General features: G+C 61.5%; 47 protein-coding genes and 3 pseudogenes (2 of these 50 running past the window's edge). 30 read left to right on the plus strand and 20 right to left on the minus strand.

What is annotated here, in order from left to right; all coding sequences use genetic code 11:
* The 4 genes in view from KGA89_RS07065 to KGA89_RS07080 are tightly spaced (at most 42 nt apart) and all read left to right on the plus strand, a layout consistent with a single transcriptional unit that may run on beyond the window.
* Positions 1-57: the 3' portion of a hotdog family protein gene (locus KGA89_RS07065; RefSeq protein WP_214511531.1), read on the plus strand. The gene continues 411 nt to the left of window position 1, outside the view; 57 of the gene's 468 nt are visible here — the last part of the coding sequence; its start codon lies off the left edge, out of view; its stop codon occupies positions 55-57.
* Entirely contained in the window at positions 54-782 is a 729-nt protein-coding gene (gene fabG, locus KGA89_RS07070) for a 3-oxoacyl-ACP reductase FabG (RefSeq protein ID WP_223471036.1), read from the plus strand. The genes KGA89_RS07065 and fabG overlap by 4 nt, the downstream gene beginning before the upstream one ends.
* Positions 782-2,008: a beta-ketoacyl-ACP synthase gene (locus KGA89_RS07075; protein ID WP_223471038.1), complete on the plus strand. Its 1,227-nt coding sequence runs from the start codon at positions 782-784 to the stop codon at positions 2,006-2,008. Before fabG ends, KGA89_RS07075 begins: the two co-directional genes overlap by 1 nt.
* A gap of 42 nt (positions 2,009-2,050) precedes the next feature.
* Positions 2,051-2,497, plus strand: a complete 447-nt coding sequence (locus tag KGA89_RS07080; protein WP_223471040.1) for an excinuclease — start codon at positions 2,051-2,053, stop codon at positions 2,495-2,497.
* 157 nt (positions 2,498-2,654) lie between these two features.
* Here the strand turns inward: KGA89_RS07080 and KGA89_RS07085 are convergent, their stop codons facing one another.
* Together KGA89_RS07085 and KGA89_RS07090 are read right to left on the minus strand one after the other, a co-directional pair.
* A complete protein-coding gene (locus tag KGA89_RS07085; RefSeq protein WP_223471042.1) occupies positions 2,655-2,975 on the minus strand; it encodes a PAAR domain-containing protein in 321 nt (106 codons plus the stop codon).
* A complete protein-coding gene (locus tag KGA89_RS07090) occupies positions 2,972-3,505 on the minus strand; it encodes a hypothetical protein (RefSeq protein ID WP_223471044.1) in 534 nt (177 codons plus the stop codon). The genes KGA89_RS07085 and KGA89_RS07090 overlap by 4 nt, the downstream gene beginning before the upstream one ends.
* A 319-nt stretch (positions 3,506-3,824) precedes the next feature.
* Here KGA89_RS07090 and KGA89_RS07095 point away from each other — a divergent pair, with 319 nt between their 5' ends.
* Positions 3,825-4,796, plus strand: a complete 972-nt coding sequence (locus KGA89_RS07095) for an alpha/beta fold hydrolase (protein WP_223471046.1) — start codon at positions 3,825-3,827, stop codon at positions 4,794-4,796.
* A gap of 132 nt (positions 4,797-4,928) precedes the next feature.
* Positions 4,929-8,978 carry a dermonecrotic toxin domain-containing protein gene (locus KGA89_RS07100; protein WP_223471048.1) on the plus strand — a complete coding sequence of 1,350 codons (4,050 nt, stop codon included), beginning with the start codon at positions 4,929-4,931 and terminating at the stop codon, positions 8,976-8,978.
* A 221-nt stretch (positions 8,979-9,199) separates the two neighbouring features.
* On the opposite strand, the gene KGA89_RS07105 is transcribed toward KGA89_RS07100, so the two are convergent.
* Positions 9,200-10,090, minus strand: a complete 891-nt coding sequence (locus KGA89_RS07105) for a LysR family transcriptional regulator (RefSeq protein WP_003196997.1) — start codon at positions 10,088-10,090, stop codon at positions 9,200-9,202.
* 140 nt (positions 10,091-10,230) lie between these two features.
* Between KGA89_RS07105 and KGA89_RS07110 the strand changes: the two genes are divergently transcribed.
* Positions 10,231-11,487: an MFS transporter gene (locus KGA89_RS07110; RefSeq protein ID WP_411740619.1), complete on the plus strand. Its 1,257-nt coding sequence runs from the start codon at positions 10,231-10,233 to the stop codon at positions 11,485-11,487.
* Positions 11,488-11,645: 158 nt separating this feature from the next.
* On the opposite strand, the gene hemE is transcribed toward KGA89_RS07110, so the two are convergent.
* From hemE to KGA89_RS07165, 11 genes are all read right to left on the minus strand, one after another.
* Complete coding sequence (gene hemE / locus KGA89_RS07115; RefSeq protein ID WP_223471049.1) at positions 11,646-12,713, minus strand: uroporphyrinogen decarboxylase; 1,068 nt, start codon at positions 12,711-12,713, stop codon at positions 11,646-11,648.
* Positions 12,714-12,977: 264 nt separating this feature from the next.
* Positions 12,978-14,396, minus strand: coding sequence for an FAD-dependent oxidoreductase (locus tag KGA89_RS07120; protein ID WP_003196992.1), 1,419 nt, complete (start codon positions 14,394-14,396; stop codon positions 12,978-12,980).
* Positions 14,397-14,429: 33 nt separating this feature from the next.
* The gene (gene gltB / locus KGA89_RS07125; RefSeq protein WP_223471050.1) at positions 14,430-18,878 is read right to left on the minus strand and encodes a glutamate synthase large subunit; all 4,449 of its coding nucleotides are present in this window, start codon (positions 18,876-18,878) and stop codon (positions 14,430-14,432) included.
* 350 nt (positions 18,879-19,228) lie between these two features.
* Complete coding sequence (locus KGA89_RS07130) at positions 19,229-20,815, minus strand: AAA family ATPase (RefSeq protein WP_223471051.1); 1,587 nt, start codon at positions 20,813-20,815, stop codon at positions 19,229-19,231.
* 9 nt (positions 20,816-20,824) lie between these two features.
* On the minus strand, positions 20,825-21,925 hold the full coding sequence (aroB, locus tag KGA89_RS07135) for a 3-dehydroquinate synthase (RefSeq protein ID WP_223471052.1): 1,101 nt from the start codon (positions 21,923-21,925) through the stop codon (positions 20,825-20,827).
* A 148-nt stretch (positions 21,926-22,073) separates the two neighbouring features.
* Positions 22,074-22,592, minus strand: coding sequence for a shikimate kinase AroK (aroK, locus tag KGA89_RS07140; protein ID WP_003196983.1), 519 nt, complete (start codon positions 22,590-22,592; stop codon positions 22,074-22,076).
* A gap of 4 nt (positions 22,593-22,596) precedes the next feature.
* Positions 22,597-24,687 (minus strand): type IV pilus secretin PilQ, encoded by a 2,091-nt coding sequence (gene pilQ / locus KGA89_RS07145; protein WP_223471053.1) that lies wholly within the window; start codon positions 24,685-24,687, stop codon positions 22,597-22,599.
* Positions 24,688-24,700: 13 nt separating this feature from the next.
* The gene (locus tag KGA89_RS07150) at positions 24,701-25,228 is read right to left on the minus strand and encodes a pilus assembly protein PilP (protein ID WP_003196979.1); all 528 of its coding nucleotides are present in this window, start codon (positions 25,226-25,228) and stop codon (positions 24,701-24,703) included.
* Positions 25,225-25,848 (minus strand): type 4a pilus biogenesis protein PilO, encoded by a 624-nt coding sequence (pilO, locus tag KGA89_RS07155; protein WP_003196977.1) that lies wholly within the window; start codon positions 25,846-25,848, stop codon positions 25,225-25,227. The genes KGA89_RS07150 and pilO overlap by 4 nt, the downstream gene beginning before the upstream one ends.
* Positions 25,845-26,411, minus strand: coding sequence for a PilN domain-containing protein (locus tag KGA89_RS07160; RefSeq protein ID WP_003196975.1), 567 nt, complete (start codon positions 26,409-26,411; stop codon positions 25,845-25,847). The genes pilO and KGA89_RS07160 overlap by 4 nt, the downstream gene beginning before the upstream one ends.
* Positions 26,411-27,475: a pilus assembly protein PilM gene (locus KGA89_RS07165; protein ID WP_003196973.1), complete on the minus strand. Its 1,065-nt coding sequence runs from the start codon at positions 27,473-27,475 to the stop codon at positions 26,411-26,413. The genes KGA89_RS07160 and KGA89_RS07165 overlap by 1 nt, the downstream gene beginning before the upstream one ends.
* Before the next feature lie 208 nt (positions 27,476-27,683).
* Here KGA89_RS07165 and KGA89_RS07170 point away from each other — a divergent pair, with 208 nt between their 5' ends.
* Positions 27,684-30,128, plus strand: coding sequence for a penicillin-binding protein 1A (locus KGA89_RS07170; RefSeq protein ID WP_411740620.1), 2,445 nt, complete (start codon positions 27,684-27,686; stop codon positions 30,126-30,128).
* Positions 30,129-30,489: 361 nt separating this feature from the next.
* On the opposite strand, the gene KGA89_RS07175 is transcribed toward KGA89_RS07170, so the two are convergent.
* From KGA89_RS07175 to rpmE, 3 genes are all read right to left on the minus strand, one after another.
* Positions 30,490-31,758: a malic enzyme-like NAD(P)-binding protein gene (locus KGA89_RS07175; RefSeq protein ID WP_003196970.1), complete on the minus strand. Its 1,269-nt coding sequence runs from the start codon at positions 31,756-31,758 to the stop codon at positions 30,490-30,492.
* Between the two features lie 184 nt (positions 31,759-31,942).
* Positions 31,943-32,725: a thermonuclease family protein gene (locus KGA89_RS07180; RefSeq protein WP_223471055.1), complete on the minus strand. Its 783-nt coding sequence runs from the start codon at positions 32,723-32,725 to the stop codon at positions 31,943-31,945.
* 41 nt (positions 32,726-32,766) lie between these two features.
* Positions 32,767-32,991, minus strand: a complete 225-nt coding sequence (gene rpmE / locus KGA89_RS07185; protein WP_003196965.1) for a 50S ribosomal protein L31 — start codon at positions 32,989-32,991, stop codon at positions 32,767-32,769.
* 289 nt (positions 32,992-33,280) lie between these two features.
* Here rpmE and KGA89_RS07190 point away from each other — a divergent pair, with 289 nt between their 5' ends.
* The 10 genes from KGA89_RS07190 to KGA89_RS07235 all read left to right on the plus strand — a co-directional run bounded on the left by KGA89_RS07190 (position 33,281) and on the right by KGA89_RS07235 (position 46,418).
* Positions 33,281-35,500 (plus strand): primosomal protein N', encoded by a 2,220-nt coding sequence (locus tag KGA89_RS07190; RefSeq protein ID WP_223471057.1) that lies wholly within the window; start codon positions 33,281-33,283, stop codon positions 35,498-35,500.
* A 265-nt stretch (positions 35,501-35,765) separates the two neighbouring features.
* A complete protein-coding gene (gene argS, locus KGA89_RS07195) occupies positions 35,766-37,502 on the plus strand; it encodes an arginine--tRNA ligase (protein ID WP_223471058.1) in 1,737 nt (578 codons plus the stop codon).
* A gap of 1 nt (position 37,503) precedes the next feature.
* Positions 37,504-38,199, plus strand: coding sequence for an SPOR domain-containing protein (locus KGA89_RS07200; RefSeq protein WP_072344971.1), 696 nt, complete (start codon positions 37,504-37,506; stop codon positions 38,197-38,199).
* Between the two features lie 200 nt (positions 38,200-38,399).
* Positions 38,400-38,930, plus strand: a complete 531-nt coding sequence (gene hslV, locus KGA89_RS07205; protein WP_003196958.1) for an ATP-dependent protease subunit HslV — start codon at positions 38,400-38,402, stop codon at positions 38,928-38,930.
* A gap of 56 nt (positions 38,931-38,986) precedes the next feature.
* Entirely contained in the window at positions 38,987-40,324 is a 1,338-nt protein-coding gene (hslU, locus tag KGA89_RS07210; protein WP_003196955.1) for an ATP-dependent protease ATPase subunit HslU, read from the plus strand.
* A gap of 168 nt (positions 40,325-40,492) precedes the next feature.
* Complete coding sequence (locus KGA89_RS07215) at positions 40,493-40,870, plus strand: gamma-butyrobetaine hydroxylase-like domain-containing protein (RefSeq protein WP_223471060.1); 378 nt, start codon at positions 40,493-40,495, stop codon at positions 40,868-40,870.
* A 279-nt stretch (positions 40,871-41,149) separates the two neighbouring features.
* Positions 41,150-42,829 carry a class II poly(R)-hydroxyalkanoic acid synthase gene (gene phaC, locus KGA89_RS07220; protein WP_223471062.1) on the plus strand — a complete coding sequence of 560 codons (1,680 nt, stop codon included), beginning with the start codon at positions 41,150-41,152 and terminating at the stop codon, positions 42,827-42,829.
* A gap of 258 nt (positions 42,830-43,087) precedes the next feature.
* Positions 43,088-43,942 (plus strand): poly(3-hydroxyalkanoate) depolymerase, encoded by an 855-nt coding sequence (gene phaZ, locus KGA89_RS07225; protein ID WP_212795467.1) that lies wholly within the window; start codon positions 43,088-43,090, stop codon positions 43,940-43,942.
* A gap of 112 nt (positions 43,943-44,054) precedes the next feature.
* Positions 44,055-45,737: a class II poly(R)-hydroxyalkanoic acid synthase gene (phaC, locus tag KGA89_RS07230; protein ID WP_223471064.1), complete on the plus strand. Its 1,683-nt coding sequence runs from the start codon at positions 44,055-44,057 to the stop codon at positions 45,735-45,737.
* A gap of 60 nt (positions 45,738-45,797) precedes the next feature.
* Positions 45,798-46,418 carry a TetR/AcrR family transcriptional regulator gene (locus KGA89_RS07235; RefSeq protein WP_003196944.1) on the plus strand — a complete coding sequence of 207 codons (621 nt, stop codon included), beginning with the start codon at positions 45,798-45,800 and terminating at the stop codon, positions 46,416-46,418.
* 164 nt (positions 46,419-46,582) lie between these two features.
* Here the strand turns inward: KGA89_RS07235 and KGA89_RS07240 are convergent, their stop codons facing one another.
* The 3 genes from KGA89_RS07240 to KGA89_RS07250 all read right to left on the minus strand — a co-directional run bounded on the left by KGA89_RS07240 (position 46,583) and on the right by KGA89_RS07250 (position 48,458).
* On the minus strand, positions 46,583-47,479 hold the full coding sequence (locus KGA89_RS07240; protein WP_114731306.1) for a phasin family protein: 897 nt from the start codon (positions 47,477-47,479) through the stop codon (positions 46,583-46,585).
* 10 nt (positions 47,480-47,489) lie between these two features.
* The gene (locus KGA89_RS07245) at positions 47,490-47,912 is read right to left on the minus strand and encodes a phasin family protein (RefSeq protein WP_003196940.1); all 423 of its coding nucleotides are present in this window, start codon (positions 47,910-47,912) and stop codon (positions 47,490-47,492) included.
* A 270-nt stretch (positions 47,913-48,182) separates the two neighbouring features.
* Positions 48,183-48,458, minus strand: a complete 276-nt coding sequence (locus KGA89_RS07250; RefSeq protein ID WP_003196939.1) for a polyhydroxyalkanoic acid system family protein — start codon at positions 48,456-48,458, stop codon at positions 48,183-48,185.
* 155 nt (positions 48,459-48,613) lie between these two features.
* Between KGA89_RS07250 and ubiE the strand changes: the two genes are divergently transcribed.
* The 12 genes and pseudogenes from ubiE to KGA89_RS30715 form a co-directional block, all read left to right on the plus strand.
* A complete protein-coding gene (ubiE, locus tag KGA89_RS07255) occupies positions 48,614-49,384 on the plus strand; it encodes a bifunctional demethylmenaquinone methyltransferase/2-methoxy-6-polyprenyl-1,4-benzoquinol methylase UbiE (RefSeq protein WP_003196937.1) in 771 nt (256 codons plus the stop codon).
* Positions 49,384-50,008 (plus strand): annotated as a pseudogene (locus KGA89_RS07260) (SCP2 domain-containing protein). The gene ubiE and the pseudogene KGA89_RS07260 overlap by 1 nt, the downstream one beginning before the upstream one ends.
* Positions 50,005-51,609, plus strand: a complete 1,605-nt coding sequence (gene ubiB, locus KGA89_RS07265; protein WP_003196934.1) for a ubiquinone biosynthesis regulatory protein kinase UbiB — start codon at positions 50,005-50,007, stop codon at positions 51,607-51,609. The pseudogene KGA89_RS07260 and the gene ubiB overlap by 4 nt, the downstream one beginning before the upstream one ends.
* An 81-nt stretch (positions 51,610-51,690) precedes the next feature.
* The gene (gene hisI, locus KGA89_RS07270) at positions 51,691-52,089 is read left to right on the plus strand and encodes a phosphoribosyl-AMP cyclohydrolase (RefSeq protein WP_003196931.1); all 399 of its coding nucleotides are present in this window, start codon (positions 51,691-51,693) and stop codon (positions 52,087-52,089) included.
* Positions 52,082-52,414, plus strand: a complete 333-nt coding sequence (locus KGA89_RS07275) for a phosphoribosyl-ATP diphosphatase (protein WP_003186671.1) — start codon at positions 52,082-52,084, stop codon at positions 52,412-52,414. Before hisI ends, KGA89_RS07275 begins: the two co-directional genes overlap by 8 nt.
* A 24-nt stretch (positions 52,415-52,438) precedes the next feature.
* Positions 52,439-52,726, plus strand: a complete 288-nt coding sequence (locus KGA89_RS07280; protein ID WP_003196929.1) for a twin-arginine translocase TatA/TatE family subunit — start codon at positions 52,439-52,441, stop codon at positions 52,724-52,726.
* Between the two features lie 10 nt (positions 52,727-52,736).
* The gene (gene tatB / locus KGA89_RS07285; RefSeq protein ID WP_223471066.1) at positions 52,737-53,159 is read left to right on the plus strand and encodes a Sec-independent protein translocase protein TatB; all 423 of its coding nucleotides are present in this window, start codon (positions 52,737-52,739) and stop codon (positions 53,157-53,159) included.
* Entirely contained in the window at positions 53,156-53,953 is a 798-nt protein-coding gene (gene tatC / locus KGA89_RS07290) for a twin-arginine translocase subunit TatC (protein ID WP_003196925.1), read from the plus strand. Before tatB ends, tatC begins: the two co-directional genes overlap by 4 nt.
* Positions 53,950-54,657 (plus strand): 16S rRNA (uracil(1498)-N(3))-methyltransferase, encoded by a 708-nt coding sequence (locus KGA89_RS07295; RefSeq protein WP_003196923.1) that lies wholly within the window; start codon positions 53,950-53,952, stop codon positions 54,655-54,657. Before tatC ends, KGA89_RS07295 begins: the two co-directional genes overlap by 4 nt.
* Positions 54,658-54,852: 195 nt before the next feature.
* Positions 54,853-55,821: pseudogene (locus KGA89_RS30705) on the plus strand (methyl-accepting chemotaxis protein); the annotation flags it as partial.
* Between the two features lie 144 nt (positions 55,822-55,965).
* A complete protein-coding gene (locus KGA89_RS30710) occupies positions 55,966-56,679 on the plus strand; it encodes a methyl-accepting chemotaxis protein (protein ID WP_411740621.1) in 714 nt (237 codons plus the stop codon).
* A 301-nt stretch (positions 56,680-56,980) separates the two neighbouring features.
* Positions 56,981-57,671: pseudogene (locus KGA89_RS30715) on the plus strand (methyl-accepting chemotaxis protein) (its annotated part continues 239 nt past the right edge of the window); the annotation flags it as partial.

Below are 57,671 nucleotides of genomic sequence, written 5' to 3' on the forward strand. Positions count from 1 at the left end.
CCGCCCCAGGCCGCCCATTACCTTCATGAACCGTCCGCAACAGGAAACCCGTCATGACTGAATCCGTATTGGTCACCGGCTCCAGCCGTGGCATCGGCCGCGCCATCGCCCTGCGCCTGGCCCGGGCCGGGCACGACATCGTGCTGCACTGCCGCAGCGGCCGCGCCGAGGCCGAGACGGTCCAGGCGCAAATCCAGGCCCTGGGCCGCAACGCCCGGGTGCTGCAATTCGACGTGGCCGACCGGGCCGCGTGCAAGGCCATTCTCGAAGCCGATGTCGAAACCCACGGCGCCTATTACGGCGTGGTGCTCAACGCTGGCCTGACCCGCGATGGTGCCTTCCCGGCCCTGAGCGAAGACGACTGGGATGTGGTGATGCGCACCAACCTCGACGGTTTCTATAACGTGCTGCATCCGGTGATGATGCCGATGATCCGTCGTCGCGCCGCCGGGAGGATCGTCTGCATCACCTCGGTTTCCGGGCTGATCGGCAATCGCGGCCAGGTCAACTACAGCGCCTCGAAGGCCGGGTTGATCGGCGCGGCCAAGGCGTTGGCAATCGAGCTGGGCAAGCGCAAGATCACCGTCAATTGCGTCGCGCCAGGCCTGATCGACACCGCCATGCTCGATGAAAACGTACCCGTGGAAGAACTGATGAAAATGATCCCCGCCCAGCGCATGGGCACCCCGGAAGAAGTGGCGGGTGCGGTGAACTTCCTGATGTCCGCCGAAGCCGGCTACATCACCCGGCAGGTCCTGGCCGTCAACGGAGGCTTGTGCTGATGAAGCGCGTCGTCGTCACCGGCATGGCCGGTATCACCTCCATAGGCAGCGACTGGGAAACCATCGCCGCCAACTTCGCCGCCAACCGCAGCGGCATCCGGCGCATGAATGAGTGGGACCGTTTCACCGAACTGAACACCCGCCTGGCCGGGCCCATCGACGACTTCCAGGTCCCGGCCCACTGGACCCGCAAGCAACTGCGCAGCATGGGCCGGGTTTCGCGCCTGGCGGTCGCGTCGGCGGAACAGGCCCTGGCCGACGCCGGCCTGCTGGGCGACGAATCGATCAAGGACGGGCGCATGGGCGTGTCCTGCGGTTCGTCCACCGGCAGCACCGACGAGATCAAGGCCTTTGGCAACATGCTGCTCAACAGCGTGGCCGAAGGGTTGAACGCCAACTCCTACGTGCGAATGATGCCCCACACCACGGCGGCCAACATCAGCATCTTCTTCGGCTTGACCGGGCGCCTGATCCCCACCTCCAGCGCCTGCACCAGCGGCAGCCATGGCATCGGCTATGCCTACGAGGCCATCAAATTCGGGCGCCTGCCGTTGATGCTTGCCGGTGGCGCCGAAGAGCTGTGCCCGACCGAAGCGATGGTGTTCGATGCGCTCTACGCCACCAGCCTGAAAAACGAAGCACCGCAAACCAGCCCGCGCCCCTACGACAAGGACCGCGACGGCCTGGTGATCGGTGAAGGCGCCGGCATGCTCGTGCTTGAAGAACTGGAACATGCGTTGGCACGCGGCGCACGGATCCATGCCGAGATCGTCGGCTTTGGCAGCAACGCCGACGGCCAGCACGCCACCCGCCCCGAACTGCTCACCATGCGCCGGGCCATGGAACTGGCCCTGGAAGATGCCGGCCTCGAACCCTCGGCCATCGGCTACGTCAACGGCCACGGCACCGCCACCGAACAAGGTGACATCGCCGAAACCCTGGCCACCAGCAGCCTGTTTGGCGAACACATGCCCATCAGCTCGCAGAAGAGTTTCCTCGGTCACACCCTGGGTGCCTGCGGCGCGCTGGAGTCCTGGTTCAGCATCGAAATGATGAACCGCGACCTCTACGTGCACACCTTCAACCTCGATGAGGTTGATCCCCAATGCGGCAAGCTCGATTACCTGCGTAACGAGTTCAGGTCGATGAGCAACGAATACGTGATGAACAACAACTTCGCCTTTGGTGGGGTCAACACCTCGCTGATTTTCCGCCGCTGGCACTGAATCGGATTCAAAACCCTGTTACCCCTCGTCAAGGAGACCATGATGTCGTTGAAGAAAATCGCCGTGACCGCCGCCCTGTTGCTCAGCACCCTGCCAAGCCTCAGCCAGGCCCGTGATACCGCGCTGTTCCTGCCGTTCGACAAAGTCGTCGCCGAAGCCATCCGCACCGGCAAGATCGACGGCAGCGTGAAGTTCTACCTGGCGGGTAACAAACCGGCCGGCAACATCACCGTGATCAGCCCAGGGGCGGTGACCAACAAGAAAACCAACGCCTTCAACAAATCCGATGAAGTAGCCTGCGAATGGGTCCTGCAATCGGCCCTGATCAGCCTGCACCAAGCCGCCAAGAACGCCGGCGCCAATGCCGTCACCAACATCGTCAGCTTCTACAAGAGCAACGAACGCAAGGACTCCACCACCTACGAATGCCACGCCGGCGCGATCATGGCGGGTGTTGCGTTGAAAGGGGATTTGGCGAAGGTGCAATAAAAAAGCACCTTTTGAAGTCCCCGCTGGGATATAGGAACTGTGTAGGAGCTGTCGAGTGCAACGAGGCTGCGATCTTTCCCAGACACTTGAGTCCCAAGCGAAAGATCAAGAGATCGTCCGAACGCGGCCCGAGCCTTCGGCAGCTCCCACAGGGACGTCAAGCCAGTTGAGCGACTCGGCTGGCTTGCGGTGCGGGGTCTGCATTTTTGTAGGTGACCCAGAATACCGAGGGGATCAGTCGTGCTTTGCAGGGGCAGGTACTGTGGCTATCCAGGGTGCCGGCCATATGCCTGCCATGGCTGACCATGTGCCCTATACCGCCCCTGATCTGATAGGTGTTCCCGTCTTTACCACAAGAGACGCGGTCATCTTCGCGGGCATGCTGCAGGCCAAACATGTTCACCTTGCCGTCGCCATCCAGCACTTTCCCACCGCACGTGGTCTTGTCACCCTGACCGATGAAGTAACCCTCGTTCATTGGATGTTCTCCTTCATCGCATTCGAGTGCAGGCGATGAACATCCGCCAGCCTGAGAGCAGGCAAAAAATCCTCTGCCATCGGCACACCTTCACGCACGATGATCAGGAAACGTCTCTGAAGTGTATTGATGATCTCGTCGCCATTGCTCAGGCGGCTGCCGACCAGTGCGATGTTGCTGTTGGCTTCCCCGGCGGCGGTTATGATCCGTGCCGTGGTGCCATCGGCATACACAACCTGATCGCCTTTCTGCGCAGCTCGTACTTTCCAGCCATTATCCAGGGTGAACGTCAACGACGATGACACTTGCTGGATCGTTCCGCCGTTACGCGTCTGGCTGCCCTCGGTGGCCACTCGGTAAATAGCGATGGGAGGATGAGCTTGGACGTGCGCCTTTTGTCGATTAATCCATGCCACGACTTCTTCGCTGTAATCGTCGAGTTGCCGTTGCTCCACGTACAAGTCGTCCAAATGGCGGAGGTATTCAGCAGAGACTTCGTTGGTGTATGGGGACTGCAAGGGTTCATTCATTACTAAGGCTCCTGTTCAAGGGACGTTATCCGTTGGCCTTTGGAACGCTAAGCCGGACGAATTTCGGAGCAATGAATAAGACGTTGCAGCGCTAGCAAGTCGCAATCCCGGCAGCACGGTATTAGGAGCGAACAGGAAATTTCGGAAAAGAAAATGCGCGCTTTCCTACAGCCAAGAAGAGTCTGACAGTCCAATTCTGTTTTGCCGTTTGTCGGAACTGTCATCTTCGACAGTATCGGTGGGGTTCCGGATCCCATCAGGCTTTAACCACTTGAAAAATTGCCTTTCCATTTTCAGATGTTTAAACCCGGTTTCAGAAATGGATAAAAAATTGATGAATACGATCGCCTGGTCAGGCGTCACAGCCGTGTCTTCTCAACGCCACGCCACATCGCCCTCCGTGGAACAAGGCGGCATTGTTGTGGACGGTGTGCTATTTACCCGCGCCTATGCGCAGGTGAATGGCATTCGCCTTCACTATCTTATGAGCGGTAATGGCGAACACCCGGTTTTGCTGGTGCATGGGTTTCCGGGAAGTTGGCGCAGCTGGGAGACGTTGATGGGGCCATTGGTGCGTGCTGGTTTTACCCCGATCGTTCCTGATTATCGCGGTGCTGGCGAAACTGATATTTCAACAGGTGGCTATGACAAAAAAAGCATGGCGCATGATTTACACGAACTGGTAACCCTCCTGAACATCAAGCAGGTCGATATTATTGGTCACGACATGGGTTTAATCATTGCCTATGCCTACGGCGCGCTTTACCCCGATGAAACCAAACATATCATCTTGATGGATGGATTCATTCCTGGCATCCCTGGATGGGAAACCGCTTACAACGGCAATATTGACGCGGGCGTGGCAAGTAAATGGCACTTTCGCTTTTTTGGTAAAACGGCCCTGTCCATGATCCAGAGGCAGGAGAAAACCTACCTGGACATGTTTTTTGATAATTTTGTCTTCGCGGGCAACGGTACGGTACGTGAAGAGGTGCGCCAGGCGCTGGTGGAGGACTACTCCCGACCTGGGCGCATGGAGGCGGCATTCAAGCTTTATTCGGCCTGGGTAGAGCATGATGTGAAAGACAACCTGGCTTTTGCCCAGAATAAGTTGACGGTTCCGCTGCTCACCATCGGCGGCGACAATTCGAGAGGTAAAACCTTGGCCGAGCAGGCCTTGCACATTGCTACGCAACCGCACTCATTAATACTGGTCAATACCGGACATTGGGTATTGGAAGAACAACCGCAGGCTACCCGCGACGCGATCCTGACCTTTCTTGCACAATAAACAATCAGTCAAATTCGCTTTGTCACAGGCGCTCGAACAGCACCTTCCTTTGTATGTGCGGTATCTATCTACCACCCTATCGTCGCCTGCCTTCAATAGGTTGCCCTTCCGAAAAACTCTCAGGAAGAGCACATGCAGGAAGATACCGCCCCCATACCGTCTTTCAACCTTCCGCAGGCCGATAGCGTCACTGACGCCAGCACCCCACTGACAAACCGGCTCACGACCTCGCAGCAGCACATGATCCGCTTGAACAGTGCCGTTCCCTGGCCCTCGACGGCCACGAGACAGCATCTGGACTACTGGTTCAAAAGAACCTTCCCCGCCTTGGCGGGCACCATGGCCGTCGAAACATTGTCGGTGTGCACGCTGCAAGAGGAGCCTATCGCCCCATCGGAACGCGTCCCCAACGGGCCGATGTCCCGGCGGACAGTGAAAGATATCGTTTTCCTCGAGACCCTTTTCTGGCGCGCCGCTGCCGGCCAGATGAATACCCGTGAGTTTTTCCTCGAAATCGACAACCTCGAGGTTGTCGTGACGAAAGACAACCTCACCCAAGTGCCCAGCGCCCTGAACAGTCGTGAAGCAAAGGAGGAAATCAAACGCCTGCTGAACACCACGCCAGCGTCTTATGAACGGCTGCTGGCGCGGGTCCTGGATGACTTCTGGAGTAAACCGGCCGATTTCACCCGAGGCCGCAACGTCGGTGACTGGCTGGCGGAAGAACTGGGCACGCAACTGCAGGTACAAGCAGATCTTCATTTGCTGGATACAACGCTGAGCCAGGCAATGCACAAGGCAGTGACAGACCATCTGGCGGCGCAGGCCACCAGACCCGGGGTTTTCAACCTGAGCCTCACTCTCCAAGGTTGGGGATTCAGCCTGCCGGTGCCGGGTGCCGTCGTGCTGACACGGCCCGACCATACCGATCATTCGGCGGACGCCGTGCTGTACCGTCCGGGTCATCCGCTGGAGGTGCATGGCAGCCTGACGGAACTGAAGGCCAGCCTGATGGAGGACGATAACGTTGAGGACCGGTTGGACACCGCACCCATAGCAGGGAATTTCCTTGTTCATTTGGTCAGCGATTTGCGGGCGGTGCAGAAAGCAGCCGTGAGCAATACCTTGTTGAACGGCCCGACCGAGGAAGAGGAAATCGCCGCCTGGGTGAGCAGGCTGGATGCCGCGGCGGACATCGGCGATAAGCTGGACCTGGCGGGCGCCATGGACGAGCGCGAGCTGCGGCTGAACCTGAAAAACTTGAATGACTGGCTGCACGACCTCCCCCACATCACCGGTGACGACCGCCTGGCATGGTGGCGGGCGGCGCAGGCCCTGCACAGCAGCCTGGTCGATACACCGCCCCCAGCGGACCCGGTGACGCTGGCCACCGCGCAGGCGCTTCGGGAGCGGACCCGTCGCCTGCTCGCCGGCTTCATCGGGGAGAAATACCCGCCAGCCGACCCTGAAGATGTGTCGCTGAGTATCAGAAAACAACTGACTGACCCGCATGCACCAACGGGCGCCTCACCGTTCGGGTCCGGGGTTTCGCAAGGTGGCGTGAGGGGGGTCATGGATGACCGCCGTTCCATGACCGAGTGGGCGATGTCCAACCTGACCCAGGACGAACGCAACGCCGCTCAGCCTAGCGTCGTCGGGCCGCTGAGCTTTGCGCAGATTATAGAGACCATCGAGCGGGCAGACATCGGCACCCGGCTGGCGACCGATGTGCAACTCGCCGCCCGCCAATCACAAGCGCAATGGATGACCCTGAAAGCGCAACAGATACGGGCCCAGGCGTGGACCGCCCATATCTCGGGCGACCTGAGGCACGACAAGGACAGTATCGGACTGAACCTGGTGCTGGCAGCGTTGGACAGTCCGACACCGGATCGGCGCGCCAAGGTCAACGGGCACGACGTGGTGGTCCGTCAACTGCAGTGGGGCAACAGCGTGCTCAGGTCGATACTGGCGTTTGGGGTGAAAACCGTGTCGAGCCGCCCGTCGCTGACGCTGTACACGCCGGGAGCACCGGACGGCAAGGTGTTCAGGGACGTGGATGCGGCCAGCGGTCGAACGTTGGAAAGCACCTTGGCGCAGACGCTCACTGCCACGCCACAAATGACCCGCTGGCTCATTTCGCAACTGCCGCTGCTGGAGCAGGCCGTACAGCTTGCCAGTATGGTGCCGGCCTCGGAAAAGCTGACGTTCGAGGAGAAGATAAGAAAAGTCACACAGTCGGCTTTCGTCTGGGCGAGGACCAGGGCACAGAACGACTTTGCGACGAAAATCTCCTCGCCCGTGGTTGGAGGGAACTTGCTCCAAGCACTGTATGAAACGCAAATAACCCACGCGATGAAAACCGCGGACATGTTGACGGTGACCAACGCCGAACGCGACAGCGCAGCCGCGCGGGAGGGGCGCAGAAACGGCGTCATGTTGTTGACCGGGGCGATGTCGATGGCACCTGCGGGCCGGCTGGGCGGAATACTGGGACGTGCGATCCTGCCAACGATGGCCGGAGGGACGGCGGTGGCGGCAATCGATGTCGAAGACGGTCACTTCAGCCAGTGGACACGTGATTTTATCAGCGGACTGGGCGAGGTCATCGCCGAAGCCGGGCAGGATCTGATCATGGCGCGTGCAAGGCGTCATCAGGCACGCCCGGCGCTGTCCTCCCTGCCCCGCATGCCAGATCCGGAGTTGGAGGCTTTTCACCTCAGGGGCTTTGACAGCAAGGGGTTGATCCCCGAAGGCCGCAATCGGTACAGGGACACCAGCGGGCAGGGTTACCTGACCATAGGAAAGTACTTCTACAAATCGGCGATTCAGGGAGGCGAACGGATTATCTACGCGCCTAACAACCGTACAAACCAGCGGACGGTGACCTGGAAAAACGGCAGTTGGCAGGTTGAAGCACGACAGCGGTTGCTGGGTGGCGGGGCTTTACAGAGTCTGATCGGTCGATCTCCAGAGACCTTGCAACAGAAGCGATGCAACATATTGCTGGAAGGTGCTTTGGCGGACCAACGCAGGCCCTCCGTTGAATTGGTCAACACCGTAAAGAATCTTGTTGATTCAATGCCTGATGAGCTGGTTGTACGAATACTCCATGAGAGCATGGAGGATGTTGGCATGCGCGACTTGGATTCTTATCGCGCACAAATAACCTCCCTCTATCAAACGCAGGTAATTCCCCACGCAAACATGAAGCATAAAATCAACATATGGATGCACGTCGATACTGCGACCAAAGTCATCGAATCAAGAGGTGATGGCTTCAACCTTACAGCCGCCCAACAAATACTGATATTTGACAAGATAGAAATACTTGGTCCAAAGCTGTTCAATCACCGAGGTGAGTTCAATACGGCCATCACCATATTGCCAGATAACGTCACCGGGGCTGTATTTCTAGCGATCACCCCCGAACGAGGAAAAAAGCGAGACGCCGTCCGTAATATTGCAGATACCCATACCGAAATATTGGAAGTCGCACAAGCCAAACTCCTCGCCGAGCTGGAACCGCTATTCCCAGGGAGCGGCCCGGATGTAGAGGCCGCCAGGAGAAGATACGTTAACGCCGCCGAACGCCAAGACGAATACAAAAGAAAATTCATCAATGCCTTCAGTACGGAAATGCGCCGCAGAAACAGACTCGGGCTACTGACAGAAATCAGGCAACATGAAATCCCTTACATCATCGCCAACAAAGGCAAGTCGCAACGCAGGATGATGGTTGTTACCGAAGAGGAGATTACAAAATTCACCCGAAACTTATCCCGCTATGATGCGTTCGACATCGAGGTCGTGACACAGGCCCGGACAAACAGGGTGACCGGCACCCGACCTCCAACCACGCCACCTACTTCAGCGGTTCCATCGCCTGCGGCCGACAAGTTCATGGTCGATACCAGCCCATTGGCGGACACGCAAATGTCCTACGATAACTTCCCTGAAACAGCCAGGGCGAAAGTAGTAGAAATCATGGATGACATTCGTGCTGGCAGGGTGACGACGAAGAAAATCAATCAGTATTACTGGTACGACATGGCTCGACTGGTTCCAGGAGGTGGCCGGGGCTTGTGGCGCGCCGCGTTCGAACGCCAGGGCGATACGTGGACACTCCAGGGTTTTTATAATTATCACGTAAACAAACCGGCGACCGTCTGGGGGGATTGAGATAGAGAGCCCCAGAAGGCGTAGGCACATCCAACATCTTTGGTGGCTGATGCACCGCTATCGCGAGCAAGCTCGCTCCCACAGGAGATTTGCGGTGATTGAAGGTTCTGCGACCACCGACGATCAAGGGTGGGAGCGAGCTTGCTCGCGATGGCGTCGGCACATCCAATATCTGCATCGCGATCAAGCTCGCTCCCACAGGCGTTTTTCCGCTTGACCCGCTACTCGGTATTACCTGTCAACAACGCCACAAACGCCTTCGCCATCGGCGAACGCTGGTCCTTGCGCTGGACCAGCCACACCGCCGACACCGCTGCCGGATCGAGTAGCGGTCGATACACCACCCCATCGATACGCATGCGCTGGTAAGACGCCGGCAATACCGAGACACCCAGCCCCGCCGCCACCAAGCCGATGATGGTCATGGCTTCGCCGGCTTCCTGGGCGAAGTGCGGGCTGAAGCCGGCGTCGCGGGCCAGGTTCAGGAGCTGGGCATAGAGGCCGCTGCCGTAGCTGCGGGGGAAGAACACGAACGGCTCCTGGGCCAAGGCCGAGAGGAACAGGCCGTCTTCATTGCCCTGGGCCAGGGGATGCTTGGCACTGAGCACGGCTACCAGCGGTTCGCGGCTGAGTTCGATTTCCACCAAGGAGTCGGGCAACGGCAAGGGTCGCATGATGCCCACCTCGATCTCTTCATCCACCAGTGCGTCGGCCACTTGGGTACTGCTCATTTCCCGCAGGTTCAGGTGCACCGCCGGGAAGCGTTGCCGGAATGAAAAAATCGCCTGGGGGATGGTGGAGTTGAAAGGCGCCGAGGAGGTGAAGCCGATTTTCAGCTCGCCCAACTCCCCCAGTTGGGCGCGGCGGGCGACGTCAGCGGCTTTATCGACCTGGACCAATACCCGTCGCGCTTCTTCAAGGAACAACCGCCCGGCCTCGCTCAATTCGACCCGACGATTGGTACGCTCGAACAACCGTGCGCCAATCTCCTGCTCCAGCGCCTGGATCTGCTGGCTCAAGGGCGGCTGGGAGATGCCCAGGGCCAGCGCGGCACGGCCGAAATGCAGTTCTTCGGCAACGGCGATGAAGTAACGCAGGTGTCGCAATTCCATGGGCAATCCAATAGGTCGTATAACGTCTTAAACAGGTCGAACAATATATTGGATAGAATCATTAGCCGGCTATATGCTTTTTTCATTGCCTGCCAGAACGTGCCCTTGCGAGGTCCACCGTGAAAACTGCTGTCGCTCCACTGACCCATGAAATCCCGCCGCGTGTGCAGGATGATGTCGTCGCCGAACTCAAGGACATCTATATCGAGAAGGGCACGCCGATGTTCATGCGCACGGTGCTGGCGCTGTTCAGCGGTGGCTTTGCGACCTTTGCCCTGCTGTATTGCGTGCAACCGATGATGCCGCTGTTGTCCAAGGAATTTTCCATCAACGCGGCGCAGAGCAGCCTGATCCTGTCGGTGGCGACCGGCCTGCTCGCCATCGGCCTGTTGATCACCGGCCCGATTTCCGACCGCATCGGGCGCAAGCCGGTGATGGTCGCGGCGCTGTTCGCCGCCTCGGCGTGTACGATTGCCAGCGCCATGATGCCGACCTGGCAGGGTGTATTGCTGCTACGTGCCTTGGTGGGGCTGTCGTTGAGCGGGTTGGCAGCGGTCGCGATGACGTATTTGAGCGAAGAAATCCATCCCAAGCACATCGGCCTGGCGATGGGGTTGTACATCGCCGGCAACGCCATCGGCGGCATGTGCGGACGCCTGATCACCGGGGTCTTGATCGACTTTGTCAGCTGGCACACCGCGATGCTGGTGATTGGCGGCCTGGCGCTGATCGCGGCAGCGGTGTTCTGGAGAATCCTGCCTGAGTCACGCAACTTCCGTCCTCGTTCGCTGCACCCGCGCAGCCTGCTGGACGGCTTCACCATGCACTTTCGCGACGCCGGCTTGCCGCTGCTGTTTCTTGAAGCTTTCGTATTGATGGGCGCGTTCGTGACGCTGTTCAACTACATCGGCTACCGCCTGCTGGCCGAGCCTTATCACTTGGACCAGGCCTTTGTCGGGTTGCTGTCGGTGGTGTACCTGTCGGGCATCTACAGCTCGGCAAAAGTCGGTGCACTGGCGGACAGGCTCGGCCGACGCAAAATGCTCTGGGCGACCATTGCACTGATGCTGGCCGGCCTCACGCTGACCATGGCCACCCCGCTGTGGCTGGTAGTGCTGGGCATGCTGGTGTTCACCTTCGGTTTCTTCGGCGCCCACTCGGTCGCCAGCAGTTGGATCGGCCGCCGCGCCCTCAAGGCCAAGGGCCAGGCTTCGTCACTTTATCTGTTCAGCTATTACGCCGGATCCAGCGTTGCGGGTACGGCGGGCGGTGTGGCCTGGCACCTGGGCGGGTGGAACGGTGTCGGCTTGTTCATCGGTGGCTTGCTGGTGGTCGCATTGTGGGTGGCGGTGAAGCTGGCGAAATTACCGTTGCTGCCGGGGAATGTGCAGGTTTAAGCCATCACGACTTCACGACCCAACCAGGGACAGCGTGGACCCTTTGTGGCGAGGGAACTTGCTCCCGCTGGGTGGCGCAGGCGCCGGAAACATCAACGACCGGGCAATAAAAAGCCTGTCCGACACGAGGCCGGACAGGCTGGGTGACAGGGTTGCAATCAGACGTGATATTGCGCCGACAACTCATGCACCGCCCGCAGGAAGGCACCGGCGTGTTCGGGGTCGACTTCCGGGGTAATGCCATGGCCTAGGTTGAACACGTGGCCGCTGCCGCTGCCATAGCTGGCCAGGATACGCCCGACTTCAGCACGAATGGCGTCAGGCTTGGCGTAGAGCACGGTCGGGTCCATGTTGCCTTGCAGGGCGACCTTGTGACCGACGCGCTCGCGAGCGTTGCCAATGTCGCAGGTCCAATCCAGGCCCAGGGCGTCGGCGCCGACATCGGCGATGCTTTCCAGCCACAGGCCACCGTTCTTGGTGAACAGGATCACCGGGACTTTGCGCCCCTCGTGCTCGCGGATCAGGCCGCTGACGATCTTGCGCATGTAGGCCAGGGAGAATTCCTGGTACGCCGCCGCCGACAGGTTGCCGCCCCAGGTGTCGAAGATCTGTACCGCTTGCGCACCGGCCAGGATCTGGCCGTTGAGGTAGGACGTGACCGACTGGGCCAGTTTGTCCAGCAACAGGTGCATGGCCTGCGGGTTGTCGTAGAGCATTGCCTTGGTCTTGCGAAAGTCCTTCGACGAGCCGCCTTCGACCATGTAGGTGGCCAGGGTCCATGGGCTGCCAGAGAAACCGATCAGCGGCACACGACCATTGAGCTCGCGGCGAATGGTGCTGACTGCGTCCATGACGTAGCCCAGGTCTTTCTGCGGATCTGGGATCGGCAGGGCCTCGATGTCGGCCAGGGTGCTGATGACTTTCTTGAAGCGCGGGCCTTCGCCGGTCTCGAAGTACAGGCCTTGGCCCATGGCATCGGGAATAGTCAGGATGTCGGAGAACAGGATGGCCGCGTCCAGCTGCGGATACCGATCCAGCGGCTGCATCGTCACTTCGCAGGCGAACTGGGGGTTCATGCACAGGCTCATGAAGTCACCGGCCTTGGCGCGGCTGGCGCGGTACTCCGGCAGGTAGCGACCAGCCTGGCGCATCATCCACACCGGGGTGACGTCTACGGGTTGCTTGAGCAGGGCGCGAAGGAAACGGTCGTTCTTCAGGGCAGTCATGTCGGCATCCGGAAAAAAAGTGCGGGCATTTTCTCAGAGCGCGAGGCAAAAGGCACGGCAAGAGCCGTGCCTTTTATCTATCGGGGCAATTTGTCGCGGTGCAATGAAGTTCAGCAGCACCACAAAACAACTGTGGGAGCTTTTTTTGTGGGAGCAAGGCTTGCCCGCGATGAAGACACCGCGGTCTCTTGAGTACCGAGGCGCCTGGATCGCGAGCAAGCTTTGCTCCCACAAAGCTCGCCCACAGGGTTTTGTGTCGCTTGATCAGACTTGCAGGTAATCCAGGATCCCTTCCGCCGCATTGCGGCCTTCGAAGATCGCCGTCACCACCAGGTCGGAACCCCGGACCATGTCGCCACCGGCGAAGATCTTCGGGTTGCTGGTCTGGTGCTTGTACTGGCCCTGCTCTGGGGCCACGACGCGGCCCTGGCTATCGGTCTGGATGCTGAACTGCTCGAACCACGGCGCCGGGCTTGGGCGGAAGCCGAAGGCGATGACCACGGCGTCGGCCGGGATGATCTCTTCGGAACCGGGAATCGGCTCGGGGCTGCGGCGGCCACGGGCGTCCGGTTCGCCGAGACGGGTCTCGACCACCTTCACGCCTTCGACCTTGTCTTCACCGACAATGGCGATCGGTTGGCGGTTGTAGAGGAACTTCACGCCTTCTTCCTTGGCGTTCTTCACCTCTTTACGCGAACCGGGCATGTTGGCTTCGTCACGACGGTAGGCACAGGTCACCGACTTGGCGCCCTGGCGAATCGAGGTGCGGTTGCAGTCCATCGCCGTGTCGCCACCGCCGAGTACCACGACCTTCTTGCCTTTCATGTCGACGAAATCTTCCGGCGACTTTTCAAAGCCCAGGTTGCGGTTGACGTTGGCGATCAGGAAGTCGAGTGCGTCGTAGACGCCTGGCAGGTCCTCACCGGCAAAGCCGCCCTTCATGTAGGTGTAGGTGCCCATGCCCATGAATACCGCATCGTATTCTTCGAGCAGTTGCTCCATGGTCACGTCCTTGCCCACCTCGGTGTTCAGGCGGAACTCGATGCCCATGCCGGTGAAGACTTCGCGACGATTGCTCAGCACAGTCTTTTCCAGCTTGAACTCGGGAATGCCAAAGGTCAGCAGACCGCCGATTTCCGGGTTCTTGTCGAACACCACCGGGGTCACGCCACCACGCACCAGCACATCGGCACAGCCCAGGCCCGCCGGGCCGGCACCGATGATCGCCACGCGCTTGCCGGTCGGCTTGACCTTGGACATGTCCGGACGCCAGCCCATGGCAAACGCGGTGTCGGTGATGTACTTCTCCACCGAACCGATGGTCACCGCGCCAAAACCGTCGTTGAGGGTGCACGCACCTTCGCACAGACGATCCTGCGGGCACACCCGGCCGCAGACTTCCGGCAGGGTGTTGGTCTGGTGGGACAGCTCGGCGGCCTGGAGGATGTTGCCCTCGGCCACCAGTTTCAGCCAGTTGGGAATGAAGTTGTGCACTGGGCACTTCCACTCGCAATACGGGTTACCGCAGCCCAGGCAGCGGTGGGCCTGGTCGGCCGACTGCTGGGGTTTGAAAGGTTCGTAGATTTCCACGAACTCTTTCTTGCGTTGACGCAACAGTTTCTTCTTCGGATCCTTGCGCCCGACATCGATGAACTGGAAGTCGTTATTCAGACGTTCAGCCATTGTTAAAACCTCATCAAACTCTTCAGGCGCATATCACTGCGGGTTGGCACGAGTGCTGGAAAGCAACGATTTCAGGTTGGCAGCCTTGGGCTTGACCAGCCAGAAACGGCGCAAGTAGTCATCGAGGTTCTCGGCGAGTTCACGACCCCACTCGCTGTCGGTTTCCGCGACGTACTCGTTCAGCACGTTTTGCAGGTGGCTGCGATAGGCTTCCATCGCCTCGCCGCTGATCCGCTGGATTTCCACCAGTTCGTGGTTGACCCGGTCAACGAAGGTGTTGTCCTGGTCGAGCACGTAGGCGAAACCGCCGGTCATGCCAGAGCCGAAGTTATAACCGGTCTTGCCCAGCACGCAGACAAAACCACCGGTCATGTACTCGCAGCAGTGATCGCCGGTGCCTTCCACCACAGTGTGGGCCCCGGAGTTACGCACGGCAAAACGCTCGCCTGCGGTGCCGGCGGCGAACAGCTTGCCGCCCGTGGCGCCGTAGAGGCAGGTGTTGCCGATGATGGCACTGTCCTGGGTCTTGTAGACGCTGCCCTTGGGCGGAACGATGACCAGCTTGCCACCGGTCATACCCTTGCCCACGTAGTCGTTGGCATCGCCTTCCAGGTACATGTTCAGGCCACCGGCGTTCCAGACGCCGAAGCTCTGGCCTGCGGTGCCTTTGAAGCGGAAGGTGACCGGCGCCTTGGCCATGCCCTGGTTGCCGTGCTTGCGCGCGATTTCGCCGGAGATCCGTGCGCCGATGGAACGGTCGCAGTTGCAGATGTCCAGGTCGAACTCGGCACCGCTCAGGTCGTTGATCGCCGCAGCGGCCATGTCGACCATCTTCTCGGCCAGCTCCCCCTTGTCGAACGGCGGGTTGCGGTCGACCTGGCAGAACTGTGGCTTGTCTGCCGGAATGAGATCGCTGCCCAACAACGGGGTCAGGTCCAGGTGTTGCTGCTTGGCGGTCTGGCCTTCGATCACTTCCAGCAGATCGGTACGGCCGATCAGCTCTTCAAGCGAGCGCACGCCCAGCTTCGCCAACCACTCACGGGTCTCTTCGGCCACGTAGGTGAAGAAGTTCACCACCATGTCGACGGTACCGATGTAGTGGTCCTTGCGCAGCTTGTCGTTCTGGGTCGCCACGCCGGTGGCGCAGTTGTTCAGGTGGCAGATGCGCAGGTATTTGCAGCCCAGGGCGATCATCGGCGCGGTACCGAAGCCGAAGCTCTCGGCGCCGAGGATGGCGGCCTTGATCACGTCCAGGCCGGTTTTCAGGCCACCGTCGGTCTGCACCCGGACCTTGCCGCGCAAATCGTTGCCGCGCAGGGTCTGGTGGGTTTCAGCCAGGCCCAGTTCCCACGGCGCGCCAGCGTACTTGATCGAGGTCAGCGGCGATGCGCCGGTGCCGCCGTCGTAGCCGGAGATGGTGATCAGGTCGGCATAGGCCTTGGCCACGCCGGCCGCGATGGTGCCAACGCCCGCTTCCGCCACCAGTTTCACCGAGACCAGCGCCTTCGGGTTCACCTGCTTGAGGTCGAAGATCAGTTGCGACAAGTCTTCGATCGAGTAGATGTCGTGGTGCGGCGGTGGCGAGATCAGGGTCACGCCAGGTACCGCGTAGCGCAGCTTGGCGATCAGGCCGTTGACCTTGCCGCCGGGCAACTGGCCGCCTTCGCCGGGCTTGGCGCCCTGGGCAACCTTGATCTGCAGCACTTCAGCGTTGACCAGGTATTCCGGCGTCACACCGAAGCGGCCGGTTGCCACCTGCTTGATTTTCGAACTCTTGATGGTGCCGTAGCGCGCCGGGTCTTCGCCGCCTTCACCGGAGTTGGAACGCGCACCGAGGCGGTTCATGGCTTCGGCCAGGGCTTCGTGGGCTTCCGGGGACAAGGCGCCCAGGGAAATACCGGCCGAATCGAAGCGCTTGAGCACCGATTCCAGCGGCTCTATTTCACTGATGTCCAGCGGCGTGTCGAGGGTCTTGACCTTGAGCAGGTCGCGAATCATCGACACCGGACGGTTGTCCACCAGCGAGGTGTATTCCTTGAACTTGCTGTAGTCGCCCTGCTGCACGGCGGCTTGCAAGGTGCTGACCACGTCCGGGTTATAGGCGTGGTACTCGCCACCATGGACGAACTTCAACAGGCCGCCTTGCTGGATCGGCTTGCGCGGGCTCCAGGCTTCGGCCGCCAGGGCTTTCTGTTCGGCTTCGATGTCGACGAAACGCGCACCTTTGATGCGGCTCGGCACGCCACGGAAGCTCAGCTCGCAGACTTCTTCCGACAGGCCGATGGCCTCGAACAGTTGCGCGCCACGGTACGAGGCGATGGTCGAGATACCCATCTTCGACAGGATCTTGAGCAGCCCCTTGGTGATGCCCTTGCGGTAGTTCTTGAACACCTCGTAGAGGTCGCCCAGCACTTCACCGGTACGGATCAGGTCGCCCAGCACTTCATAGGCCAGGAACGGATACACCGCCGAGGCACCGAAACCGATCAGCACCGCGAAGTGATGCGGATCGCGGGCGGTGGCGGTTTCCACCAGGATGTTGGAGTCGCAGCGCAGGCCTTTTTCGGTCAGGCGATGGTGCACCGCGCCGGTGGCCAGCGAGGCATGGATCGGCAGCTTGCCCGGCGCGATGTGACGGTCGCTCAGCACGATCTGGGTACGACCGGCGCGCGCGGCTTCTTCAGCCTGATCGGCAACGTTGCGGATCGCCGCTTCCAGGCCGACGCTTTCGTCATAGTTCAGGTCGATGACCTGGCGCGCAAAACCCGGGCGGTCGAGGTTGGTCAACGAGCGCCACTTGGCCGGGGAAATGACCGGCGAGCTGAGGATCACCCGCGAGGCGTGTTCCGGCGACTCCTGGAAAATGTTGCGCTCGGCACCGAGGCAGATTTCCAGGGACATCACGATCGCTTCGCGCAGTGGGTCGATCGGTGGGTTGGTCACCTGGGCGAACTGCTGGCGGAAATAGTCGTACGGCGTACGCACGCGCTGCGACAGCACGGCCATCGGCGTGTCATCACCCATGGAGCCGACCGCTTCGTAACCCTGCTCGCCGAGCGGACGCAGCACCTGGTCACGCTCTTCGAACGTCACCTGGTACATCTTCATGTACTGCTTGAGCTGGTCGACGTCGTAGAAAGCCGAGCCGTGGTCGTTGTCTTCCATGGTCGCCTGGATGCGCAGGGCATTCTTGCGCAGCCATTGTTTGTACGGATGACGGGACTTGAGGCGGTTGTCGATGGCGTCGGTGTCGAGGATCTGGCCGGTCTCGGTGTCCACGGCAAAGATCTGGCCCGGGCCTACGCGGCCCTTGGCGACGACGTCTTCAGGCTGATAGTTCCAGACGCCGATTTCCGACGCCAGGGTGATGAACCCGTTGGTGGTGGTGACCCAACGCGCCGGACGCAGGCCGTTACGGTCCAGCAGGCACACAGCGTAGCGACCGTCGGTCATGACGATACCGGCCGGGCCATCCCACGGTTCCATGTGCATGGAGTTGTATTCGTAGAAGGCGCGCAGGTCCGGGTCCATGGTCTCGACGTTCTGCCATGCTGGCGGCACGAGCATGCGCACGCCACGGAACAGGTCGATACCACCGGTCACCATCAGTTCCAGCATGTTGTCCATGCTCGAGGAGTCCGAGCCCACGCGGTTGACCAGCGGGCCGAGTTCTTCAAGGTCGGGCATCAGGTCGTTGGCGAACTTGGTGCGACGGGCCACGGCCCAGTTGCGGTTGCCGGTGATGGTGTTGATCTCGCCGTTGTGGGCGAGGAAGCGGAATGGCTGGGCCAGCGGCCATTTCGGCAGGGTGTTGGTGGAGAAGCGCTGGTGGAACACGCAGATCGCGGTTTTCAGGCGCTCGTCGCTCAGGTCCGGATAGAAGGCGGTGAGGTCCGCCGGCATCATCAGGCCTTTGTAGATAATGGTCTTGTGGGAAAAGCTGCAGATGTAGTGATCGGTGTCGGCGGCATTGGCCACGGACGAACGACGACGGGAACTGAACAGCTTGATCGACATGTCCTGGTCGCTCAGGCCTTCGCCGGCGATGAACACCTGTTCGATCTGCGGCAGGCGCTCGAGCGCCAGACGGCCGAGGACACTGGTGTCGATCGGCACTTTGCGCCAGCCTACCAGTTGCAGGCCGGCGGCCAGGATCTCGCGATTCATGTTCTCGCGAGCCGCCTGGGCCTTCACCGGATCCTGGTTGAAGAACACCATGCCCACGGCGTACTGCTTGGGCAGGGTCACGCCAAACGTTTCCTGGGCAATGGCACGCAGGAACTCGTCGGGTTTTTGAATCAGCAAGCCACAACCGTCGCCGGTCTTGCCGTCGGCGTTGATCCCACCACGGTGGGTCATGCAGGTCAGGGCCTCAATGGCCGTTTGCAAAAGGGTGTGGCTGGGCTCGCCCTGCATATGAGCTATCAGGCCGAAACCGCAGTTATCCTTGAATTCATCTGGTTGGTACAGACCTGCTTTCATAGACACTTTCTCACCAGGCTGCCTCTAATCGAGGCAAATTTCTTTTCAATTCAACCAGTTGCATGCCGCGCCGAACGTACGCCAGCTTTGCGGGGGCAAAAGGGAGGTCATTGTACACACCGACACAGAGGCTCACAAATTTGACGACGAACTGTCGCAAATCCATGTCGCATTTGTGAAAGGTTTAAAGCTATATGCTGTGCTAGTCAAAACTTTTTTGGGTTCGACCGCTACGACTCAAACACTACTGTGACGCAGACACCACAAGGCGCGCGGCCTGAAAGGTCGCCCGCCCCTGCGGAAATTTTGAGGTTGCCGGGAGAGGCGGCCTGGGTAAGGCCGCCGAATCTTCAGCGAGTTGCTGCCAGTTCCTGTTGGACGCTGGCGACAGTGCGAGGCCAAGGTTTACCAGCCTGAACCTTCGCTGGCAAGGCCTTGATGGCGGAAACGGCTGCATCACGGTTGGCAAAGCTGCCATAGGTGATGACATACAGCGGCTTGCCATTGAGGACTTTCTTGAAATAGCGGTACTCGCCGCCCTGCTCCTTGACGAAGTTCTGTGCCGCGGCTTCGGAACTGGTGCCGAGGATCTGCACTACGTAGTTGCCCGGTGCCTGGCCAGCGTACCAGCTACCGCCCGTGGCCTTGGCCGGAGCAGCAGGCTTGGCTGCGGGTGCGGGTGCGGGTGCTGGCGCCGCCGGCTTGGCAGGCGTTGGAACCGGGGCAGGCTTGGCGGTGGCCACCTGGGTGGGCGCCGGAGTCGGCTTGGCGGCCGGGGCAGGCGTCGGGGCAGGACCGGCGGGCACGCCCACAGGCGGTGCGGTGGTGGTCACGGTCGGCGGCACGTCGCTGCTGTCGTCGACCGGTGGCGCTGCGCCGTCGTCGCCTTCGGTGACGCCACCGGCCGCTTCAGCCAGCGGACCGCGCATGACCGGTTGCGACTGGCCGACCAGCGGCAGTGGCATCGGCTGAGTGTTGCCGGCGAATTCCACTGCCGGCGCACCACCGTTGGGTTGCGGCGTCCCCTGGCCGAGAGGCAGTTGAGCCTGTTCGTTGGCAGGGGCACCCGTGGTGGGTGCCTTGGTGCGACCCGGCATCAGCCAGGCGGCGGCAACCGCGACCACGACGACGGCGGAAATTGCCAATACGTGTTTCTTCGGCATGTTGAACCCCATACTTGGACGCTTCACCGCTGAGCGGCTGGCAATCATGACTTCGATCAGAGCATCGCGGGCGACCTGGTTGATGTTGCCAGGCCAACCGTCGGCGCTTTCGTGAATCTCAGAGATCTGATCGGCGGTAAAAAGTTCGATACCCCGGCCCGCACCCTCAAGACGCTGGGCCAGGTATTCACGCGTTTCTTCCTCGGTGTAGGGCGCCAGCTCGATGACGTGGAAGCGCTCTTCCTCAAGATTCAATTGGTCCAGATCAGCGATCAGCGACGACTCGCCGAACAGGAACACATGAGGGCGACCCTCCGGCGCACCGGCCGCCAAGGCCAGCAGGGCCTCGAGGGCCGACTCGTCGAGTTGCTCGGCATCGTCCACCAGCAGATAGACTTCCTGCCCGGTCAGCGCCAGTTGCACGATCTGATCGAGAATTGCACCGACTTCGGCCTGCGCGACGTTCAGCGCCTGGGCCACCTGACGCAATATACCGGCTGCATCGCCGGCGCCACGGGCCGATACCACCACGCTTTGCACGGACTGTTTGTTGGTGCTGGCCACCAGCGCCTGGCGCAGCAAGGTCTTGCCGCTGCCCTGGGGACCGGTGACCACCAGCAGCAACTGGCTGTAGCGCGCCAGGTGATGCAACTGGCCCAGTACCGGCTTGCGCTGTGCAGGAAAGAACTTGAAGCCCGGGACCCGCGGTGCAAAAGGGTCATGACTCAATTGGAAATGGCCGAGGAAAGCCTCGTCGGCATGCAAACTAGTCATCGGATCTTATTAACCTTTAAGCTGAGCCAGGGCGCGGTAGTCCGCTCCCAGCGTGGCCTGTAGAACTTCTTTCGGATAATCGTCGGTCACCACCGCTTCGCCCATGTGGCGCAGCAGCACCAGACGCAGACGACCGTCGATCACTTTTTTGTCGATTGCCATGTGTTCAAGAAAATCCGCCTCGCTCATTTCCTCGGGCGGAACCACCGGCAACCCGGCGCGCTGGAACAGACGAATACCGCGATCACGCTCCTGTTCGTTGATCCAGCCCAAGCGCGCAGACATCTCCAGGGCCATGACCGTACCGGCCGCAACCGCTTCACCGTGCAGCCAGACACCATAGCCCATGTGGGTTTCGATGGCATGGCCGAAGGTGTGCCCCAAATTGAGGGTGGCGCGCACCCCCGACTCACGCTCATCGGCCCCCACCACGGCAGCCTTGGCGGCGCAGGAGCGTTCGATGGCGTAGGTCAGGGCCACTTGATCCAGTGCCCGCAGGCGGTCGACGTTCTCCTCGAGCCAGCCCAGGAACGGCTCGTCGCAGATCAGCCCGTACTTGATGACTTCCGCCAGGCCCGCAGACAGTTCGCGGGCCGGCAAGGTATTGAGGGTGGCGGTGTCGATCAGCACTACGTTGGGCTGATAGAAAGCACCGACCATGTTCTTGCCCAGCGGATGGTTGATCCCGGTCTTGCCGCCCACCGACGAGTCGACCTGCGACAGCAGCGTGGTGGGGATCTGGATGAAATCGACGCCGCGCTGATAGCAGGCGGCTGCAAAACCGGCCATGTCGCCGATCACACCGCCACCCAAGGCAACCACCGTGGTGCGGCGATCGTGGCGCGCAGTCAGCAGACCATCGAAAATAAGTTGCAGGGTTTCCCAGTTCTTGAAGGCTTCGCCGTCGGGCAATACCACGGAAATGACCGAGAAGGCCGACAGGCTGCGGGTCAGACGTTCCAGATACAGGGGCGCGACGGTTTCATTGGAAATGATCGCCACCTGCCGCCCGGCGATATGCGGCGCCAGCAGTTCGGGCTGGTCCAGCAAGCCTTCGCCAATATGAATCGGGTAGCTGCGCTCGCCCAGGTCGACCTTAAGTGTCTGCATGTGTCCCCACAGTGAAGATGGAATCAGGCGTCCTGCCTGCAATTAACGAAAGTCCACGGTGCTTGTTCTGACGCCAGTTAATGGCCATCCGCCACGCCCCAGGCGGGCCATGACGGGACGTCGAGAATAGCGCATTTCGCCAGGCGCATTAACGGGGAGGCAGTTGCTGAAGGCGATCGAGAATGTCCAGCACCACCATCCGCGGCGGCCGCTCGTCGGTTTCCACCACCAGGTCGGCGATCTCCCGATACAGCGGATCACGCAGCTCCAGGAGGTCGCGCAGGGTCTTGGCCGGGTCGGCGGTGCGCAACAACGGGCGGTTGCGATCCCGAGCGGTGCGACCCACCTGCTGCTCGACAGAAGCATGCAGATAGACCACTCGTCCGCCGGCATGCAGCGCCCGACGATTGGCTTCGCGCATCACCGCGCCGCCACCGGTGGCGAGCACCACGCCATCGAACGCGCACAGCTCGGCGATCATCGCCTGCTCACGGTCACGAAAGCCCGGTTCGCCTTCCTTGTCGAAAATCCATGGGATATTGGCACCCGTGCGCAATTCAATTTCCTTGTCGGAATCTTTGAACGGCAGGCGCAGCTCTTTGGCCAGCAAACGGCCGATGGTGCTTTTTCCAGCGCCCATCGGCCCAACAAGAATCAAATTTCGCACAGAATCAACGACTCACAGCAATCGCCTGGTTATTCATGATACGCGGAGTGAGGAACACCAGCAGCTCGGATTTTTTCTCCGAAACCACATCACGCCGGAAAAGGCGGCCAAGATACGGCACATCGCCAAGAAATGGCACCTTATCTACAACCTTGCTCTGAGTATTTGAGAAAACCCCGCCAATCACAATGGTCTCGCCGTCATTGACCAGGACCTTGGCGTTGACCTCGTTTTTCTTGATCGGCGGCACATCCTGCACCTTGTTCAGGTAGTCCGGTTCATCCTTGGTGACCTTGACCTCCATGATGATGCGGTTGTCCGGGGTGATCTGCGGGGTCACCTCCAGCGACAGCGAAGCCTCCTTGAACGACACCGACGTAGCGCCACTGGAGCTGGCTTCCTGATAAGGAATTTCCGTGCCCTTGAGGATCTTTGCCGTCTCCTTGTCGGACGTCACCACCTTGGGCTGGGAGACGATCTCCCCGTTGCCGGTTTTCTCCATGGCCGTCAGCTCAAGGTCCAGCAATACGTTGTCGGTGATGAACGCGATGCCGATGCCCGAGGTGTTGCCCGAGGTGCCCAGGTCGACGAACGGTTGGTTGGTGCTGGTGCTGCCCGGGGTGCCAATGGTGGTGGAAGTGCCGTTGGTGACCCCGGAGGAGTTCCAGTTGCCCTGGTTCTGTACCGAACCGCCCCAGCGCACGCCCAGGCTTTTGTCGTAGTCGACGTTAGCTTCGACAATTCGCGCTTCGATCATCACCTGGCGCACCGGAATATCCAGTTGCGCCACGATCCGGCGCAGTTCGTCGAGGCGGTCCTGGGTCTGGTAGGCAATGATGTTGTTGGTTCGCTCATCGACCGTGATCGTGCCGCGCTCATCGGCCTTGGCCTCGGCACTGGTCACCGACTGGAACAGCTTGGCGATGTCCGTCGCCTTCGCATAGTTGACCTGCAACAGCTCACGCCGCAGCGGCGCCAGGTCGGCAATCTGCTTCTGCGACTCCAGTTCCTGGCGCTCACGAGCGGCAATTTCATCGGCCGGAGCCACCAACAGCACGTTGCCGACCTTGCGCTTGTCCAACCCCTTGGTCTTGAGCACCAGGTCGAGCGCCTGGTCCCAGGGCACATTCTGCAACCGCAGGGTGATGCCACCCTGCACCGTGTCGCTGGCCACGAGGTTCAGGTTGGTAAAATCGGCAATCAGTTGCAGGACCGAACGCACCTCGATGTCCTGGAAGTTGAGCGAGAGCTTCTCGCCACTGTAGGCCGCGCGGTCGGCGTTGCGTTTTTGCAGGTCGTCGACGGTCATGGGCCGGACGCTGACGGTGAGCTTGTTGTCGGTCTGGTAGGTCGAGTAGTCGAAGGTGCCGCTGGGTTCGATGCTGATGGTCGCCCGGTCGCTGCCGGCGCTGGCATTGACGAATTGCACCGGGGTGGCGAAGTCCTTGACGTCCAGGCGCACCCGCAGCGGCTCGGGCAACTGGGTCCTGGCGAAATTGAGGATGATCTTGCCTTCGCGCTCCTGGATGTCCGGGGCAATGGACGGATCAGACAGGTCGATCACCACGTTGCCTTCGCCCTGGGTCCCGCGCTGGAAGTCCACCCCACGGATCGCCTTGCCCACCGGCGCACTGGCCCTCGCAGGCGCAGCGCTGGCAACCGCCGGGCGCGGGGCCTGGGTGGTGGAGTTCTTCGGGGCAGTGCTCTTCAGGGCGGCGCCCTTGCCAACCACCACGAACAGGTTGTTACCTTCGATCCGGGTGTCATACGGCGCCAGCTGGGTAAGGCCGATGATCAACCGAGTACGATCCCCAGCCTCGACCACAGTGGCGCTGCGTGCATTGCCCCCGCCCAGGTCGCGGCGCTTGCTGGAAAGTTGATTGGTCACGCCCGGCAGGTCCAGCGCAATCCGCGCCGGTTGTTCGGTGGTGTAGCCCCGGGGTGACGGCGGCGGCCCGTCGAAGGAGAGCTTCAACTCGACACGGTCCCCCGGTAACGCCGCCACATCCAACGTCTTCAGGCTGGCCCCGAGAACCATCGGCGACAACAGCGCTATCCATAGCGAAATACCGAGGGCTGAAAAAAACCTGTTCATTGTTCGAGTTCCACTATGAATGCTCTTTCAAAGGAATGGTCCGTGGTCGCTCCAGCCAGGCACCCTCGCCATCGGGAACGATTTCGACCACATCGACCTGGGTGGCACTGATGTTGACGATCCGCCCGTCGTTGCGTCCCAGATAGTCACCGACCTTGAGCCGGTGCACCCCGCCCGCGCCCCGCAGGAGCGCGAAGGAGCCACTGACGTTGGAGATCGTACCGACCATTTCAAACTGCTCGATGTTGAAGCCTTCCAGATACTGTTTGACCCGGTTCGGGTCGGGCCGGACGTTGCGCGAGCCCCGCTGCCGTTCGGCCTGGTCCACCCGGACCTGTCGGGAAAACGGGCTGCGCAGGTTGGCGGCACTGTAGGTAAAGGTTTCGTAGGGTCTGAACGTCGGCGTCGGCTCGATCTTGCCGGGTGGCCGCAGGCGCACTTCGTTCATGTAGGCGTCCAAATCACTGAAACCGTTGTCGTTACCGCAGCCCGCCAGCGCGACCAGGCCTGCCAGCAGGCAGATGCGACACACCGGCCTCATGGTTGCGCCTCCTGCTCGTTGTACCGGTAGGTCTTGGCCTGGATGCTCATGCGCAGCTTCGCGCCGGCCTCGGGCTCCATCGGCGCGATCTCGAAGTCGTGCAGCGTGACAATCCGCGGCAGCCCCGCCACCCCACTGACGAACGTCGCCAGGTCGTGGTAGCCGCCGGTCACGGTGATCTGGATCGGCAACTCGATGTAGAACGGCTGGGTGACCTCCGGCAGCAGCTTGATTTCCTCGAACTCCAGGCCGCTGCCCAGGCCGGTGCGAGTAATGTCCTCCAGCAGGCCCGGCACTTCGGTATCGCTGGGCAATTGCCGCAACAGCACACCAAAAGACGTTTCCATCTGCTTCATCTGCTCGGTGTAGCGCTCCAGGTTCGCGGCCATGTGGGCCTTGCCCGCGAATTGCGCCTTGAGGGTGTTTTCTTCCTCGCGCACCTGCTGCAACTGGTTCTCCAGGTCACTCAAGGCAAAGTTATAGCCCAGCCCCAGCACCAGGACCACCAGCAGGACACCCGCCAGCCATTTGATCGGCGCGGGCCAGGAACCGATGTTGTTGGTGTCCAGGTCACTGAGATCGATCTTGCGCAGTGCGTCGAACCACTCCCCCGGTTTCATTGGGCGTCCTCCGCATCGGCCGGGCGAGTCTGGCGAACCGTCAGCTGGAAGACATTGGCCTGGTCGAGCTGCCCAGCGGTGGTGGCCTTGACCTCCGTCAGGCTGGGCGTGTCGAACAGGTCCGACGAGTCCAGGTTGCGCATCAGGTCCGAGACCCGGTTGTTCGATTCCGCGGCCCCCTTGATCGAGAGCGTCCGGTCTTCCATCTTCACTTCGGTGAAATACACCCCGTCCGGCAAGGTCCGCACCAATTGGTCGAAGATGCGCCCACTGACCGGCCGGTTACCTTGCAAGTCCTGGATGATGCGCATGCGCTCCAACAATTGCTGGCGACGAGCCTTCAATTCGCTGATCTGCTTGATGCGCTCGTCCAGCACGGCGATCTGCTCGGAAAGATGGCTATTGCGAGCGACCTGGCGGTCGATGGCGCTGTCAATGTAGCGGACCGCGACCAGGACCACGCCGACCGCGCCGATCAGCGCCCCCACCAAGGCCAGCAAAAAGCGTTTACGCCGTTCTTCACGCAGCTCTTCGCGCCAGGGAAGCAGGTTGATCCGTGCCATCAGTCAAAACTCCTGAGGGCCAGCCCACAGGCAATCATCAGTGCCGGCGCATCACCGGCCAGGGCGCCGGCATTGACCTTGCTGCTCAGGGCCATGTTGGTAAACGGGTTGGCCACCTGGGTCGGCGTGCCCAGGCGCTGCTCGATCAGCCGATCCAGGCCGGCGACCGAAGCCGTGCCCCCGGCCAGCAAAATGTGGTCCACCGCACTGTACTGGCCCGAGGCGAAGAAGAACTGCAAGGACCGCGAGACCTGCTGTACCAGAGCCTCGCGAAAAGGTTGCAGCACTTCGCTGAGATAGTCGTCCGGCAGGCCACCCTGCTTCTTTGCCTGGCCAGCCTGCTCGGGTGTCAGGCCATAGCGGCGCTGGATCTCCTCGGTCAGTTGGCGGCCGCCGAACAATTGTTCGCGGGTATAGATGATGCGCCCGTTGTGCAGCACGCTGAGGGTGGTCATGGTGGCGCCGATATCGACGACCGCCACAGTCAGCCGTTCCTGGGAGGCAGCCAGTTGCGTGGCGAGCAGGCCAAAAGCACGCTCCAGCGCATAAGCCTCCACATCGACCACCCGGGCCGTCAGCCCGGCGAGCGCCAATGCGGCCTCGCGGACCTCGACGTTTTCCTTGCGGCACGCCGCCAGCAGCACTTCGACGCGCTCGGCACTGCGTGGCGAAACACCCATCACTTCGAAATCGATGGCCACCTCATCCAGGGGATAGGGGATGTATTGATCGGCCTCGATCTTGAGCTGGTTTTCCATGTCATCGTCGGACAGGCCGGCGTCCATCTCGATGGTCTTGGTGATCACCGCTGAACCCGCCACCGCCACCGCCACGCTACGCAAGGGCGTCTTGGCCTTGGCCAACAGGCGCGACAACGCCTGCCCCACCCCTTCGAGCTCGGCGATGTTCTTCTCGACCACAGCGTTGGCTGGCAACGGTTCGACCGCGTAGGACTCGACGCGGTATCGATCGCCCTGGCGGCTCAACTCCAGCAGCTTCACCGACGTCGAACTGATGTCGATCCCCAGAAGCGCATGGGCTTTTTTATTGAAGAGTCGTAGCACTACCAATTCCCTATGACTATCCGTGAGTTACGGACTCTCTAATATGCATTGCGTTCAATCACACCGGTCCGACGGACGTCCGGATGGCATTCCCGACGAAAAAAAATGCTTATAATGCCCAGCGTTTTTTTTCGCTTTGTTGCAAGCACGGGTCCATCCCTGCACCTGGCGCCTTTTTCATTCTTTGCCTGGATATCCAAAAGCCTTGATTCGTCTGCTGAAATTTTTCGGATGGTCCATCGTCGCCGTTTTCTGCGGACTGCTCTTGGGCCTGAGCGGTGCCTTTCTTTACCTTAGTCCGGGATTGCCGTCCGTGGAGGCGCTGAGAAGTATTCAGTTGCAGATTCCTTTGCGGGTATACAGCAGCGACAACAAGTTGATTGCCGAATTTGGCGAAATGCGCCGCACGCCGATCCGTTTCGCCGACATTCCCCCCAATTTCATCAATGCGTTACTAAGTGCTGAAGACGATAACTTCGCCAATCACTACGGCGTCGACCCGGGCAGCCTGATGCGCGCCGCCAGCCAACTGGTCAAGAGCGGGCACATCCAGTCCGGCGGCAGCACCATCACCATGCAGGTGGCCAAGAACTTCTTCCTGACCAGCGAGCGCAGCTTCTCGCGCAAGACCACCGAGATCCTCCTGGCCCTGCAAATCGAGCGGCAGCTGACCAAGGATGAAATCCTCGAGCTGTACGTGAACAAGATTTACCTGGGCAACCGCGCCTACGGCATCGAGGCGGCGGCGCAGGTGTATTACGGCAAGTCGATCCGCGACGTGAGCCTGGCGCAGATGGCGATGATCGCCGGCCTGCCCAAGGCACCCTCGCGCTTCAACCCGCTGGCCAACCCGGCACGCAGCAAGGAACGTCGCGACTGGATCCTGGGGCGCATGTACAAGCTCGGCAAGATCAGCGAGGCCGACTACACCGCCGCGATCAATGAACCGCTGAACGCCAGCTATCACGTACCAACCCCGGAAGTGAACGCCCCGTATATCGCCGAGATGGCCCGTGCCGAGATGGTCGGGCGCTATGGCAGCGACGCTTACACCGAAGGTTTCCGCGTGACCACCACGGTGCCGAGCAACTTGCAGGAAATGGCCAACACCGCGCTGCACGAGGGCCTGATGACCTACGACCAGCGCCACGGCTACCGTGGCCCTGAATCACGCCTGCCGGGCAAGACCAAGGAAGCCTGGGCCCTGGAGCTGACCAAGCAGCGCACCATCAGCAGCCTGGAGCCGGCGATTGTCACGTCGGTGGACAAGGACGGCATCAAGGTGCTGACCCGTAACGGCGAGCTGGAGGAACACGTGGCCTGGGACACCATGAAGTGGGCCCGGCCGTTCCTCAATACCAACAGCATGGGCGCCAACCCACGGCAACCGTCCGACGTTGCCCAGGTCGGTGACTTGATCCGTGTCCAGCGCCAGGCGGACAACAGCCTCAAGTTCAGCCAGATCCCAGCCGCCCAGGGCGCCCTGGTGTCCCTCGACCCGCAGGACGGTGCCATCCGTTCGTTGGTGGGTGGCTTCGCCTTCGAGCAAAGCAATTACAACCGCGCGTTGCAGGCCAAGCGCCAACCGGGCTCGAGCTTCAAGCCGTTCGTCTACAGCGCCGCCCTGGATAACGGCTACACCGCCGCCAGCCTGGTGAACGACGCACCGATCGTGTTCGTCGATGAATACCTGGACAAGGTCTGGCGACCGAAGAACGACACCAATACGTTCCTCGGCCCGATTCGCTTGCGTGAGGCGCTGTACAAATCCCGCAACCTGGTCTCGATCCGCCTGCTGCAGGCATTGGGCGTGGACCGCACCATCGACTACATCAGCAAGTTCGGCTTCAACAAGCAGGACCTGCCGCGCAACCTGTCCCTGGCCCTGGGCACCGCGACCTTGACGCCGATGGAGATCGCCACCGGCTGGAGTACGTTCGCCAACGGCGGGTACAAGATCACCCCGTACATCATCGACAAGATCGAAAGCCGCAACGGCGAGACGCTGTTCGTCGCCAACCCGCCACGCGTCCCCACGGGTGAGCAGGCCAGCGATGGCGTCGCCGCACCATCCACTGAGACGTTTACGGTCAATGCGACACCGGGCGAAGCCACCACGGCCCCGGGCCTGCCCCAGGCGCCCGCCATCGCGGAACGCATTGTCGATGGCCGCACCACTTACATCCTCAACAGCATGCTGCAGGACGTGATCAAGCTCGGCACCGGCCGTCGCGCCCTGGCCCTGGGCCGCACGGACCTGGCGGGCAAGACCGGTACCACCAACGAATCCAAGGACGCCTGGTTCTCCGGCTACAACGCCGACTACGTGACCACCGTCTGGACCGGTTTCGACCAACCCGAAAGCCTGGGTCGCCGCGAGTTCGGCGGCACCGTGGCGTTGCCGATCTGGATGAGCTACATGGGCGCCGCCCTCAAGGACAAACCGCCTCACACCCAGCCGGAACCGGAAGGCATCCTCAGCCTGCGGGTCGACCCGGTCAGTGGCCGCGCCGCTACACCGGGCACCCCGGGTGCGTATTTCGAACTGTTCAAGAGCGAAGACACGCCACCGTCGGCCAACGAGCTGGGCAACGGCGTCGCACCGGGTAGCCCGCTGCCGGCGGACGAGGCGGCGCCGATCGATCTGTTCTGACCGGGCACCACCTCAAAAGCCCCGCCTTCGGAAGAAGTGCGGGGCTTTTTTTGTGTTGATCGTTCCCACGCTCCGCGTGGGAATGCCTCTACGGACGCTCCGCGTTCGGCTCTTGATGGAACGCGGAGCGTCCCAGGCTACATTCCCACGCGGAGCGTGGGAACGATCAACATACATCCCTGTGGGAGCCGAGCTTGCTCGCGATGGCGGAAGCTCAGCTTGCATCGATGTTGAATGCCCGACCGTAATCGCGAGCAAGCTCGCTCCCACAGTGATTTTGCGGTGCCCATACAAAACCGGCAGGCACAAAAAAGCCCCGACTCACAGGAGCCGGGGCTTTTTGTTGAAGCGCTACAACGGCTTAGCCGTTGAACACATCATCCACGCTCTTGAGCGGGTAGTTCTTCGGATACGGCAGGGTGGCCACGCCAGTCTCGATGGCGGCCTTGGCCACGGCGTCGGAGATCAGGGTGATCAGACGGGCGTCCATTGGTTTCGGGATGATGTACTCACGACCGAATTCCAGCTTGATGCCGCCGTAGGCGTCGCACACTTCCTGAGGCACCGGCAGCTTGGCCAGTTCGCGCAGGGCGTTGGCGGCCGCGACTTTCATTTCTTCGTTGATGCGCTTGGCGCGAACGTCCAGGGCACCGCGGAAGATGAACGGGAAGCCCAGTACGTTGTTGACCTGGTTCGGGTAGTCCGAACGGCCGGTGGCCATGATCACGTCGTTACGAGTTGCGTGAGCCAGTTCCGGGGCGATTTCCGGATCCGGGTTCGAGCAAGCGAACACGATTGGGTTCGGCGCCATGCGCAGCAGGTTTTCCGCGCTCAGCAGGTTCGGACCCGACAGGCCAACAAACACGTCGGCACCGTCCAGCGCGTCCGCCAGGGAGCGCTTCTCGGTCGTGTGGGCAAACACGGCCTTGTACTGGTTCAGGTCGTCACGGCCGGAGTGGATCACGCCGGTACGGTCGACCATGAAGATGTTTTCGATCTTGGCGCCCATGCTCACCAGCAACTTCATGCAGGAGATGGCCGCAGCGCCAGCGCCGAGGCAGACGATCTTGGCTTCCGGCAGGGTCTTGCCGGCGATTTCCAGGGCGTTGATCATGCCGGCCGCGGTGACGATCGCGGTGCCGTGCTGGTCATCGTGGAATACCGGAATGTCGCACTGTTCGATCAGGGCGCGCTCGATCTCGAAGCACTCTGGTGCCTTGATGTCTTCCAGGTTGATGCCGCCGAAAGTGATGGAGATGCGCTTGACGGTGTCGATGAAGGCTTGCGGGCTCTCGGAATCGACTTCGATGTCGAATACGTCGATACCGGCGAAGCGCTTGAACAGCACGCCCTTGCCTTCCATGACTGGCTTGGAAGCCAATGGGCCGAGGTTACCCAGGCCGAGAATCGCGGTGCCATCGGAAATGACTGCAACCAGGTTGCCTTTACCGGTGTATTTGTAGGCCAGTTCAGGGTCGCGAGCGATTTCGCGGACTGGTTCGGCTACGCCGGGGCTGTAGGCCAGCGACAAGTCGCGAGCAGTAGCGGTGGCCTTGGTGAGCTCGACACTCAGCTTCCCTGGACGAGGATTAGCGTGATATTCGAGAGCGGCAGTTTTCAGATCAGACATGTGGGCATTCCGCTTTTTACTGTGTTGGACAGACGGACCGCCGAGGATACGCGCCTCGCAAAGTCCCCACAAGACTGACCAGTCACTGCTGTCAAGCGCCCTGCCCTACGACTTTGGGCCAAGAGCCGCGAAACACAAGGGCCATATGCATACAATCCATTGATAAAATGTCTACAATTTTTTCTTACAAGACCGTTTGCAGCATGGCTGGATCGGTCAGCGGCAACATCCATCGCGCCTGCCCGGCCTTGTGGCCACCACCCCGGGCGCGGTCGACGACCCAGCCACGGGCCTCGATTTTTCGGCCCTTTAACCGCTTCAGGGCCGAGGCGTCGAAGCGCCTCTGCACACCAGGTGCAATGTGCAAGACAACCGCCCCCTGCAATTCAATCCAGATGCCACCGCGATTGCGCTGCACGTTTTCGACACGTGCGCTCATCAGCACGAAACCGGGTGCATTGATTTGCTCCGCTCGCACGACGGGCGATTTTTTCCAGACACCGGATCCAGCTTGCCGCGCATGACGTTCGGCCATTTGCTGGCAACTGACCAGGTCGACGTTCGGCGCGACCGCCACCAGAAACCCCAGCCCCTCGGCAATCAAACGCTCCTCGAGGTTCTCGCCCTGGGCGTTGTAGACATGGGCCAGCGTGCGACCGTAATCATCCCGATCATCCTTGCCAGGCAACACGCCCACTCGGCCATCGCTGGCGGCTACCAAGGCCTCGAGTCGCTGACGCGCCGCCACGGCGAATGGTTCGTCGGCGCGGCCTCGCTTGCCCAGTTCCGGACTATTGAGCCCAATCATCCGAATGCGCCGGCCATCCTCCAAGTACAAGGTATCGCCATCCACCACCCGTTGCACCGCCACCTGGGGCAGGTTACCCGGCGAAGGACAGGACGCCTGGGCGCCACAGAGCCAAATCGCAGACACAAAAAAGGCGCCCACAAGGGGCGCCTTTTTCATCAGTCTGGAGCGGTCGAGACGACCATCCAAAATGATCAGCCTCAGGCTTTTGGAGTAACTTTGCCGAAAGCACCGAAACGATCGGCGAACTTCTGAACACGGCCGCCGGTATCCAGAGTCTTTTGCTTGCCGGTGTAGAACGGGTGGCATTCGTTGCAAACGTCGATCGCCAGGGCTTTGCCGTAGGTCGAACGCGTTTCGAACTTGTTGCCGCAGCTGCAGGTTACGGCAATTACTGGGTATTCCGGATGGATATCGGTTTTCATGCTGTTTTCCTCAGGCTAGCGTGCCGCCACCCAACACTATTGTTGAATACCGCACGTAATTAGGCCGCGGATTCTACCAGACAACATCAATCACGCAAGCTATGACTTGTACCAACCGTCTGCTAGGCTCCCGGCCTCAAGCACAATCCCTGTGGGAGCGAGCTTGCTCGCGATTGCGACAGCACAGTCGACATCACCGTCACTGAACCACCGCCATCGCGAGCAAGCTCGCTCCCACATCGAATCGTGCTCAGCCTTGCGAATTTGTCCGCCTATCGAGATCCCCCGCGTGCCCGACGCCATCCTGCGCCTCGCCCTGCCTTCGCCCCTGCGCCGCCTGTTCGACTACCGCGCCCCGGCCGGGGTCCTGCGCGCCCAGTTGCACCCGGGCATGCGCCTGCGGGTGCCGTTCGGCCGGCGGGAGATGATCGGTATCCTGGTGGAGGTCACCGACCACAGCGAGGTCCCGGTCGACAAGCTCAAACCAGCCCTGGCCCTGCTCGATGCCACGCCACCACTGCCCGCCGCACTGTTCAAGTTGTGCCTGTGGACGTCCCAGTATTACCAGCACAGCCTCGGCGACACCCTGAGTTGGGCGCTGCCGGTGCTGCTGCGCCAGGGCGAACCGGCCGAGGCGCGCCAGGAGCGGTTCTGGTCGGTGGCGCCCGGCGCCTCGCTGGACGATCCACGCATCGCCCGCGCCCCGCGCCAGCGCGAGGCCTTGGTGACCCTGGCCCAACATCCCCACGGCGTGGCGCATCAATTGTTGAGCAAACTGATGCTCAGCAAGGACAGCCTCGACCTGTTGCTGGCCAAGGACCTGGTTCAGGTGGAAGTGCGCAGGCACGCCCCCGGCGCCCGCCATGAACATTGGCTGGCCCAGCCGGAACTGCCGCTCAACGCCGAACAGCGGGCCGCTTGCGAAGCGATTCGCGCAGGTTTCGACAGTTATCACGCCTTTCTGCTGGCAGGTGTCACCGGCAGCGGCAAGACCGAGGTCTACCTGCAGCTGATCCGCCAGACCCTGGAGGCCGGCAAGCAGGCGCTGGTACTGATTCCGGAAATCAACCTCGGCCCACAAACCCTGGCGCGCTTCGAACAGCGCTTCAACGCCCGGATCGCCCTGGTGCACTCGGCGGTCAACGACCGCGAACGCCTGGAAGCCTGGCTCGCCGCCCGTGACGGCGAGGCCGACATCATCATCGGCACCCGGTCGGCCCTGTTCACTCCGATGAAGAACCCTGGCCTTATCATCATCGACGAAGAACACGACGGTTCTTATAAACAGCAAGAAGGCCTGCGCTATCACGCCCGCGACCTGGCATTGGTGCGCGCCCGCCAGGAAAACATCCCGATCGTCCTCGGCTCGGCCACGCCATCGCTGGAAAGCCTGCACAACGCCTATACCGGCCGCTACGGCCTGCTGCGCCTCAATGAGCGGGCCGGCGGCGCCAAGCAACCGCGTTTCCTGCGCCTGGACGTGAAAAGTCGCCCGCTGGACAGCGGTATTTCGGGACCGATGCAGCAAGCCATCGGCCAGACCCTGGCTGCCGGGCAACAGGTCCTGGTGTTCCTCAATCGCCGCGGTTTCGCTCCGACGCTGTTGTGCCACGACTGCGGCTGGATGTCCGGCTGTGAGCGCTGCGATGCGCGGATGACCGTGCATCAACGCCATGGCGAGCTGCGTTGCCACCATTGTGGCCACGTCGAGCGCGTGCCAAGGCACTGCCCGCAGTGCGGCAAAGTGGACTTGCGCCCGGTCGGCGCCGGCACCGAACGCGCAGAAGAACGGCTGGGCATCCTGTTCCCCGATTACCCGGTACTGCGGGTGGATCGCGACAGCACTTCGCGCAAGGACGCGATGAACCAGTTGTTCGCCACGATCCAGAAGGGCCAGCCATGCATCCTGGTGGGCACGCAGATGCTCGCCAAGGGGCACCACTTCCCACGGGTCACGCTGGTGTCGATCCTCGACGCCGATGGCGGACTGTTTTCCGGTGACTTCCGCGCCAGCGAGCGCATGGCGCAGTTGATCGTCCAGGTCGCAGGCCGGGCCGGGCGGGCCGAGGAGCCGGGCAAAGTGATCATCCAGACCCACCTGGCCGATCACCCGTTGCTGATCCAACTGACCGAACAAGGTTATTTCGCCTTCGCCGAACAGGCCTTGAGCGAACGCCGCAGCGCCGGCCTGCCACCTTTTGCCCACCTGGCGTTGTTGCGGGCCGAAGCCCACAAGCCGGGGCAGGCCGAAGGCTTTCTCGATGAGGCCTGCAGCGAGGCAGAGCGCTTGCTGGCGGAGCAGAACCTCACCGGCATCGAACTCCTGGGCCCGGTGCCGGCGCCGATGGAACGGCGGGCCGGGCGCTATCGCGCGCAGCTTTTATTACAGGCCAATGCCCGGGCGCCGCTGCATCGACTGCTGAGCGCCTGGCTGCTGGTGCTGGAACAGATGCCCAGCGGGCGGGCGGTGCGCTGGTCGCTGGATGTGGATCCGGTGGATTTGTATTGAATGGATCACAAGCCCGCCCCCCCTGTGGGAGCGAGCTTGCTCGCGATAGCGACTGCACAGTCGACATCTCCGTCACTGAACCACCGCCATCGCGAGCAAGCTCGCTCCCACAGGGGATTGTGTACATCCAGACTGCCAAGAATAGTCACCACACATCCCCAACCGACCCGCTACAGTTGGCAAGCCCGTCTTCGCCACGGATAATGCCCAGTTTTTCCACCAGCGCATCGAAGCGCCGCCGCGCCTGCGGTTGAAAGAGAAGACCATGAAAGACACCATTCGCCAGCTCATCCAGCAAGCCATCGCCCAACTCGTCACTGAAGGTGTGCTGCCAGAAGGCCTGTCGCCGGCGATTCAGGTCGAAAACACTCGCGACAAGACCCACGGCGACTTCGCCAGCAACATCGCGATGATGCTCGCCAAGCCGGCCGGCATGAAGCCACGGGACCTGGCGGAGAAAATCATCGCCGCCCTGCCGACCGACGAGAACGTCAGCAAGGCCGACATTGCCGGCCCCGGGTTCATCAACTTCTTCCAGAACACCCAGGCCCTGGCTTCGCGCCTGGACGCGGCCCTGGCTGACGAGCGCATTGGCGTACGCAAGGCCGGTCCGTTGCAGCGCACCGTGGTCGACCTCTCGGCCCCCAACCTGGCCAAGGAAATGCACGTCGGCCACCTGCGCTCGACCATCATCGGCGACGGTGTGGCCCGGGTCCTGGAGTTTCTCGGCGACACCGTGATCCGCCAGAACCACGTGGGCGACTGGGGCACCCAGTTCGGCATGCTGATGGCCTACCTGCAGGAAAACCCCATTACCAGCGACGAATTGTCGGACCTGGAGAACTTCTACCGCGCCGCCAAGCAACGCTTCGACGATTCGCCCGAGTTCGCCGACCGCGCCCGGGGCCTGGTGGTCAAGCTGCAGGCCGGCGATGCCGAGTGCCTGGCGCTGTGGAGCAAGTTCAAGGATATCTCCCTGTCCCACTGCCAGAAAATCTACGAGTTGCTGAACGTCAAATTGACCATGGCCGACGTGATGGGCGAAAGCGCCTACAACGACGAACTGATCAACGTGGTCAACGACCTCAAGGCCAAGGGCATGCTGGTGGAAAGCAACGGCGCCCAGTGCGTGTTCCTCGACCAGTTCAAGACCGCCGATGGCGAGCCGCTGCCGGTGATCATCGTCAAGGCCGACGGTGGCTACCTCTACGCCACCACCGACCTGGCAGCCGTGCGCTACCGTAACAGCGTGCTCAAGGCCGATCGGGTGCTGTACTTCGTCGACCAGCGCCAGGCCCTGCACTTCCAGCAAGTGTTCGAAGTCGCGCGCCTGGCCGGTTTCGTGACCCGTCCAATGGAGATGGAGCACATGGGCTTCGGCACCATGAACGGCGCCGACGGCCGCCCGTTCAAGACCCGCGATGGCGGCACGGTGAAGCTGATCGACCTGCTGACCGAAGCCCAGGACCGCGCCTACACCCTGGTCAAGGGCAAGAACCCCGAGCTGGCCGAGGACGAACTGCGCAAGATCGCCAAGGTCGTGGGCATCGACGCGGTGAAATACGCCGACCTGTCCAAGCACCGCACCAGCGACTACAGCTTCAACTTCGACCTGATGCTCAACTTCGAAGGCAACACCGCGCCGTACCTGCTGTACGCCTACACCCGCGTGGCGGGAGTGTTCCGCAAGCTCGGCAAGAGCTTCAATGAAGTGGACGGCCAGATTGTGCTTGAGGCCCCTCACGAACAGGAGCTGGCGGCGAAGCTGGCGCAGTTCGGTGAAGTGTTGAATAACGTCGCCGACAAGGGCACGCCGCACACCCTGTGCGCCTACCTGTACGATGTCGCTGGCCTGTTCTCCAGCTTCTACGAGAACTGCCCGATCCTCAACGCGCAAACCCCAGAGCAAATGCAGAGCCGCCTGCGCCTCGCCGCGCTGACCGGGCGTACGCTCAAGCAAGGCCTGGAACTGCTGGGCCTGGAAACCCTGGAGCGCATGTAAGTTGGCCGCCAAGAAAAAACCTGCACCCAAACGCGGCGCCAGTCGTTACCAGCCTCCAGCCAAAAAACCGATTCCGGGCTGGTTGTGGATGGCCATCGGCCTGACCGTCGGCGCTTTCATTGTGTTTCTGATGAAGCTGGAGCCGGGCCAGGGCGATGACGTCAAGCGCGTCCGGCAAGAGCAGCAGAAAGCCACGCGGATCGCCGAGGCCAACAAGACCCCGCCGAGCCCGACGCAACCGGTGAAGCCGAAGTACGACTTCTACACCTTGCTGCCGGAATCGGAAGTCATCGTGCCGCCCGAGGCCGTGCCGGAGAAAACCCTGCCGACGCCACAAGTGCCCACCACGCCGGTGACCCCGGCCGAAGCGGCGAAGATCGACACCGCTCGCGCCCAGGCGGCCCTGGCCGGCATCACGCCGCCACCGGCCCCTCCGGTGCAGAAAGCCGCGCCAGTGACGAAGTTCTTCCTGCAGGCCGGTTCGTTCCGCAAGGAAGCCGACGCCGACAAGGTCCGGGCGCAGATCATTCTGCTGGGCCAGTCCGTGTCGGTGGAGTCCGGCACCGTGAAGGACGAAACCTGGTACCGGGTACTGGTCGGGCCGTTCAGCAACCGCGAGGAACTGACCAAGGCCCAGAAGCAACTGGCTGGCAGCGGTTTCAGCAATCTGTTGTTACAACAACGCCAGAGCCGCTAGGCACACCGATCGTTCCCATGCTCTGCGTGGGAATGCAGCCCGTGACGCTCCGCGTCACTTGAGGCGTTCCCACGCGGAGCATAGGAACGATCATCGGGGGGCCGCTCGTCCCCTCTGCACCCCCGCAGTTGAAAAACCCCGCGCCACCCCCATATGAGTTCCATCCGGGCATTTTCGCCCCGCTGCGTGGAGACTCTCCCTTGACCACCATCGTTTCAGTCCGCCGTCATGGCAAAGTCGTCATGGGCGGCGACGGCCAGGTTTCACTGGGCAACACCGTGATGAAAGGCAACGCGAAGAAAGTCCGCCGCCTGTATCACGGCGAAGTCATCGCCGGTTTCGCCGGGGCCACTGCCGACGCCTTCACCTTGTTCGAACGTTTCGAAGGCCAGCTTGAGAAGCATCAGGGTCATCTGGTCCGTGCCGCCGTGGAACTGGCCAAGGAATGGCGTACCGACCGCTCCCTCAGCCGCCTCGAAGCGATGCTCGCGGTCGCCAACAAGGACGCCTCCCTGATCATCACCGGCAACGGCGACGTCGTTGAGCCCGAGGATGGCCTGATCGCCATGGGTTCCGGCGGAGCCTACGCCCAGGCTGCGGCCAGCGCCCTGCTGAAAAAAACCGACCTGTCGGCCCGTGAGATCGTCGAGACTGCCCTGGGCATTGCCGGCGACATCTGTGTCTTCACCAACCACACCCAGACCATTGAGGAGCAGGACCTCGCGGAATAAGCCTGTCCAGGCGAACCACGCCACGGCTCATTCTTGCTTGAGGACCACCCATTATTATGTCCATGACTCCCCGCGAAATCGTCCACGAACTCAACCGCCATATCATCGGCCAGGACGATGCCAAGCGCGCCGTCGCCATCGCCCTGCGTAACCGCTGGCGCCGGATGCAACTGCCCGAAGAACTGCGCGTCGAAGTGACCCCCAAGAACATCCTGATGATCGGCCCGACCGGTGTCGGTAAAACCGAGATCGCCCGTCGCCTGGCCAAACTCGCCAACGCGCCGTTCATCAAGGTCGAAGCCACCAAGTTCACCGAAGTCGGCTATGTCGGCCGCGACGTCGAGTCGATCATCCGTGATCTGGCCGATGCCGCCATCAAGCTGCTGCGCGAACAGGAAATCACCAAGGTCCGCCATCGCGCCGAAGACGCCGCCGAAGAGCGCATCCTCGACGCCCTGCTGCCACCGGCGCGCATGGGCTTCAACGCCGACGCCGCCGCGACCCAGGACTCCAACACCCGTCAACTGTTCCGCAAGCGCCTGCGCGAAGGCCAGCTGGACGACAAGGAAATCGAGATCGAAGTGGCCGAAATGGCCGGCGTCGATATTTCCGCGCCGCCAGGCATGGAAGAGATGACCAACCAGCTGCAGAGCCTGTTCGCCAACATGGGCAAGGGCAAGAAGAAAAACCGCAAGCTCAAGGTCAAGGAAGCGCTGAAACTGGTGCGCGATGAGGAAGCCGGTCGCCTGGTCAACGAAGAAGAGTTGAAGGCCAAGGCGCTGGAGGCAGTCGAGCAGCATGGCATCGTGTTCATCGACGAAATCGACAAGGTCGCCAAGCGCGGCAATGTCGGCGGTGCCGATGTGTCCCGCGAAGGTGTACAACGCGACCTGCTGCCGCTGATCGAAGGCTGCACGGTCAACACCAAGCTGGGCATGGTCAAGACCGACCACATCCTGTTCATCGCCTCCGGGGCGTTCCACCTGAGCAAGCCGAGCGACCTGGTGCCGGAGCTGCAGGGTCGCCTGCCGATCCGTGTCGAGCTCAAGGCGCTGACGCCGGAAGACTTCGAACGCATCCTCAGCGAGCCCCACGCCTCCCTGACCGAACAGTATTGCGCGCTGCTCAAGACCGAAGGCCTGAACATCGAGTTCACCCCGGAAGGCATCAAGCGCCTGGCCCAGATTGCCTGGCAGGTCAACGAGAAAACCGAGAACATCGGTGCCCGTCGCCTGCACACGCTGCTCGAACGCCTGCTCGAGGAAGTCTCGTTCAGCGCCGGCGACCTGGCGAGCGCCCACAACGAAGCGCCGATCCTCATCGACGCCGAGTACGTCAACAGTCACCTGGGCGAGCTGGCGCAGAACGAAGACCTGTCGCGGTATATCCTGTAAATCACTGACAGGTTTCCCGGGACCTGTGGGAGCGAGCTTGCTCGCGATGGCGGCATAACATTCAACCCATGTGTTGACTGTCGAACCGCTATCGCGAGCAAGCTCGCTCCCACATGGACCGTGTCGTTTTTGCAGATCAAGGCATCCTTCCGAGACGGATCACAGGCCATGACCAAACTCCCCACCGCCATCAACCTGCACAAAGCCTCCAGGACCCTGACGCTCAAATACGCGCCGGACGAGGAGTATCACCTGCCCGCCGAGTTCCTGCGGGTGCACTCGCCTTCCGCCGAGGTCCAGGGCCACGGCAAACCCATCCTGCAATATGGCAAGCTCAACGTTGCCCTGACAAAGGTCGAACCGGCCGGCCAGTACGCACTGAAACTGACCTTCGACGACGGCCACGACAGCGGGCTGTTCACCTGGGACTATCTCTACCAGCTGGCGGTGCGTCAGGAAGACTTGTGGAACGATTATCTTGGCGAACTCAAGGCCGCCGGAAAAACCCGCGATCCGAACGAGTCCGTCGTCAGGCTGATGCTCTAGCTCAAGGGCTGGCGCTTTAGGGCGAATTTTCTAGACTCATCTGCTTGAATGCCCGCGCGGCAACGTCAATGACTGGCCTGCTTGCGAAAAAAATTAAACTCGGGTAACCAATGGAGCTGGCAAGTTCCCTGCAAAGGAACCGCCGAGTTCCTGGCATACGTTTCCTCATTGGCCCTCGATGCGGAATTAACGGTCACCCGAGCAGCGTACCTGGTATTGGCTGTGTGGCTTGCGGCACACGATCCGGGTACTCGTCTGAAGGACAATGGAGCGTCGTAGATGAGCAACAAGAACAACGATGACCTGAAGTATCAAGCCTCGGAAAATACCCTGGGGTTGAATCCCGTCGTCGGCTTGCGCAGAAAAGATCTGCTGGCCTCTGCCCGCATGGTGCTGACCCAGGCCATCAAACAACCGCTGCACAGCGTCAAGCACGTCGCCCATTTCGGCGTCGAACTCAAGAATGTCCTGTTCGGCAAATCCGAACTGCAACCGGCCGGCGACGACCGTCGCTTTGCTGACCCGGCATGGAGCCAGAACCCCCTCTACAAACGTTACCTGCAAACCTACCTGGCGTGGCGCAAGGAGCTGCACGCCTGGATTGACGACAGCAACCTCTCGCCCGCGGACATCAGCCGTGGGCATTTCGTGATCAACCTGATGACCGAAGCCATGGCCCCGACCAACTCGGCGGCCAACCCGGCGGCAGTCAAGCGCTTCTTCGAAACCGGCGGCAAGAGCCTGTTGGATGGCCTGTCCCACCTGGCCAAGGACCTGGTGCACAACGGCGGGATGCCGAGCCAGGTCAACATGGGCGCGTTCGAAGTCGGCAAGAGCCTGGGCGTGACCGAAGGCGCCGTGGTGTTTCGCAACGACGTGCTGGAGCTGATCCAGTACCGGCCCATCACCGAGCAGGTCCACGAGCGACCGCTGCTGGTGGTGCCGCCACAGATCAACAAGTTCTACGTATTCGACCTGAGCCCGGACAAGAGCCTGGCGCGCTTCTGCCTGCGCAGCAACGTCCAGACCTTCGTCATCAGTTGGCGCAACCCCACCAAGGAGCAGCGCGAGTGGGGCCTGTCGACCTACATCGAGGCGCTCAAGGAGGCGGTGGACGTGGTCACGGCCATCACCGGCAGCAAGGACATAAACATGCTTGGCGCCTGCTCGGGCGGCATCACCTGCACCGCGCTGCTGGGCCATTACGCCGCCCTCGGAGAGAAAAAGGTCAATGCGCTGACCCTGCTGGTCAGCGTGCTCGACACCACCCTGGACACCGACGTGGCGCTGTTCGTCGACGAGCAGACCCTGGAAGCGGCCAAGCGCCACTCCTACCAGGCCGGTGTACTCGAAGGTCGCGACATGGCCAAGGTGTTCGCCTGGATGCGCCCCAACGACTTGATCTGGAACTACTGGGTCAACAATTACCTGTTGGGCAACGAGCCGCCCGTGTTCGACATCCTGTTCTGGAACAACGACACCACGCGGCTGCCGGCGGCGTTCCACGGGGACCTCATCGAAATGTTCAAGAACAATCCACTGATCCGTCCCAATGCACTGGAAGTGTGCGGCACGCCCATCGATCTCAAGCAGGTCACCGCCGACATCTACTCCCTGGCCGGCACCAACGACCACATCACGCCGTGGAAGTCCTGCTACAAGTCGGCGCAGCTGTTTGGCGGCAAGGTGGAGTTCGTGCTTTCGAGCAGCGGACATATCCAGAGCATCCTCAACCCGCCAGGCAACCCCAAGTCGCGCTACATGACCAGTGATGACATGCCGGCCAAGGCCGAGGACTGGCAGGAGAATTCAACCAAGCACACCGACTCCTGGTGGTTGCATTGGCAGGCCTGGCAGGCCGAGCGCTCGGGCAAACTGAAAAAAGCCCCGACCGTGCTGGGCAACAAGGCCTACCCGGCCGGTGAAGCGGCGCCCGGCACTTATGTGCATGAGCGGTAATGGATGCAACTCGTCTGGCGCGGGAGTGGGCTTGCTCACGAATACATCCCGCCAGCCGACATTAATGCAAGGCCCGCACCGCCGACGAACATAAAACTCATGTTCAAGGCGGATCCAATGTGGGAGCGAGCTTGCTCGCGATTACGGTGCGTCAGCCTACATTGCTGTTGGATGTGCCGCCGTCATCGCGAGCAAGCTCGCTCCCACAGGGGATCGGGCGAAATGAAAGACAGCGACCCAACCCACAGGGCTTGAAGCATGCCGCAACCGTACATCTTCCGTACCGTCGATCTGGATGGCCAGACCTTGCGCACCGCGGTACGTCCCGGCAAGCCTCACTTGACGCCGCTGCTGATTTTCAACGGCATCGGCGCCAACCTCGAGCTGGTGTTCCCGTTCATCGAGGCTCTGGACCCGGACCTGGAAGTCATCGCCTTTGACGTACCCGGTGTCGGCGGTTCATCGACGCCCAACCGGCCGTATCGCTTTCCTGGCCTGGCCAAACTCACCGCGCGGATGCTCGATTACCTGGACTACGGGCAGGTCAACGTGATCGGCGTGTCCTGGGGGGGCGCCCTGGCCCAGCAGTTCGCCTATGACTACCCCGAGCGCTGCAAGAAGCTGGTGCTGGCGGCCACGGCGGCCGGGGCGGTGATGGTGCCGGGCAAACCGAAGGTGCTGTGGATGATGGCCAGCCCCCGACGCTACATTCAACCGTCCCATGTGATGCGTATCGCACCGCTGATCTACGGCGGTTCGTTCCGTCGCGACCCGAGCCTGGCGGCCAGCCATGCGGCCAAGGTTCGTTCGGCGGGCAAGCTCGGTTATTACTGGCAACTGTTCGCCGGGCTGGGCTGGACCAGCATCCACTGGCTGCACAAGATCCACCAGCCGACCCTGGTGCTGGCCGGCGACGACGACCCGCTGATCCCGCTGATCAACATGCGCATGCTGGCCTGGCGCATTCCCAACGCCCAATTGCACATCATCGATGACGGCCATCTGTTCCTGATCACCCGGGCCGAGGCGGTGGCGCCGATCATCATGAAATTCCTGGAGGAAGAACGTCAGCGTGCGGTGATGCATCCGCACCCCTCACCACTGGGCGGCTGAAACCGCCCATTAGCGCCTGGCAGGACGCCGGACCGCGCAGCGACCCGAAACAGCGACTATGTTGTCTGGTTCGGTGTGTTTGTTTTTAGCCTGATGACGAAGGAGTTGACTCATGCGCGACAAACCGGCGAAGGGTTCCATGCCCGCCCCTGCCAACTTCATCAACGCACAAAGTGCGGTCACCGGCCTGCGTGGCAGGGACCTGCTGTCCACCTTGCGCAGCGTTGCCGTACACGGCTTGCGCAATCCGGTGCACAGTGCCCGGCATGCGTTGAAGCTGGGCGGTCAACTGGGCCGAGTGCTGCTGGGCGAGACCCTGCACCCCACCAACCCCAACGACCAGCGTTTCGCCGACCCCACCTGGCAGCTCAATCCGTTCTACCGCCGCAGCCTGCAGGCCTACCTGAGCTGGCAGAAACAGGTGACGAGTTGGATCGACGAAAGCACCATGAGCCAGGATGACCGCGCCCGCGCCCACTTCGCCTTCGCCCTGCTCAACGACGCCGTTTCGCCGTCCAACACCTTGCTCAACCCGCTGGCGGTCAAGGAACTGTTCAACTCCGGCGGCACCAGCCTGGTTCGAGGCCTCAGCCATCTGGTGGACGACCTGCTGCACAACGATGGGTTGCCGCGACAAGTCACCCCCCATGCCTTTGAAGTCGGCAAGACCCTGGCGACCACTCCCGGCGCGGTGGTGTTTCGCAACGAATTGCTCGAGCTGATCCAGTACCGGTCCATGAGTGAAAAGCAATACGCCAAGCCGTTGCTGATCGTGCCGCCGCAGATCAACAAGTTCTACATTTTCGACCTGAGCCCTTCCAACAGCTTCGTCCAGTACGCCCTGAAAAACGGTTTGCAGGTCTTCATCATCAGTTGGCGCAACCCCGACGTACGCCACCGAGAATGGGGCCTGTCCAGCTATGTCGAGGCCGTGGAAGAAGCCATGAACGTCTGCCGGGCGATCACCGGCGCCCGCGAGGTCAACCTGATGGGTGCCTGTGCCGGGGGCATGACCATCGCCGCCCTGCAAGGCCACCTGCAAGCCAAGCGCCAGTTGCGTCGGGTCGCCAGTGCCACGTACCTGGTGAGCCTGCTGGACAGCCAGATCGACAGCCAGGCCTCGCTGTTCATCGACGAGCAGACCCTCGAAGCCGCCAAGCGCCGCTCCTATCAGAAAGGCATCCTCGATGGCCGCGACCTGGCCCGGGTGTTCGCCTGGATGCGCCCCAACGATCTGATCTGGACTTACTTCATCAACAACTACCTGCTGGGCAAGGAGCCGCCGGCCTTCGACATCCTCTACTGGAACAACGACTGCACCCGCCTGCCGGCGGCTTACCACGGCGACCTGCTGGACTTCTTCAAGCACAACCCGCTGACCCATCCCGGCGGCCTGGAAGTGTGCGGCACGCCCATCGACCTGCAGAAGGTGACGGTAGACAGCTTCAGTGTGGGCGGCATCAATGACCACATCACGCCGTGGGACGCGGTGTATCGCTCGACCCTGTTGCTGGGTGGCGAAAAACGCTTCGTGCTTTCCAACAGCGGCCATGTCCAGAGCATCCTCAACCCGCCGGGCAACCCCAAGGCCAACTTCATCGAAAGCGCAAAATTGAGCAGCGACCCACGGGCCTGGTACTACGACGCCAAGCACGTCGAAGGCAGTTGGTGGACCCCATGGCTGGGCTGGATCCAGGAGCGTTCCGGCGCCCAGCACGAAACCCAGATGACCTTGGGCAATGCGAACTACCCGCCTCTGGACGCAGCTCCCGGCACCTATGTTCGCGTGCGCTGAAGGCCTTACCCCACGGCCAGGCGATTGGCCGTGGCATGACTTGATCATTAAGAAGACCGGATGAAAACCCGCGACCGCATCCTTGAATGTGCCCTGCAATTGTTCAACGAAAAGGGCGAACCGAACGTCTCCACCATGGAAATTGCCAACGAAATGGGCATCAGCCCGGGCAACCTCTATTACCACTTTCATGGCAAGGAACCGCTGATCCTCGGGCTGTTCGAGCGATTCCAGGGCGAACTGGCGCCGCTGCTGGACCCTCCGGCGGACGTGCAGTTGGCGCCGGAAGACTACTGGCTGTTCCTGCACTTGATCGTCGAGCGCCTGGCGCAGTACCGCTTTCTGTTCCAGGACCTGTCGAACCTGGCCGGGCGCCTGCCGAAGCTGGCCAAGGGCATCCGTCAGTTGCTCAATGCCCTGAAGCGCACCCTCGCCTCACTGCTGGCACAGCTCAAGGCCCAGGGATTGCTGGTCAGCGATACCCAGGCCCTGGGGCAACTGGTGGAGCAGATCACCATGACCTTGCTGTTCTCCCTGGACTACCAGCGGATCCTGGACCGCGAGGGCGAGGTTCGGCTGGTGGTCTACCAGATCATGATGCTGGTGGCCCCACACCTGCCGCCCGCGACCAAGGTCGCGACTGAGCAACTGGCGTTGCGCTACCTGGAAGAACACGAGTAACCCAGTGTGACGCTCCTCCCCACGCTCCGCGTGGGGATGCAACCCGGGACGCTCCGCGCCCCAAACAGCGGAACGCAGAGCGTCCCCGGAGGCATTCCCACGCGGGAGCGTGGGAACGAGCGCCCGACCTTCAGAGGCCGGGCGTTTTTGCATGTCCCGCAGAATCAGGACTGGGTGGTAGGCGTCGATGGAGCCGGCGCTGGAGTTGGCGTGGCGACCGGGGTCGGAGCGGCGGCGGAGTTCGCCGGGCTCGTCGGGGTCGCCGGTTTGGCGGCTGCGGTCGGCGCCTTCGGTGCAGCGGCTTTCGGCGCGGCCGGTTTTTTCACGGCCGGTTTTTTCGCCGCAGCAGGTTTGGCCGCCGCTTTTGCCGCAGGCTTGGCGGCGGGTTTCGCTGCCGGTTTGGCAGCTGCCGTTTTAGCCGCGGGTTTGGCCGCAGGCTTGGCTGCCGCTTTGGCCGCAGGTTTGGCCGCTACCGGTTTGGCCGCCGCCTTGGCAGCAGGCTTGGCCGCAGCAGTTTTAGCCGCGGGCTTGGCCGCTGCTTTCGCCGCAGGTTTGGCAGCGGGTTTCGCCGCAGCCTTGACCAGTGGCTTGGCCGCCGTTTTAGCAGCCGGCTTGGCCGCTGCAGTCTTGGTCGCCACCGGTGCGACCTTGGCGCCGGTGAGTTTTTCGATCTGCTTGGTCAGGGTGTCGACCTTGCTGTGCAGTGCCTTGACTTCATTACGGCTCGGCACACCCAGGCGCGAGATCGCACTGTTCAGGCGCTTGTCGAAAGCCCCTTCCAGTTCGTCCCATTTGCCCAGTGCACGATCCTTCACGCCGCCGATTCGCGACTTGGCGGACTCGGCAGAGTCCTTGGCTGCATCGACTTGTTTGCCGACTGCCGTCTTGGTGAGTTTTTCGGCCTTTTCGCCGTCCTTAACCAGGGACTCGAAGAGCTTGCTGCCGTCAGTGTCGATCTTCGAGTACACGCCTAAACCAGCAAGCCAGATTTTGCGGGAATACTTTTCAATCTTCCCGGCCCACGAGCTGCCCTCTTTTTCTGTGATTTTTTTGCCAGCCATCCCGTTCTCCTTAATGTTTACGCGCGACACGTTCGAGCAATGCTGTCAGCTCATCGAGCTTAGCAGAGAGTGTCTCAACGTCATGTTTAGACGGAATGCCGATACGATTCAAGGCACTTGCAACACGGGCATCGAATACCTTCTCGACTTTATCGAGTTGTACTTCAACCCGGGCCTTGAAAGTATTGACGTCGCTCTTGGCTTCAATCAATTCGCTGTTGGCCGCTTCAAGTTTTCCGGCAATTTTCTTTTTGCCTTTGGTTTCAATAACTTCGCCAGCCTTTACCAACTCCTGAAAGTACTCGCTGCCTTCCTGGCCGACCTTCGTGTAGGCGCCCAGGCCCGCCAGCCAGATCTTGCGCGCATACGTTTTCACGTCGCTGAGCGTGGAAGATTCAACGTCGGTTTTTTTCTTCAGAATAACTTTGGCCATGGTGCACCTCACTCGAAAAAAGGTTTGAGGAACTGCCCGCACATGGACGGGCTCAGGCACAAAGTAGTGAGAATAATTAGAAAGGGCACCCTAACAACTGACACAAAACCTGAGGGCGATGACTTCCCATGTGGGAGCGAGCTTGCTCGCGATTGCGGTGGACCAGCAACATTGATGTTGAATGACTCGCCGCTATCGCGAGCAAGCTCGCTCCCACAGGTGGACAGGTGGTGAACTTGAGTCATGCATTCCACCCACCCTTTCAATCAATCAAGCCAACGCCTTATCCAACGCCTTTTCGATTTCCGTCTTGATCGTGCCGCTCATGGCCGACATCAACATGCCCAGCTCCACGTCGACGCGGATCGAGTCGTCGCCCACATGCACTTCGCCCTTTACCCCGGAACGCTTGAGTTTCAGGGTGTCGCCCTCCCACTGCGGCTCCAGGCCATAGCTGTCGGACAACTTCTGCGCCAGCTTGTCGGCTTTCTCTCGCGCCACTTCCTTGCCCAGGCCATGGGCACGCTCAACAGTTATACGGGCCATCGGGTGACTCCTGTTTTATCGGGACTTGCCTGAACGTTTCAGACCCTGGCTGCGTCAAAACGTCCCGGCGGTAGCCCATCTTACCTTCAGCCTTGCCAAGACAAAGCCCTCCACCGGGATTAGAATGTCCCGCATTCTTTTTTGGTGACCGCGATATGACTGATCAGCGCAAAGGCAGCGATGCCGAACCCACCACTCACTTCGGCTTCAAGAACGTGCCGGAAAGCCAGAAAGCGGAAAAAGTCGCTGAGGTTTTCCACTCCGTAGCCGCCAAGTATGACTTGATGAACGACTTGCTCTCGGGCGGCATGCACCGCCTGTGGAAGCGTTTCGCGATAGAACTGTCGGGCGTGCGCAGCGGCAATCGCGTGCTGGACATCGCTGGCGGCACGGGCGACCTGACGAAGAAGTTTTCCCACATCGTCGGGCCGACCGGCCAGGTGGTCCTGGCCGACATCAACGAATCCATGCTCAAGGTCGGTCGCGACCGCCTGCTGGACCTGGGTGTGGCCGGCAACGTCGAGTTCGTCCAGGCCGACGCTGAAAAGCTGCCGTTCCCCGACAACCATTTCGACTGCGTGACCATCGCCTTCGGCCTGCGCAACGTCACCCACAAGGAAGATGCCCTGCGCTCGATGCTGCGGGTGCTCAAGCCCGGTGGCCGCCTGCTGGTGCTGGAGTTCTCCAAGCCCACCAACGCGCTGATGTCCAAGGCCTATGACGCCTACTCGTTCGCCTTCATGCCGCTGATGGGCAAGCTGATCACCAACGACTCGGAAAGCTATCGCTACCTGGCCGAATCGATCCGCATGCACCCGAACCAGGAAACCCTGAAGTCGATGATGGTCGAGGCCGGTTTCGACCGCGTGACCTACCACAACATGACCGCAGGCATCGTCGCCCTGCACCGCGGTATCAAACCCTGATGCTGCTCACCGGCCTACTCGCCAGCGTCGAACTCGGCCTCAACCGGGTGCTGCGCCTGGACAGCACGGCGCTCGCGCGCCTGGCGCACTTGAGTGGCAAGGTGATTGCCGTGGACTGTCGCAGCCCGGCGCGGCGGTTGTTCATCCTGCCCAGCGACGAAGGCCTGATGCTCGCCGCGCATTGGGAGGCCGAGGCCGACTGCACGCTGCGCGCCCCGGCGTCGAGCCTGCTGAACCTGGTCCTGGGCAAGGACAAGACCGCGGTGCTGCACAGCCCCGACGTGGAGCTCGACGGCGACAGCGGCGTACTGCTGGAGCTGGCGGCGATTCTCCAGGACCTGGAGCTGGACTGGGAATACGAAGTGTCCCGCTGGATCGGTCCGGTGGCGACCCAATTGCTCAGCGGCCATTTGCGCAGCCGCAGCCGCTGGTATCGGCAGGGGTTCGCCAGCCTGGGGCAGAATCTGAGTGAATACCTGGCCGAAGAATCGCGTACCCTCGTAGGCCAACGCGAAGCACAAGCCCGTTTTAATGAACTGGACCAGATCAAACTTGACCTGGAACGTCTCGAGGCGCGTTTCGAGCGCCTTTCCCGATCCCTTGAAACCAAGCGATAACGCATGAAGCTGCTTGCCGTCCGCCGTTTGTTGCGCATCCAGCGCGTCGTGATCCGCTACCGCCTCGATGACCTGCTGTTCGCCCTGCCGCTGCCCTGGTTTCTCCTGGCCCTGCGCTTCGTACTGCCGTGGCGCTGGTTTCCCCGGCGAACGCTGGACCTGAGTCGCGGTGCGCGCTTGCGCCTGGCCTTGCAGGACCTGGGGCCGATCTTCATCAAGTTCGGGCAGATCCTTTCGACCCGTCGCGACCTGTTGCCCGAAGACATCGCCGATGAACTGATGCGCCTGCAAGACCGCGTGCCGCCGTTCGATTCCAAGGTGTCGGTGGCGCTGATCGAGGAACAACTGGGCAAGAAGATCAGCGAAGTCTTCAGCCGCTTCGACGTCGAGCCCCTGGCCTCGGCCTCCGTCGCCCAGGTTCACGCCGCACAACTCAAGAGCGGCGAAGAAGTGGTGGTCAAGGTCATCCGCCCGGGCCTCAAGCCGATCATTGCCCAGGACCTGGCGTGGCTGTTCATCCTCGCCCGCGCCGCCGAGCGGTTGTCGGCCGATGCCCGCCTGCTACACCCGGTGGACGTGGTCCAGGACTACGAGAAAACCATCTACGACGAACTCGACCTGCTGCGCGAGGCCGCCAACGCCAGCCAGCTGCGCCGCAACTTCGAAGGTTCGCCGCTGCTGTATGTGCCGCAAGTCTATTGGGACTGGTGCCGGCCGAAAGTATTGGTGATGGAGCGCATCTACGGCATCCAGGTCACCGACCTGGCGACCCTGGCCGACCAGCGCACCGACATGAAGATGCTCGCCGAACGCGGCGTGGAAATCTTCTTCACCCAGGTGTTTCGCGACAGCTTCTTCCATGCCGACATGCACCCGGGCAACATCTTCGTCAGCACGGTGCAGCCGTGGAGCCCGCAGTACATCGCCATCGACTGCGGCATCGTCGGTAGCCTGACACCAGAAGACCAGGACTATCTGGCCCGCAACCTGTTCGCCTTCTTCAAGCGTGACTACCGTCGCGTCGCGCAACTGCACATCGATTCGGGCTGGGTGCCGGCCGAGACCAAGCTCAACGAGTTCGAAGCGGCGATCCGCACCGTGTGCGAACCGATCTTCGAAAAACCGTTAAAAGATATTTCCTTCGGCCAGGTGCTGATGCGCCTGTTCCAGACCGCGCGGCGCTTCAACATGGAAGTCCAGCCACAGCTGGTGCTGCTGCAGAAAACCCTGTTGAACATCGAAGGCCTTGGCCGCCAGTTGTACCCGGAGCTCGACCTGTGGAACACCGCCCAGCCGTTCCTCGAACGCTGGATGCGCGAGCGCGTCAGTCCCAAAACCTTGCTGGGCAACGTGCAGAGCCAGTTCGAGCAGCTCCCGCACCTGGCCAACATGACCCGCGACCTGCTCGAACGCATGTCCCAGCCCCACGCCCACGACCCGGCGCCCCCGTGGCACCGACGCAAGGACGACTGGCTGTTGCGCCTGCTGGGCGCCGCTCACCTGGGAGGCGGCGCAGTGCTGGCGACCGGCGGGCCGCTGAGCCAACTGGGTCACTGGCCCGCCGGTATCATGATGGTGGTCGGTCTGTATCTGGTCGTTCGCCGATAGCCAGCACCGGTTCGCACTGGCACACTGTTTCAACGCTGGGCCCGCCGACGTCAGGTGCGCGGCCCATGGTCGGAGTCAAAGATGAAAAACTGGCAGGACGAGATCAAATGGGACGCTGACGGCCTGGTGCCGGCCATCGCCCAGGACCACAAGACCGGGCGCGTATTGATGATGGCCTGGATGAACCGCGAAGCGCTGGCCCTGACCGCCGCCGAGAACCGCGCCATCTATTGGTCACGTTCCCGTGGCAAGCTGTGGCGCAAAGGTGAAGAGTCCGGGCACGTGCAGCACCTGCATGAGATGCGCCTGGACTGCGACGGCGACGTCATCATCCTGATGGTCGAGCAAGTCGGTGAGATTGCCTGCCACACCGGCCGTCAAAGCTGCTTCTATCGCGTCTTCGAGAACGGCGACTGGAAAACCGTCGACCCGGTGCTCAAGGACCCGCATGCCATTTATTCAGGACATACCCATGAGTGACACCCTGACCCGCCTGGCCCAGGTGCTGGAAGAGCGCAAGGGCGCCGCGGCCGACAGCTCCTATGTCGCCAGCCTGTACCACAAGGGCTTGAACAAGATTCTGGAGAAAGTCGGCGAAGAGTCGGTCGAGACCATCATCGCCGCCAAGGACGCCGCCATCAGTGGCGATTGCAGCGACGTGATCTACGAGACCGCCGACCTGTGGTTCCACAGCCTGGTCATGCTGGCCCAACTGGGGCAGCATCCGCAGGCCGTACTGGATGAACTGGACCGTCGCTTCGGTCTGTCCGGGCACGTCGAGAAAGCCTCGCGCCCGTCCGCCTGATCAACTTTTGAGAGGAATAGCTCCATGGGTATTTTTGACTGGAAACACTGGATCGTCATCCTGGTCGTCGTGGTGCTGGTGTTCGGTACCAAGAAACTGAAAAACCTCGGCACCGATGTCGGTGAGTCGATCAAGGGCTTTCGCAAGGCCATGAACGATGACGAAAAACCGGCCGACCCGTCGGCGGCTCCTGGCCAACCCGCGCAGCCGACCCAACCGGTACACCCCCAGGCCAGCCAGCCTGTGAATGCGCCGCACACCATCGACGTGCAGGCCCAGAAAGTCGAAGAGCCCGTCCGCAAAGACTCGTGAGCACTGACTAATGTTTGGGATCAGCTTCACTGAACTGCTGCTCGTCGGCCTCGTCGCCCTTCTGGTACTGGGCCCCGAGCGCCTGCCGGGTGCTGCGCGCACCGCCGGTCTGTGGATCGGCCGCCTGAAGCGCAGCTTCAATGCGATCAAACAGGAAGTTGAACGTGAGATCGGTGCCGACGACATCCGTCGGCAACTTCACAACGAACATATTCTGTCCCTGGAGCAGGAAGCGCGGAAAATCTTCACGCCGACCCAACAGGAACCGACGCCGGTTCCGCCCGTGGCCGAACCGACGATTGCGCCCCAGGCGCCGGTGGATGGTGCGAGGTCAGTGACAGAACCGGCGCCAGTGACACCGACGGCAGCGGATACAGCGCCCCCTGCTGTCCCTGCGCCTAACGACCCTACTTTGCCGCCGCGAGCCCCATGAGCGATATCCCAGAGAACGACCAGCCGATGCCGCTGGTATCGCACCTCACCGAGTTGCGCACCCGTCTGCTGCGTTGCGTCGCGGCGATTTTCATTATCTTCGCCGGGCTGTTTTCCTTCACCCAGCAGATCTACACCTTCGTCTCCACGCCACTGCGCCAGTACCTGCCGGTAGGCGCGACAATGATCGCCACCGACGTGTCGTCGCCGTTCCTGACGCCTCTGAAGCTGACGATGATGGTCTCGCTGTTCCTGGCGATTCCGGTGATCCTGCACCAGATCTGGGGCTTCATCGCACCGGGTCTGTACAAGCATGAAAAGCGCATCGCCGTGCCGCTGCTGGTGTCCAGTATCCTGCTGTTCTACACCGGCATGGCCTTCGCCTATTACCTGGTGTTCCCGCTGATCTTCAAGTTCTTCGCCGCCGCCACCCCGGCGGGCGTGGAAATGATGACCGACATCAGCAGCTACCTGGATTTCGTCATGACGCTGTTCTTCGCCTTCGGCGTGGCGTTCGAAATCCCCGTGGCCGTGGTGCTGCTGGTGTGGATTGGCGTGGTCGACGTGGCCTATTTGAAGAAGATCCGCCCCTACGTGATCATCGGCTGCTTCGTGGTCGGCATGATCCTGACCCCGCCGGACATCTTCTCCCAGACCCTGCTCGCGGTGCCGATGTGGCTACTGTTCGAGATCGGCATCCTGTTCGGTGGCCTGGTGCGCAAGCGCCGGGAAGAAGAGCCCGAGGAACAACCGGTCGATGACCACAACGACCAGCCGCCAGCGACCCAAGCGTGAACCTGCTGCTGCTCGAAGAGGCCGACTTCATCGGGCCTGACCGCGTGGTCCTGAGCGATCGCCGGTTGACCCACATGCAGGAAGTCCATCGCAGCGCCGTCGGTGACAGCCTGCGCGTCGGGCGCATCGGGGGGCTGATGGGCACCGCCCAGGTGCTGCGCCTGGAAGCCCGCGAGGCCGAACTGCAAGTGACCCTCGACCAGCCTCCACCGGCCAAGTTGCCGCTGACCCTGGTGCTCGCCCTGCCACGTCCGAAAATGCTTCGGCGGGTGTTCCAGACCGTCGCCACCATGGGCGTGCCGCGCGTGGTGCTGGTCAACAGCTATCGCGTGGAAAAGAGCTTTTGGCAGACGCCGTTTCTCGAACCCGAGGCCATCCGCGAGCAACTGATCCTGGGCCTGGAACAAGCCCGGGACAGCGTGCTGCCGGAAATCATCATCGAAAAACGCTTCAAGCCCTTCGTCGAAGACCGCCTGCCGGCCATGACCGACGGCACCTTGGGCCTGGTCGGTCACCCTGGCAACTACCCACCCTGCCCTCGCGCGCTGACAGAACCGGTGACACTGGCCATCGGCCCGGAAGGCGGCTGGATTCCCTACGAGATCGACCTGTTGGCCAAGGCCGGCCTGCAACCGGTGCAACTGGGCGAGCGGATCCTGCGGGTCGAGACTGCGGTGACGGCGCTGCTTGCACGACTGTTCTGATCCTCTGTCGCTTGCCACCGTGTCCCAAGCTCATTTAACTCATTTCTCCAGTTCCTCCCACAATGTGTCGATACAGCTACTATGAAAGGCAGTTCCGCCCTTCAAGGGAGTATCAGCATGTTCCGATGGCTAGGTAACGTAGGCGTTAATCGCAAACTCGGCTTCGGTTTCGGCTTGGTACTCTTCTTGACCGTAATGATCGCCTTCACTGGCTGGACCGGCCTGCGTAAGGTGATTGGCCACGGCGACACGCTGGAGCTCATCGCCAGCCTGAATGACGTGACCAAGGACCTGCGCTCCGCGCGCATGGATTACGACGCGACACGCGGCGAGAAAGGCCCAGGTGACCTTAATGATCTCCTCGGTAAATTGGAGCCTGGACTACGGACCGCGCGCCAATCGATCGAGCAACCGGTCGACGTGGCGATCATCGACAAGCAACTGGCGGCCGTCGCCGAGTACAGAACTGCCGTCGCCGATTTGATCCGCGCTACCGCCAGCCGTGAGGATGCCCGCAGCAAATTGGGCGCCAGCGCCGATAACGCCGTGACCCGTGTCTCCGACATTGAAAATGCCCTGCTGCAAGGCGATAGCGTGACACAATTCAACAGTGTGGTGACCTTGGGCAAGGCCATCCAGCAGGCTCGTTATCAGGTTCGCGGCTACACCTACAGTGGCCAGGCGGCCGCCGAGCAACCCGCGCAGGATGCCATCGATAACGCTTTGAAAATCCTCGACAGTCTTGCGGCCCAACTGCCAGAAGAACACGCCGCCAAGCTGCGGCAGGCCGGCGAATCGTTCAAGACCTATCATGCAACCGTCAGCCAGTTCCGTGACGCCCAGACCGCAAGCGCGGCCGCCATCAAGCGCATGTCCGACCTGGGGGTCGTGCTACGCGAGGCCAGTAGAAATCTCACAGTGTCCCAGACGAGCGTGCGCAATCATGAAGCTGCCCAGGCCGAGACTGTCCTGGTAACGGCCGCCGCACTGGCCCTTCTGTTCGGCTTGATCGCGGCGCTGGCGATCACCCGGCAGATCGTCGCCCCGCTGGACCAGACTCTCAAGGTTGCCGAATACGTGGCCGCAGGCGACTTGACCCACAACCTCACCTCAGAGCGCCGCGACGAACTGGGCCAGCTACAGCGCACCATGCAAAGCATGACCGTGGGCCTGCGGCAATTGATCGGCGGCATCAGCGACAGCGTCACGCAAATCGCCAGCGCCGCCGAACAGCTCTCGGCCGTCACCGAGCAGACCAGCGCCGGGGTCAACAAACAGAAAGTGGAAACCGATCAGGTCGCCACCGCCATGCACGAAATGACCGCCACGGTGCAGGAAGTGGCGCGTAACGCCGAGGAAGCCTGCGAAGCGACGGTCGCCGCGGAACAGCAGGCTCGCGAAGGCGAAAAAGTGGTGGGTGAAGCCATCGCCCAAATCGAACGCCTGTCCAAGGAAATGGGCAATTCCACCGAAGCCATGGGTCATCTCAAGCGCGAGAGCGACAAGATCGGCAGCGTGCTGGACGTGATCAAGTCCGTGGCCCAGCAAACCAACCTGCTGGCCCTCAATGCGGCCATCGAGGCGGCCCGTGCCGGTGAAGCCGGGCGTGGTTTCGCAGTAGTGGCCGACGAGGTTCGTGGCCTGGCCCAACGTACCCAGAAGTCCACCGAAGAAATCGAAGCACTGATCGGCAACCTGCAATCGGGCACCGAACAGGTCGCCACCACCCTGGACAACAGCCGCAACCTGACCGACAGCAGCGTCGAACTGACCCGTCGTGCCGGCGGCTCACTGGAAAACATCACCCGCACGGTCTCGGCGATCCAGTCGATGAACCAGCAGATCGCCGCTGCGGCCGAGCAACAGAGCGCCGTGGCCGAAGAGATCAACCGCAGCGTAGTGAACGTTCGCGATGTCTCCGAACAAACCGCTTCCTCCAGCGAAGAAACCGCCGCTTCCAGCGCCGAACTGGCGCGACTGGGGGTTCATTTGCAGACACTGGTGGGACGCTTCAAAGTCTAAACGCCGAAAAAGCGGCGAGTACAGCCTCCGTGGCAAAGGGCCTTGCTCCCGCGTGGGTGCGAATCGGCCATCAACCGCGTTCGGACTGGCAACGACTTCGCCGCCGAGCGCGGACAAGCGCCCTCGCTACGGATATACCCCCGCCTATTTTCTACAGATCCCGGTCAGATGGTCGATACTCTTTTCATAAGGCCTATATAAGGTTCGAGGGAGTATCAGCATGTTCAGTTGGCTAACCGAAAAGCTGGGAAACGTAAGTGTCAATCGCAAACTGGGTTTCGGTTTTGGCCTGGTGCTGCTCATGACTCTCCTGAGCACCTTCGCGGGCTGGAACAGCCTGAGCAGCGTGATCAGCCGCGCGGATAAACAGGCGTCCATTGCCAGCCTCAATGAGTTGGCCAAGGATTTGCGAATCGCCAGTCTCGACTATGAGATGCGGCGCGGCGAACAAGGGCCAGCAGTCGTCAATGAGTTCGTAGGCAAGCTTCAAGAAAGCGTACAAGCGGCCCTCAAACGGTTTATACGCCCGGCAGACCAGGAGTTGCTCAATCAGCAGCTGGCTATCCTCGATGAGTACAAACGCGCCTTTGTCGACCTGACCCAGGCGACGCAGAATCGCGAATCGGCCCGCTCCAAGCTTGGCGCCAACGCCGACAACGCCGTAGCCAAGGTGACCGAAGTCGAAAATGCCGTGCGCCAAGGCGACAGCGTCGCTCAATTTGACAGTGTGGTCAGCCTGAGCAAAGCCATCCAGCAAGCCCGCTACCAAGTCCGCGGCTACACCTACAGCGGCAAGGCCGATGCCGAGCAACCAGCATTGGAGGCCATCGATAACGTATTGAAAAACCTCGAAAGCCTGCCGGGCAAACTGCCGGAACACGCCGCCAACCTGCAACAAGCTTCTGAATCGATGAAGGCTTATCGCGCTGCCGTCAGCCAGTTCCGCGACTCACAGGTCGCCAGCGCCTCGGCCCTCAAGAAAATGGCCGATC

Origin of the sequence: Pseudomonas sp. A-RE-22, from assembly GCF_019956035.1 — a bacterium.
GTDB lineage: Bacteria > Pseudomonadota > Gammaproteobacteria > Pseudomonadales > Pseudomonadaceae > Aquipseudomonas > Aquipseudomonas brassicacearum.

What these genes read in the sequence shown, in the direction of transcription:
- argS (WP_223471058.1), top strand. Translation starts at nt 35,766, where the DNA reads ATGAAAGACACCATTCGCCAGCTCATCCAGCAAGCCATCGCCCAACTC.
- KGA89_RS30710 (WP_411740621.1), top strand. Translation starts at nt 55,966, where the DNA reads ATGCACGAAATGACCGCCACGGTGCAGGAAGTGGCGCGTAACGCCGAG.
- KGA89_RS07250 (WP_003196939.1), bottom strand. Translation starts at nt 48,458, where the DNA reads ATGGCCCGTATAACTGTTGAGCGTGCCCATGGCCTGGGCAAGGAAGTG.
- KGA89_RS07280 (WP_003196929.1), top strand. Translation starts at nt 52,439, where the DNA reads ATGGGTATTTTTGACTGGAAACACTGGATCGTCATCCTGGTCGTCGTG.
- KGA89_RS07160 (WP_003196975.1), bottom strand. Translation starts at nt 26,411, where the DNA reads ATGGCACGGATCAACCTGCTTCCCTGGCGCGAAGAGCTGCGTGAAGAA.
- pilQ (WP_223471053.1), bottom strand. Translation starts at nt 24,687, where the DNA reads ATGAACAGGTTTTTTTCAGCCCTCGGTATTTCGCTATGGATAGCGCTG.
- phaC (WP_223471062.1), top strand. Translation starts at nt 41,150, where the DNA reads ATGAGCAACAAGAACAACGATGACCTGAAGTATCAAGCCTCGGAAAAT.
- hslU (WP_003196955.1), top strand. Translation starts at nt 38,987, where the DNA reads ATGTCCATGACTCCCCGCGAAATCGTCCACGAACTCAACCGCCATATC.
- KGA89_RS07245 (WP_003196940.1), bottom strand. Translation starts at nt 47,912, where the DNA reads ATGGCCAAAGTTATTCTGAAGAAAAAAACCGACGTTGAATCTTCCACG.
- phaZ (WP_212795467.1), top strand. Translation starts at nt 43,088, where the DNA reads ATGCCGCAACCGTACATCTTCCGTACCGTCGATCTGGATGGCCAGACC.
- aroB (WP_223471052.1), bottom strand. Translation starts at nt 21,925, where the DNA reads ATGCAGACACTTAAGGTCGACCTGGGCGAGCGCAGCTACCCGATTCAT.
- KGA89_RS07275 (WP_003186671.1), top strand. Translation starts at nt 52,082, where the DNA reads ATGAGTGACACCCTGACCCGCCTGGCCCAGGTGCTGGAAGAGCGCAAG.
- KGA89_RS07100 (WP_223471048.1), top strand. Translation starts at nt 4,929, where the DNA reads ATGCAGGAAGATACCGCCCCCATACCGTCTTTCAACCTTCCGCAGGCC.
- ubiE (WP_003196937.1), top strand. Translation starts at nt 48,614, where the DNA reads ATGACTGATCAGCGCAAAGGCAGCGATGCCGAACCCACCACTCACTTC.
- pilO (WP_003196977.1), bottom strand. Translation starts at nt 25,848, where the DNA reads ATGAAACCGGGGGAGTGGTTCGACGCACTGCGCAAGATCGATCTCAGT.
- KGA89_RS07180 (WP_223471055.1), bottom strand. Translation starts at nt 32,725, where the DNA reads ATGAAAAAGGCGCCCCTTGTGGGCGCCTTTTTTGTGTCTGCGATTTGG.
- KGA89_RS07075 (WP_223471038.1), top strand. Translation starts at nt 782, where the DNA reads ATGAAGCGCGTCGTCGTCACCGGCATGGCCGGTATCACCTCCATAGGC.
- phaC (WP_223471064.1), top strand. Translation starts at nt 44,055, where the DNA reads ATGCGCGACAAACCGGCGAAGGGTTCCATGCCCGCCCCTGCCAACTTC.
- hemE (WP_223471049.1), bottom strand. Translation starts at nt 12,713, where the DNA reads ATGACTGCCCTGAAGAACGACCGTTTCCTTCGCGCCCTGCTCAAGCAA.
- gltB (WP_223471050.1), bottom strand. Translation starts at nt 18,878, where the DNA reads ATGAAAGCAGGTCTGTACCAACCAGATGAATTCAAGGATAACTGCGGT.
- KGA89_RS07215 (WP_223471060.1), top strand. Translation starts at nt 40,493, where the DNA reads ATGACCAAACTCCCCACCGCCATCAACCTGCACAAAGCCTCCAGGACC.
- KGA89_RS07240 (WP_114731306.1), bottom strand. Translation starts at nt 47,479, where the DNA reads ATGGCTGGCAAAAAAATCACAGAAAAAGAGGGCAGCTCGTGGGCCGGG.
- tatB (WP_223471066.1), top strand. Translation starts at nt 52,737, where the DNA reads ATGTTTGGGATCAGCTTCACTGAACTGCTGCTCGTCGGCCTCGTCGCC.
- KGA89_RS07130 (WP_223471051.1), bottom strand. Translation starts at nt 20,815, where the DNA reads ATGACTAGTTTGCATGCCGACGAGGCTTTCCTCGGCCATTTCCAATTG.
- KGA89_RS07105 (WP_003196997.1), bottom strand. Translation starts at nt 10,090, where the DNA reads ATGGAATTGCGACACCTGCGTTACTTCATCGCCGTTGCCGAAGAACTG.
- KGA89_RS07120 (WP_003196992.1), bottom strand. Translation starts at nt 14,396, where the DNA reads ATGGCTGAACGTCTGAATAACGACTTCCAGTTCATCGATGTCGGGCGC.
- tatC (WP_003196925.1), top strand. Translation starts at nt 53,156, where the DNA reads ATGAGCGATATCCCAGAGAACGACCAGCCGATGCCGCTGGTATCGCAC.
- KGA89_RS07175 (WP_003196970.1), bottom strand. Translation starts at nt 31,758, where the DNA reads ATGTCTGATCTGAAAACTGCCGCTCTCGAATATCACGCTAATCCTCGT.
- ubiB (WP_003196934.1), top strand. Translation starts at nt 50,005, where the DNA reads ATGAAGCTGCTTGCCGTCCGCCGTTTGTTGCGCATCCAGCGCGTCGTG.
- fabG (WP_223471036.1), top strand. Translation starts at nt 54, where the DNA reads ATGACTGAATCCGTATTGGTCACCGGCTCCAGCCGTGGCATCGGCCGC.
- hisI (WP_003196931.1), top strand. Translation starts at nt 51,691, where the DNA reads ATGAAAAACTGGCAGGACGAGATCAAATGGGACGCTGACGGCCTGGTG.
- KGA89_RS07085 (WP_223471042.1), bottom strand. Translation starts at nt 2,975, where the DNA reads ATGAACGAGGGTTACTTCATCGGTCAGGGTGACAAGACCACGTGCGGT.
- rpmE (WP_003196965.1), bottom strand. Translation starts at nt 32,991, where the DNA reads ATGAAAACCGATATCCATCCGGAATACCCAGTAATTGCCGTAACCTGC.
- KGA89_RS07090 (WP_223471044.1), bottom strand. Translation starts at nt 3,505, where the DNA reads ATGAATGAACCCTTGCAGTCCCCATACACCAACGAAGTCTCTGCTGAA.
- KGA89_RS07080 (WP_223471040.1), top strand. Translation starts at nt 2,051, where the DNA reads ATGTCGTTGAAGAAAATCGCCGTGACCGCCGCCCTGTTGCTCAGCACC.
- KGA89_RS07235 (WP_003196944.1), top strand. Translation starts at nt 45,798, where the DNA reads ATGAAAACCCGCGACCGCATCCTTGAATGTGCCCTGCAATTGTTCAAC.
- KGA89_RS07150 (WP_003196979.1), bottom strand. Translation starts at nt 25,228, where the DNA reads ATGAGGCCGGTGTGTCGCATCTGCCTGCTGGCAGGCCTGGTCGCGCTG.
- KGA89_RS07095 (WP_223471046.1), top strand. Translation starts at nt 3,825, where the DNA reads ATGGATAAAAAATTGATGAATACGATCGCCTGGTCAGGCGTCACAGCC.